Origin of the sequence: Algoriphagus sp. AK58 (assembly GCF_014324365.1) — a bacterium.
Taxonomy (GTDB): Bacteria; Bacteroidota; Bacteroidia; order Cytophagales; family Cyclobacteriaceae; genus Algoriphagus.
Genome location: NZ_QEIG01000017.1, coordinates 57,672 through 100,990 on the forward strand (window position 1 = coordinate 57,672; position 43,319 = coordinate 100,990).

Annotated in this window: 42 protein-coding genes; 23 read left to right on the forward strand and 19 right to left on the reverse strand. The window is 46.5% G+C overall.

Annotated elements, in window-relative coordinates; translation table 11 throughout:
* From DDT91_RS15280 to DDT91_RS15295, 4 genes are all read right to left on the reverse strand, one after another.
* The gene (locus DDT91_RS15280) at positions 1-234 is read right to left on the reverse strand and encodes a hypothetical protein (RefSeq protein ID WP_187177061.1); all 234 of its coding nucleotides are present in this window, start codon (positions 232-234) and stop codon (positions 1-3) included.
* A gap of 74 nt (positions 235-308) precedes the next feature.
* Positions 309-1,661, reverse strand: coding sequence for an NAD(P)/FAD-dependent oxidoreductase (locus tag DDT91_RS15285; RefSeq protein ID WP_187177062.1), 1,353 nt, complete (start codon positions 1,659-1,661; stop codon positions 309-311).
* Positions 1,662-1,683: 22 nt separating this feature from the next.
* A complete protein-coding gene (gene kynU / locus DDT91_RS15290; RefSeq protein ID WP_187177063.1) occupies positions 1,684-2,970 on the reverse strand; it encodes a kynureninase in 1,287 nt (428 codons plus the stop codon).
* A gap of 197 nt (positions 2,971-3,167) precedes the next feature.
* Positions 3,168-3,680 (reverse strand): 3-hydroxyanthranilate 3,4-dioxygenase, encoded by a 513-nt coding sequence (locus DDT91_RS15295; RefSeq protein WP_187177064.1) that lies wholly within the window; start codon positions 3,678-3,680, stop codon positions 3,168-3,170.
* Between the two features lie 191 nt (positions 3,681-3,871).
* Here DDT91_RS15295 and DDT91_RS15300 point away from each other — a divergent pair, with 191 nt between their 5' ends.
* Together DDT91_RS15300 and DDT91_RS15305 are read left to right on the forward strand one after the other, a co-directional pair.
* Positions 3,872-4,858, forward strand: a complete 987-nt coding sequence (locus DDT91_RS15300; protein ID WP_187177065.1) for a dipeptidase — start codon at positions 3,872-3,874, stop codon at positions 4,856-4,858.
* Complete coding sequence (locus tag DDT91_RS15305) at positions 4,858-5,472, forward strand: thiamine pyrophosphokinase (protein ID WP_187177066.1); 615 nt, start codon at positions 4,858-4,860, stop codon at positions 5,470-5,472. The genes DDT91_RS15300 and DDT91_RS15305 overlap by 1 nt, the downstream gene beginning before the upstream one ends.
* On the opposite strand, the gene DDT91_RS15310 is transcribed toward DDT91_RS15305, so the two are convergent.
* From DDT91_RS15310 to DDT91_RS15320, 3 genes are read right to left on the reverse strand one after another with little or no spacing between them, the layout of a single operon-like run.
* On the reverse strand, positions 5,469-6,203 hold the full coding sequence (locus DDT91_RS15310; protein WP_187177067.1) for an MIP/aquaporin family protein: 735 nt from the start codon (positions 6,201-6,203) through the stop codon (positions 5,469-5,471). The genes DDT91_RS15305 and DDT91_RS15310 overlap by 4 nt on opposite strands.
* A complete protein-coding gene (gene glpK / locus DDT91_RS15315; RefSeq protein ID WP_187177068.1) occupies positions 6,200-7,699 on the reverse strand; it encodes a glycerol kinase GlpK in 1,500 nt (499 codons plus the stop codon). The genes DDT91_RS15310 and glpK overlap by 4 nt, the downstream gene beginning before the upstream one ends.
* 35 nt (positions 7,700-7,734) lie before the next feature.
* Positions 7,735-9,303 (reverse strand): glycerol-3-phosphate dehydrogenase/oxidase, encoded by a 1,569-nt coding sequence (locus DDT91_RS15320; protein ID WP_187177069.1) that lies wholly within the window; start codon positions 9,301-9,303, stop codon positions 7,735-7,737.
* A gap of 127 nt (positions 9,304-9,430) precedes the next feature.
* On the opposite strand from DDT91_RS15320, the gene DDT91_RS15325 reads away from it, so the two are divergent.
* Positions 9,431-10,192: a DeoR/GlpR family DNA-binding transcription regulator gene (locus tag DDT91_RS15325; protein ID WP_187177070.1), complete on the forward strand. Its 762-nt coding sequence runs from the start codon at positions 9,431-9,433 to the stop codon at positions 10,190-10,192.
* Here DDT91_RS15325 and DDT91_RS15330 read toward each other — a convergent pair.
* The 3 genes from DDT91_RS15330 to DDT91_RS15340 form a co-directional block, all read right to left on the reverse strand.
* Positions 10,189-10,686 carry a histidine phosphatase family protein gene (locus tag DDT91_RS15330; RefSeq protein WP_187177071.1) on the reverse strand — a complete coding sequence of 166 codons (498 nt, stop codon included), beginning with the start codon at positions 10,684-10,686 and terminating at the stop codon, positions 10,189-10,191. The genes DDT91_RS15325 and DDT91_RS15330 overlap by 4 nt on opposite strands.
* Before the next feature lie 124 nt (positions 10,687-10,810).
* Positions 10,811-11,545, reverse strand: coding sequence for an RluA family pseudouridine synthase (locus tag DDT91_RS15335; protein WP_187177072.1), 735 nt, complete (start codon positions 11,543-11,545; stop codon positions 10,811-10,813).
* 68 nt (positions 11,546-11,613) lie between these two features.
* Positions 11,614-12,096, reverse strand: a complete 483-nt coding sequence (locus tag DDT91_RS15340) for a GNAT family N-acetyltransferase (RefSeq protein WP_187177073.1) — start codon at positions 12,094-12,096, stop codon at positions 11,614-11,616.
* Between the two features lie 71 nt (positions 12,097-12,167).
* On the opposite strand from DDT91_RS15340, the gene DDT91_RS15345 reads away from it, so the two are divergent.
* A complete protein-coding gene (locus tag DDT91_RS15345) occupies positions 12,168-12,938 on the forward strand; it encodes a type III pantothenate kinase (protein ID WP_187177074.1) in 771 nt (256 codons plus the stop codon).
* 1 nt (position 12,939) lies between these two features.
* On the opposite strand, the gene DDT91_RS15350 is transcribed toward DDT91_RS15345, so the two are convergent.
* From DDT91_RS15350 to DDT91_RS15370, 5 genes are read right to left on the reverse strand one after another with little or no spacing between them, the layout of a single operon-like run.
* Positions 12,940-13,398 carry an RES family NAD+ phosphorylase gene (locus DDT91_RS15350; protein WP_187177075.1) on the reverse strand — a complete coding sequence of 153 codons (459 nt, stop codon included), beginning with the start codon at positions 13,396-13,398 and terminating at the stop codon, positions 12,940-12,942.
* Positions 13,398-13,892 (reverse strand): MbcA/ParS/Xre antitoxin family protein, encoded by a 495-nt coding sequence (locus DDT91_RS15355; protein WP_255502141.1) that lies wholly within the window; start codon positions 13,890-13,892, stop codon positions 13,398-13,400. Before DDT91_RS15355 ends, DDT91_RS15350 begins: the two co-directional genes overlap by 1 nt.
* 31 nt (positions 13,893-13,923) lie before the next feature.
* On the reverse strand, positions 13,924-14,895 hold the full coding sequence (locus DDT91_RS15360; RefSeq protein WP_187177076.1) for a YpdA family putative bacillithiol disulfide reductase: 972 nt from the start codon (positions 14,893-14,895) through the stop codon (positions 13,924-13,926).
* A gap of 11 nt (positions 14,896-14,906) precedes the next feature.
* Positions 14,907-15,653, reverse strand: a complete 747-nt coding sequence (locus tag DDT91_RS15365) for an NRDE family protein (protein WP_187177077.1) — start codon at positions 15,651-15,653, stop codon at positions 14,907-14,909.
* 52 nt (positions 15,654-15,705) lie between these two features.
* Positions 15,706-16,815, reverse strand: coding sequence for an alkene reductase (locus DDT91_RS15370; protein ID WP_187177078.1), 1,110 nt, complete (start codon positions 16,813-16,815; stop codon positions 15,706-15,708).
* Positions 16,816-16,924: 109 nt separating this feature from the next.
* Here DDT91_RS15370 and DDT91_RS15375 point away from each other — a divergent pair, with 109 nt between their 5' ends.
* From DDT91_RS15375 to ftsZ, 16 genes are all read left to right on the forward strand, one after another.
* A complete protein-coding gene (locus tag DDT91_RS15375; protein WP_187177079.1) occupies positions 16,925-17,728 on the forward strand; it encodes an SDR family oxidoreductase in 804 nt (267 codons plus the stop codon).
* A gap of 107 nt (positions 17,729-17,835) precedes the next feature.
* The gene (locus DDT91_RS15380) at positions 17,836-18,210 is read left to right on the forward strand and encodes a BlaI/MecI/CopY family transcriptional regulator (protein WP_187177080.1); all 375 of its coding nucleotides are present in this window, start codon (positions 17,836-17,838) and stop codon (positions 18,208-18,210) included.
* On the forward strand, positions 18,207-20,174 hold the full coding sequence (locus tag DDT91_RS15385) for a M56 family metallopeptidase (RefSeq protein ID WP_187177081.1): 1,968 nt from the start codon (positions 18,207-18,209) through the stop codon (positions 20,172-20,174). Before DDT91_RS15380 ends, DDT91_RS15385 begins: the two co-directional genes overlap by 4 nt.
* Before the next feature lie 391 nt (positions 20,175-20,565).
* Complete coding sequence (gene mraZ, locus DDT91_RS15390) at positions 20,566-21,000, forward strand: division/cell wall cluster transcriptional repressor MraZ (protein WP_187177082.1); 435 nt, start codon at positions 20,566-20,568, stop codon at positions 20,998-21,000.
* A 5-nt stretch (positions 21,001-21,005) separates the two neighbouring features.
* Positions 21,006-21,917: a 16S rRNA (cytosine(1402)-N(4))-methyltransferase RsmH gene (gene rsmH / locus DDT91_RS15395; protein ID WP_187177083.1), complete on the forward strand. Its 912-nt coding sequence runs from the start codon at positions 21,006-21,008 to the stop codon at positions 21,915-21,917.
* The gene (locus tag DDT91_RS15400; RefSeq protein WP_187177084.1) at positions 21,914-22,297 is read left to right on the forward strand and encodes an FtsL-like putative cell division protein; all 384 of its coding nucleotides are present in this window, start codon (positions 21,914-21,916) and stop codon (positions 22,295-22,297) included. The genes rsmH and DDT91_RS15400 overlap by 4 nt, the downstream gene beginning before the upstream one ends.
* On the forward strand, positions 22,294-24,402 hold the full coding sequence (locus DDT91_RS15405; protein ID WP_187177085.1) for a penicillin-binding protein: 2,109 nt from the start codon (positions 22,294-22,296) through the stop codon (positions 24,400-24,402). The genes DDT91_RS15400 and DDT91_RS15405 overlap by 4 nt, the downstream gene beginning before the upstream one ends.
* Entirely contained in the window at positions 24,403-25,866 is a 1,464-nt protein-coding gene (locus DDT91_RS15410; protein WP_187177086.1) for a UDP-N-acetylmuramoyl-L-alanyl-D-glutamate--2,6-diaminopimelate ligase, read from the forward strand.
* 1 nt (position 25,867) lies between these two features.
* A complete protein-coding gene (gene mraY / locus DDT91_RS15415) occupies positions 25,868-27,079 on the forward strand; it encodes a phospho-N-acetylmuramoyl-pentapeptide-transferase (RefSeq protein ID WP_187177087.1) in 1,212 nt (403 codons plus the stop codon).
* Positions 27,080-27,085: 6 nt separating this feature from the next.
* Positions 27,086-28,441 carry a UDP-N-acetylmuramoyl-L-alanine--D-glutamate ligase gene (gene murD, locus DDT91_RS15420; RefSeq protein WP_187177088.1) on the forward strand — a complete coding sequence of 452 codons (1,356 nt, stop codon included), beginning with the start codon at positions 27,086-27,088 and terminating at the stop codon, positions 28,439-28,441.
* Positions 28,438-29,616, forward strand: coding sequence for an FtsW/RodA/SpoVE family cell cycle protein (locus tag DDT91_RS15425; protein ID WP_187177089.1), 1,179 nt, complete (start codon positions 28,438-28,440; stop codon positions 29,614-29,616). Before murD ends, DDT91_RS15425 begins: the two co-directional genes overlap by 4 nt.
* Positions 29,617-29,628: 12 nt before the next feature.
* Entirely contained in the window at positions 29,629-30,738 is a 1,110-nt protein-coding gene (murG, locus tag DDT91_RS15430; protein WP_187177106.1) for an undecaprenyldiphospho-muramoylpentapeptide beta-N-acetylglucosaminyltransferase, read from the forward strand.
* Positions 30,735-32,141 (forward strand): UDP-N-acetylmuramate--L-alanine ligase, encoded by a 1,407-nt coding sequence (gene murC, locus DDT91_RS15435; RefSeq protein ID WP_187177090.1) that lies wholly within the window; start codon positions 30,735-30,737, stop codon positions 32,139-32,141. The genes murG and murC overlap by 4 nt, the downstream gene beginning before the upstream one ends.
* Positions 32,138-32,893 carry a cell division protein FtsQ/DivIB gene (locus tag DDT91_RS15440; RefSeq protein ID WP_187177091.1) on the forward strand — a complete coding sequence of 252 codons (756 nt, stop codon included), beginning with the start codon at positions 32,138-32,140 and terminating at the stop codon, positions 32,891-32,893. The genes murC and DDT91_RS15440 overlap by 4 nt, the downstream gene beginning before the upstream one ends.
* Before the next feature lie 9 nt (positions 32,894-32,902).
* The gene (ftsA, locus tag DDT91_RS15445; RefSeq protein ID WP_187177092.1) at positions 32,903-34,216 is read left to right on the forward strand and encodes a cell division protein FtsA; all 1,314 of its coding nucleotides are present in this window, start codon (positions 32,903-32,905) and stop codon (positions 34,214-34,216) included.
* Positions 34,217-34,321: 105 nt separating this feature from the next.
* A complete protein-coding gene (gene ftsZ, locus DDT91_RS15450; protein ID WP_255502142.1) occupies positions 34,322-35,959 on the forward strand; it encodes a cell division protein FtsZ in 1,638 nt (545 codons plus the stop codon).
* Positions 35,960-35,962: 3 nt separating this feature from the next.
* Here ftsZ and DDT91_RS15455 read toward each other — a convergent pair whose 3' ends face one another.
* Positions 35,963-36,487 carry an NADPH-dependent FMN reductase gene (locus DDT91_RS15455; RefSeq protein ID WP_187177093.1) on the reverse strand — a complete coding sequence of 175 codons (525 nt, stop codon included), beginning with the start codon at positions 36,485-36,487 and terminating at the stop codon, positions 35,963-35,965.
* Positions 36,488-36,582: 95 nt separating this feature from the next.
* On the opposite strand from DDT91_RS15455, the gene DDT91_RS15460 reads away from it, so the two are divergent.
* Positions 36,583-37,401: a purine-nucleoside phosphorylase gene (locus DDT91_RS15460; protein WP_187177094.1), complete on the forward strand. Its 819-nt coding sequence runs from the start codon at positions 36,583-36,585 to the stop codon at positions 37,399-37,401.
* Positions 37,402-37,462: 61 nt separating this feature from the next.
* Here the strand turns inward: DDT91_RS15460 and DDT91_RS15465 are convergent, their stop codons facing one another.
* Positions 37,463-37,936 (reverse strand): hypothetical protein, encoded by a 474-nt coding sequence (locus DDT91_RS15465; RefSeq protein ID WP_187177095.1) that lies wholly within the window; start codon positions 37,934-37,936, stop codon positions 37,463-37,465.
* A 99-nt stretch (positions 37,937-38,035) separates the two neighbouring features.
* Here DDT91_RS15465 and DDT91_RS15470 point away from each other — a divergent pair, with 99 nt between their 5' ends.
* Complete coding sequence (locus tag DDT91_RS15470) at positions 38,036-40,453, forward strand: TonB-dependent receptor (RefSeq protein WP_187177096.1); 2,418 nt, start codon at positions 38,036-38,038, stop codon at positions 40,451-40,453.
* Positions 40,446-41,552 (forward strand): DUF4249 domain-containing protein, encoded by a 1,107-nt coding sequence (locus tag DDT91_RS15475; RefSeq protein WP_187177097.1) that lies wholly within the window; start codon positions 40,446-40,448, stop codon positions 41,550-41,552. Before DDT91_RS15470 ends, DDT91_RS15475 begins: the two co-directional genes overlap by 8 nt.
* Positions 41,553-41,724: 172 nt before the next feature.
* Here the strand turns inward: DDT91_RS15475 and DDT91_RS15480 are convergent, their stop codons facing one another.
* Both DDT91_RS15480 and DDT91_RS15485 read right to left on the reverse strand, forming a co-directional pair.
* Positions 41,725-43,011 carry an amidohydrolase gene (locus tag DDT91_RS15480; RefSeq protein WP_187177098.1) on the reverse strand — a complete coding sequence of 429 codons (1,287 nt, stop codon included), beginning with the start codon at positions 43,009-43,011 and terminating at the stop codon, positions 41,725-41,727.
* Positions 43,012-43,143: 132 nt separating this feature from the next.
* Entirely contained in the window at positions 43,144-43,299 is a 156-nt protein-coding gene (locus DDT91_RS15485; RefSeq protein ID WP_187177099.1) for a hypothetical protein, read from the reverse strand.
* Positions 43,300-43,319: the final 20 nt, after the last annotated feature.

The window sequence follows — 43,319 nt, forward strand, 5'->3', positions numbered from 1 at the left end:
CTAAAAATTAAACCGTTCCTTGATTAAGTCTTTAACTTCATCAAACAAGACACTTTTACCCTCATCCAGCTGCCTAATTCCTTCATTGATAGCTTCCTGATCTTCAAGAGAAAGTTGATCCCAAAAATCCAACTTATCCTCAATCTTCAGGAGATTTTTGATTGCTTCAAGAATCTCTTCATTTTCTGTTTGAAGGATAGCGGCAATTAGACTTTTCTTAATCTCGATATCCATAAGCTGATTGTTTTCTACTCAAGTTAACGTTTCCAAATTGAGTTTTGGCAAGAATAAATCAAAAAAAGCGGTTCTTACACCGCTTTTGCTGTTTCCATCTGATTGATGATGTCCTCGTAGTCGAGCTTATTCCAGTTTTCAGTGATCAGCGGGTCGGTCATTACTTTGTCCATGATCGCCTCTTGAAGCTTGCCTTGTGCATAGGCCTCTGCATAGCCCATATCCGAAAAGGTCACCATGGTATAGAGTGGAATCCACTCCTTGGGGTAAAGGTCATGCAGTTTGGCCTCGATCTTTTTGCGCAGCTGAAACTTCGGATCGGCTACACTGTCCCGCATTTCGATGAAGTTTTCCATGGCCAACTGACAGATGGCATCGGTATCCGGCTTGCGCTTTTTCTGGAATTTTTCAAATACCAAATCCCAAGCATTGGTACCGAGTTTTTCGATCAGTTGATTGAGAATGTAGCAGTCTTCAAAGCCGCAGTTCATCCCTTGTCCGTAAAAAGGCACCATGGCATGAGAGGCGTCGCCGATCAATAGGGAATTTCCCTGAACCCAAGGATAGCATTCCACATTAATCAAAGCTGAAGTCGGATTTTTGAAAAACTCGGTTTTCAAATCCGGCATCAACTGATAAGCATCGTCAAAATAGGCCCTGAATACCGTTTCCAGGTCTTTTTCATCCTGGATTTTTTCAAAGCACACTTTGCTTCCTTCAAAAGGCAAAAACAGCGTGCAGGTAAACGACTTATCCGGATTGGGCAAGGCGATCAACATGAACTTCCCTCTTGGCCAGATGTGAAGCGCATTAGGATCCATGGCAAACTCCCCCTCGGCAGTTGCCGGGATGGTCAGCTCTTTATACCCGTGAGAAATGTATTCCTGCTTATAGTTGAATCTGATCTGCTTTTGCATGGACATGCGAAGGGCAGAATAGGCCCCATCCGCCCCGATAATCACTTGGGGTTGGAGTTTTTCCAATCCTTCGGGAGTTTCAAAAGTGATTTCGTTGGATCGGAAATCTACCTCTTGACACTTGTGCTCAAAGTGAATCTGTGCCCCCAGTCGCTCAGCCTCCTCGGCTAGCAGTTGGTTGAATTTTCCTCTGGAAATGGAATAAATGGCCTGATTGGCTTTTCCGTAGGGGATAAAAGTCGTGCCTCCATGTTCATCATGGATCTTTCGTCCATACATCGGGATGGCCAAGGGCAGTACTTTGTCCTTCAGTCCAACCTGCTCAAGGCTTTTCCAACCCCGATGGCTCAAAGCCATATTGATGGAGCGTCCACCTTCGTAGTAGGGAGTTTTGCGTTTGTCGGGACGCTTGTCGTAGATATGTACGTCTAGACCCTGACGCTTGAGATATATGGCCATCAAGCTGCCGATCAAGCCGGCACCCAAGATGGTGATGGAGTTGTTTTTCATTGGATTAGTTTCCCGCTTTCTTTTAAGCGAATTTCTCCAGGGATTGTTCCAAAATCTTTGCGAAGCGGAACACATCCAAGAAGCTGTTGTACAGCGGAGTAGGTGCCAATCGAATCACATTGGGATTCCTCCAGTCGCCTACCACGCCGTGTTTGTAAAACTCATCAAAGACCGCCTTGCCGCCCCGATGAATCAGCAAAGATAACTGGCAACCTCTTTCAGCAGGGTTTTTTGGGGTGATTATTTCCAAAACTCCTGATTTTCCGCTGATTTGCTCAATCAGAAACTCCAAATAGGCAGTCAGTTTTTCGCTTTTTGCCCGGAGATTTTCTATTCCGGCTTCCTGAAAAATATCCAAAGAAGCCTGATGAGCTGCCAAAGCCAAGACATTGGAATTGGCCAACTGCCAGCCGTCAGCGCCATACATCGGTACAAATCCCTTTTCCATTCGGAAGCGTTCGTCTTCGTCATGTCCCCACCAACCCGCAAAGCGTGGCAGATCCGGACGCTCGGCATAGCGCTCATGGACAAAAATGCCCGATACATTGCCCGGACCTGAATTCAAATACTTGTAACTGCACCATGTCGCAAAATCCACATCCCAATCGTGGAGCTTCAAGAGGGCATTTCCAGCCGCATGAGCCAGGTCAAATCCAGCTACTGCACCTACTTCATGAGCAGCTTGGGTGATAGCTTGCATGTCAAAAAGCTGTCCGGTGTAATATTGGATTCCAGCCATATTCACCATCGCTAAGGAGTCACCCTGCTTATGGATTTCGGCTAAAATATCTTCGGTTCGGAGCGTGTGTTCACCCGGTCTTGGACTGAGTTCGACCAGAGTTTCTGCCGGATCGAGTCCATGGAATTTGATCTGAGTTTCCAGCATGTATTGATCGGAAGGAAAAGCTCCCGCTTCGACGATGATCTTATATCGCTCTTTGGTGGGACGATAAAAGGAAACCATCAGCAGGTGAAGATTGACCGAAAGATTGTTCATCGCTACCACTTCATGCTCGTGGGCGCCTAAGATTTCTGCAAGAGCAGGTTTCGACTTTTTCCGCACATGATACCAAGCATCTTCTCCGTGAAAATGTCCGTCCACAGCCAACTCCGCCCAGTTGTTCAATTCCTTTTCGAGGTAATCTTTGACGGTTTTGGGCTGAAGGCCGAGCGAGTTGCCGCAGAAGTAAATCGCTTCCTGACCGTTTACTTTGGGAAAATGAAATCGGGATCTGAAATGCGCCAGCGAATCTTTGGCGTCAATTTCCCGTGCAAAAGACTCGGAGTATTGGAATGTAGTTGGGTTCATATCTATGGCTTGAATCCTAGTATTGACAATTCTGCTAGGAGGTGTTTTTAATTATGGTTTGAGAGGGAAGACCGGAGACCGATGACCGAAGAATCCCAATAGTGAGATTTATTACTAGTTCGAAGGCCTTTTCTGACTTAGGAGAGTGTCAGCGTTGCTTTTTCACTAACTGAAAACTTCCAACTGACCACTGCAAACTATTTCTCCATCACGGTCCCACAACTTTTGCAGGTTCTCAGGTCCATATTAGACCAGAATCGCTCCATGATGGGAGGGAGTTGAGTTACGATATCGGTTAGCTCAACGTATTCTTCGTGAAGTTTTTCCCCGCAGTTTTCACAGTGCCAGAGGAAGCCGTCTTTTTCCCCCGGTCTGCGGTAGCGTTCCATTACCAGACCAATAGTATTGGCAGGTCGACGGGGAGAGTGAGGCACCTTTGCTGGCAAAAGGAAGATTTCCCCTTCTTTGATTTCGATGTCTTTGGGTTTGCCGTCCTCGATGATTTTCAGGACAATATCGCCCTCGAGTTGGTAGAAAAATTCCTCTCCTTCGTCATAATGAAAGTCCTTTCGGGAATTTGGACCGCCAACGACCATCACGATAAAGTCATCATTTCCCTTGTACACCTGCTGATTGCCAACAGGTGGCTTGAGCAGGTGGCGGTTGTCATCGATCCATTTTTTGAAGTTGAAAGGTTTTGCTACAGCCATTTTTTGGATGGTTTTGATCTGGGATAAATTCAAAGATAGGTATTGAATACAAATGCAGCGGTAATATGATTTGCATAAAAGCTCCTCCGTTTGAAAAAGTTTAACTTTGGCAACTCTCGTTGTGGTTCTCTAAAGCCTCGTAAATCGTAATTCAAAAATCGTACATTTCCCAGATTCCAAAATCAAAGCCCATGAGTACCTCCATCGCCGATATGCACTGTGACCTCCTGTCTTTTTTGGCGGTAGTTCCCGGTGCAAACCCATTCGACAAAAACCAAATTGCCTGCGCTTTTCCATGGATGCAAGAGGGAGGTGTCAAGATGCAGATCATGGCGATTTATACCACTGTCGATTCGGGAAGTAGGGCCTTGGCCACCAAGCAGGCAGCTATTTTTGATGAGTTGCTGCGCAAAGAAAAAGAAACGGTTTGTCGGTTTGATGCAGATTTTATCCGAAATCAATCTGAAAAAGGCCCAATCGGAATCATCGCTTCGGTAGAAAATGCAGCGGGTTTTGGCACGGAAAATTCCACATGGCCTGAAATCTATCTGCAGTTTGATTCGATTGTGCAGAAAGTCGGACCACTGGCCTACATCAGCCTGACGCACCATACCGAAAACCGATTCGGCGGCGGAAATTATACCGAAGACATAGGCCTGAAAGAAGACGGCAAGCGCCTGCTCGATTACATGGCAGGAAAGCGGATTCCGATCGACTTGTCACATACTTCTGACTTACTCGCCGAAGGGATTCTCAAACACATTGACCGGCATCATTTGCCGATTCCGGTGATTGCCAGTCATTCCAATTTCCGCTCGATTTGGAATCATAAACGTAACCTCAGCGATGAATTTGCGCAGGAGATCATCGATCGTGGAGGTATTATCGGGGTGAATTTTCTCAGAGCATTTCTGGACAATGAAGTTCCGGAAAGACTGTTTGAGCACCTGCTTCACGGAGTCAAGTTGGGAGAAAATTCCATCTGCTTTGGTGCTGACTTTTTCTATACCAAAGATTTTCCGGGCCCAAGTCGTCATCCTTTTTACTTTCCTCTGGCAGAAAATGCCGGAAAGTATCCTTTCATTTTGGAGCAGCTCAGTAAGCAGCTTTCGGAGGTTCAGCTTCGCAAAATGGCTTTTGAAAATGTGTTCAATTTCTACCAAAAACTCTGGTCCTGATGTCTAGCCATCATTTTGTCAAAGAGCAGCAGGAGCCTGCAGTGTTGATTTTGGAAACCAATGGGATATCATTTGATGAGGTATCGCCCTTGCTGGAGTGGGTGCCGACGGTACTCGTCTGGCAGGATTGCGTGGAAGTGGTGCTGAGTTGGGGGATCAAAGTGGATGTGATTTTGGCCACGCAGGAATTTCAAAAGGCCAATTATCAGCTCTTGGAAGAACAATATCCTGTTCGGTTTTTGACAGTTTCGGGTGCCCAACCTTTGGAAGAAGGTTTACACTATTTACTGGCATCCCAGCACAAGGGAGTGCATTTGGTGGGATTTGATCATGCCAAATTGGAGGATTTGGTATCTAAGATTGATCTTCTGGATTTGACAGTCTTGGATGAAGACTGGAAGTATTATCCCGTCAAAGAGGGGAAGTTCAAAAAATGGTTTGCAGCTTCTGAAATTCGGATTTTGGCTAAAGAAAATCAGCCGCTGGAACTTTCCAATTCCAACGGCCAATTCCTTTTTCCTATTCAGTATTTGACTCAGATCGAGGTGCCCGAAGGTATTTCTGAGTTTTCCAGTCCGGACATTTTTTGGATTGGGGAAAAGGTAATTTCCTAAGCACCCACCATCATATATAAGCCTGCTGCCAATAAGGCGCCGAGAATTGGACCGAGGATTGGAACCCAAGAATAACCCCAATCCGAACTTCCTTTTCCCTTGATAGGCAAAAACTGGTGCATGATTCTAGGTCCCAGGTCACGGGCTGGATTGATGGCATACCCAGTGGTTCCGCCTAAAGCTAAACCAATTACCCATACCAAGAATGCCACAGGCAGTGCACCGACCGATCCCAATCCGATGGGTGTCCCTTGGGCATCTTCCAATTTTGCTCCGCTAATGTAGAGGATGACAAAAATGAGGACAAAGGTGCCCAATACCTCTGAAATCACACTGGTGGAGAAGTTTCTCACGGTGGGATCCGTACAAAATGGTGCCCGTTTTAATCCGGCATCTTCTGCCATATCAAAATGGTGACGATACATCAGCCAAGCCAAGCCCGAACCTAGCATTGCTCCACCAAGCTGAGCGAAAATGTACCCTGGAGCCATTGCCCAATCAAACTTGCCTACAGTTGCCAAACCGATGGTCACGGCCGGATTGAGATGAGCACCACTATAAGGTCCGGCCACGACTACCCCACAAAAGACAGCAAGAGCCCAAGCTGTAGTGATGGCGATCAAACCACCTCCGTTTCCTTTGGTTCCCGGTAAAATTACATTAGCAACCACACCTGAACCAAGCAGGATAAGAATACCTGTTCCGATAAATTCTGCTACGATTGGATTCATTCTACCCAGTTTTTAGAGCGTTCGACGGCTTTGTGCCAAAAGTGGATCAACTGATCCCGCTTTTCAGCTTCCATGTTAGGTTTGAAACTTTGGTCAGCTTCCCATAATTCTTGCAATTCTTCCTGATTTTTCCAAAATCCCACAGCCAAACCCGCCAAAAATGCAGCGCCGATGGCTGTGGTTTCGATGATTTTCGGGCGTTTGATTTCACAACCGAGCAGATCTGCTTGGAATTGCATCAGGAAATTGTTGGCAGTGGCTCCACCATCCACTCGGAGTTCTTGAGTAGGTTTGCCACTGTCTTTTTCCATGGCTTTGAGTACATCAAAGACTTGGTAGGCGATCGCTTCCAAAGCTGCCCGGGTCATGTGGGCGATGGTCGTGCCTCGGGTGATTCCAAAGAAAGCTCCCCGTGCATTTTGATCCCAGTGCGGGGCCCCTAGTCCGGCCAAGGCAGGGACAAAGTACACCCCGTCGTTGTCATCCAGACTGGTGGCTAATTTTTCGGTTTCCTTCGCATGACTGAAGAGTTCGATGCCATCTCTCAGCCATTGAATCGCCGCTCCGCCGATGAAGACAGAGCCTTCGAGTGCATAGTTGATCTCGTTGCCGATTTTCCAAGCAACGGTAGTGAGCAGTAGATTTTGGGAGCGAACGGCCTCTTTTCCAGTATTCATCACCAAGAAGCATCCAGTTCCGTAGGTGGTTTTAGCCATTCCGGGTTGGGTGCAAAGCTGTCCAAAAAGCGCCGCCTGCTGATCTCCGGCCACTCCAGCAATCGGGATTTTGGTGTTGAGCACATCCCCAGCAGTCTCGGTGAATACCTCGCTGCAGCTTTTCACTTCAGGCAGCATGGAAGCAGGAATGCCGAATAATTCCAACAGTTCCTTGTCCCATTGCTGAGTATGAATGTTAAAAATCATCGTGCGGCTTGCATTGGTGATGTCGGTCAAGTGACTTTTTCCGGCTGTCAATTTCCAGATCAGCCAAGAATCCACCGTGCCAAAAGCGAGTTCTCCGGCTTCCGCTTTTTGCCTTGCGCCTTCTACATTTTCGAGGATCCAGCGGATTTTGGTGGCAGAAAAATACGCATCGATGATCAAACCCGTCTTGGCAGCGATTTGCTCGGCATGTCCTTTTTCTTTGAGCTCGTTGCAGTAGGCGGCGGTTCGTCGGTCTTGCCAGACGATGGCATTATAGAGCGGTTTTCCGGTTTTTCGATCCCAGACAATGGTGGTTTCCCGCTGATTGGTGATGCCGATGGCAGCGATTTGGTCGGCGCGTATGCTTTTGTTAACCAAGGCTTCGATCATGACCGCCGATTGGCTGGACCAGATTTCGTCCGGGTCATGCTCGACCCAGCCCTGCTTGGGAAAGTGCTGCTTGAATTCCTTTTGGGCGACGGAGACGATTTGCCCTTTTTTGTCAAAAATAATGGCTCTGGAGCTCGTTGTGCCTTGATCCAAAGCCAAAATGTAAGGTTTGTTTTGGGACATTTTTGGGTTTAAAGGTTAAAGGTAAAGGGTCGGTTTTATGTGCTTTTGATGAGGTATTTTTCTGCAGTTTTCTTGAAATCAGCCAGTTCGGATTCAATCCATTTATGGTCTTTTTGAAGTGCAGCGGCCATGGTTTGGGCCACTTTCTCAGCCGAATCCAATGCTGCCTGCGCATCGAGAATCAACATACGAATTCTTCGGGAAAGTACATCTTCCACTTTGACGGCCATTTCATTTTGGCAGGACCAGACGACTTCTGCTAGGATATTCGGGAATGCCGGATGAATAGGTTCGCTCCATTCGGGATTGCCTTTGGCGAGTTGCTGGATTTTTGCTGCATCCGAACCGTAAACACTCCAATGGCCTGACGGAATTTCGGTTGTGAAACCATGGATTTTTTGGTTAAGGGATTTGCTTGGGTTGAGTGTCTGTCCGGTGATTTGGGTGAAATAGTCCACGGTGTCTTCGCCCATTTTTCGATAGGTGGTCCATTTGCCTCCGGTAAGGGTCACCAATCCACTTTGGGATACGATTACTTTGTGGGAGCGGGAGATTTCTTTGGTTTTGGTGCTTCCTTCTTTGGGTCTTGCGAGTGGTCGGAGTCCAGCAAAAACAGCCTTTATATCGGCTCTGGTCGGTTTTTTAGTCAAATAACCACTGGCTGTTTCCAACACAAAATCAATTTCCTTTTGTAAAGCTTCGGGTTCCAGTTTGGCTTTTTCCCGAAGCGTATCAGTGGTGCCTACCACGAGTTTGTTGTGCCAAGGCACAGCAAAAAGCACACGTCCGTCCCGGGTTTTGGGAATCATCAGGGCGTCTTTTCCACCCAAAAAATCTAAATCCATAACCAAGTGAATGCCTTGGCTAGGCTGAATGGTTTTTGGTGCTTCTGGATTATCCATTTGCAGGATTTTGTCCGCAAAAACGCCCGTCGCATTGACGACCATTTTGGCTTGGATTTCCAGTTTTTCTTTGGACTGTTCGTCGATGACTTTCAAGCCTGAGATTTTGCCGGAGTCATTTTTCACAAGCCCAGAAACCTTCATGTAATTCAAGACACAGGCTCCGAGCTCATCCGCAGTTTGGGCAATATTGAGTGCCAATCGGGCATCGTCAAACTGGCCATCGTGATATACGACTCCGCCTTTGAGTCCTTTTTGCAGGACAGCAGGGAGGCGCTTGATGGTTTCCGATTTGGAGATAAATCTGGACTTTCCGAGACGGAGTTTGCCTGCCATCCAGTCGTAGATTTTCAGTCCTGCGCTGTATTGGATACGGTCCCACCACGTATAGATCGGGATGATGAAGGGTTGGTTTTGGGTGAGGTGGGGCGCATTTTTGAGAAGCATTCCTCGTTCTTTGAGGGCTTCCAAAACCAAGGCAATATCGCCTTGGGCCAGGTAGCGAACTCCCCCATGTACCAGTTTGGTGCTTCGGCTGGAGGTTCCTTTGGCAAAATCAGCCTTTTCCAACAAGACTACTGAAAGCCCTCGGGAAACTGCATCCAAAGCTACTCCAAGCCCGGACGAACCGCCGCCAATCACGGCAATATCCCAGATATTACTTTTATCTCTAAGCTGTTTTAAGTTTTCTTCTCGATTCATTTACTTTCCCTTCTGGGCTAAAAGTAATTCAAAAGGAAATAAAAAGAAATTAAACGAAAGTAAAATTTACGAAATGGTTTCCAATTACTTTCTTTTAATTACTTTCGAGTGATCAAATTGAAAAGCCATGACCATTGCAGAACGGCATAAGCATATATTGGACGAACTGGCAAAAAGCGGATTTGTCAGTGTATCTGACCTCGCCAAATCACTTCAAGTGACGGTCGTGACGATTCGAAAGGATTTGAAAATTTTGGAGGATAAAGGCTTGCTCTATCGCTCTCACGGAAGCGCCACCTCGGTATCTCCCTATGTGTCTGACCGATCGGTTCAGGTCAAGAAATTGGAGCAGGTGGAGGAAAAGAGCAAAATTGCGCAGAAAGCCTTGGAGTTTTTAGAACCGAAAGATGCCATCATTATTGGTTCGGGTACGACTGTAGGGGCTTTTGCGCAAGCGATTCCAAGGAATTATCCGCTTACCGTGTTGACTTCTGCCATGAATGTGGCGATGGCCCTTATTGACACCACGGAGATCGAACTGGTGCAGCTTGGGGGAGTGGTGCGGAAAAGCAGCAGCTCCGCGGTTGGGCATTTTGCCGAAGAGATGTTGAAGAATTTTGCCTGCAGTAAATTGTTTCTCAGCGTGGATGGCATCAGTCTGGATCACGGGCTGACCACTTCCAATATGATGGAAGCCCACCTCAATGCCCAAATGATCCGATCTGTTCAGAAGACCATCGTGTTAGTCGATAGCCGGAAGTTTGGTCGAAAAGGATTTGGCAAAATCGGTGAACTCGAAGACGTCGATGTGATCATCACCGACTCGGGAATTCCGGAGATTTTCAAAGAAAAGCTGGAAGAAAAGGGAATCGAAGTGGTGGTGGTTTAAAAGTCTTTGTACACCTTTCGCTCGACCTTGGATCCATTTTTCTCCAAGGTCACCACGTAGATAAAGTCGTATTCCAAGTCGGTCAGGTCGGCGAATTTTTCCCCATCGCTCACAAAATAGTTAGCCAATTGACTGACGGTGTTGCTGTGGCCGACCACCAAGATGTTTCCTTCTCTTTTGCGAAGCTCCTCAACCAATGCGTCATGATTTTTGGGATCGTAGATTTCAATCTGGACACCGGCTTTGTCTGCTGTAGGTTTTGCCGTATTTCTGGTTCGGATATAATCGGTGGAAAATACATGCTTGATGTCCTCTTTTTCCAGAATCTGAGAGAGTTTTATCGCTCTAACTCCACCTACATATGCTAACGCCGGATCATTCCCGACCAATTGCTTTTCGGCATGACGCACGATGTAGATGGTCTTAGGAGAATTTTGTGATGTACAAGCTCCAAGAATTAGAAGTAGGCTGAATAGGAGGAGGAGGTTTTTCATATCTTAAGGAAATATGCTTTGCGAAATACCCTAGAAATATGTCCCAAAAATCGGGACGAAATAGGAGGATTTTCTATTTCAGCACGTCAGTGCTTTATTTCAAAGATATTTCTATGGTATTATTTTATCCCGAAAAGGTATTATCCAAATGCTGATCCTTGGCTTTGACTTCTTCAAATTCAAGGAATTGTTCCCAGAAATCTATTTCAGGAAGTGCTGCTCTGAGGAAGATTTTTTCTTTTTTGATCGGGTGGACAAATACCAAGTGAAACGCGTGAAGGTTGATGCTGCCGTCAGGATTCGCTTTGGAGAATCCGTACTTTACATCTCCTCGGATCGGGCAACCCATCGATGCCAATTGCACTCGAATTTGATGTGGCCGGCCCGAAATCGGACGTACTTCCAATAGCCAATGATCGTTCAGCGTACCTAATACTTTATAGTTGAGTTCTGCTTTTTGGGAACCTGGGACTTCTCTTTCGTGTGCAGTCACCACGTTTTTCACTTCATCTTTGGTTAGCCAATGCGTAAGTTTGCCTTGTTCTTCCTTCGGACGACGCTTGACGATGGCCCAATAGACCTTGTGAATGTCTCTTTTGCGGAAAAGCTCCATCATTCGCTCCAATCCCTTGGAAGTGCGTGCAAAAGCCACCAAGCCGCTAACCGGACGATCCAAACGGTGAATTGGGTGAAGAAAAACCGCTCCCGGCTTTTCATATTTTTCGGCAATGTACTCTTTGCAGTAGTCCGTCAGCGTTTTGTCTCCGGTTTTGTCCCCTTGTACCAAGACGCCCGCCGCCTTGTTGACGACGAGAAGGTGGTTGTCTTCATAGACAACAGAAAATGGTTTTGTTCTCATAATGAATCACAAAGGTAGGGGAATATGTTGGATGACCGATGTCGGATGTCAGATGCATCGGTCATCGGTCACCCTACACCCAACAGTTTTTTAATCTCATAATCCTGCAAATGCGCATTTAGCCAGCCGGCTTCAAGGTAAGCTCCGTATTTCTTATAGAAATTGATCGCGGGTTCGTTCCAGTCCAGCACCTGCCACATCATGCCAGTGCATCCGTCTTCGAGGCATTTGGCCATCACGCGTTCGAAAAGCATTTTTCCGGCTCCATTTCCCCGCTCTGATTCGGTAACCACAATATCCTCCAGGTATAATCTTTTCCCTTTCCAGGTAGAATAGCGGTAGTAATAAATCGCGATCCCGATGATTTCCCCTGTAGTGTTTTTCTCACATACATAGAGTCCGTATACAGGATTTGGACCGAAACCGTCCTTTTCCATCATCTCCAAGGAGTTGGTGACTTGTTCGGGAGCTTTTTCATACAGGGCGAGTTCCTTGATCAGTTCGAGTACTCTGGGGAGATCTTCAATTTTACCTTCGCGGAGGGAATACATAGGCTTTTGTAGAAAAGTGATTTGCTATTTTGTTAACTATGCGCCTAAATTAGTCAAAACCTGAGAAACGAATGTTTTTAGCCATCGATGCCGGCAATTCCAATGTAGTTTTTGCACTTTTTGACTCCAAAAGCGGCAAGTGGACCAATCAATTTCGATTGGAAACCAAGGCTCCCAAATTGATTTCTCAGCTCAGCAAAAAAGTCCCGCTCTATTTTCTCGAGCATGACATTCACTCATCCCAGATTGAAAAGATAGGTTTTAGCTCCGTGGTGCCAGAAATCAACGGCATTATCGAGCAATTTTGTGAAAGTTTTTTTGGTCAGACTCCTTATTTAATCCAGCCCGAGAGTTTTTCAGTATTGCCTGTAAAAGCCCTTCGTCCCAATGAAATCGGAAGCGATCTGATGTGTAATGTGATGGCAGCGTATTCCAGGTTTTCAGGTCCGGTGATTGTGGTCGATTTTGGTACGGCGCTTACCTTTACGGTAGTGGGGTCCACAGGGGAAATCATGGGGGTAAATATTGTTCCTGGACTACAAACTGCAATCAAAGCACTCTTCATGAATACCTCCAAATTGCCTGAAGTGGAGTTGAAGTTGCCCGAGTCTGTCCTAGGGAAAAATACCATCCATGCCATTCAAGCCGGTGTTCTATACGGATATACTGGATTGGTCAAGGGAATGCTGGATGCGATTAGGAAAGAAACAGGTTTGAGTTTTACGGTCGTTGCCACGGGTGGGCTTTCGTCGATTCTGACCAGTTTGGAAGGAGCATTCGACGAAGTAGATCGAAACTTGACTTTGGAAGGCCTGCGCCTGATTACCGAAGCTAATTCCTGAATCAGCGATTTACCTCAAAGCTGACATCCCATTCTTGAGCCACTTTGATTTTTTCTTTGAACTCTCTGTGAAGTGGATTGATGAGGAGATTGTGTTCTTCCGAAAAGCTGCCCAGTGGGATTCGACAAGAGGGTATTTTTAAAAAAGGAGAAAGCATGCTTTTGGCCCAAGCCGATCCAAACTCTTGAGTGGATCTTGGATAGGGTCGGTTTTTCCAATTATCCGGGAGTTCGGAAATGTCGAGCTCGGGAATTTTTCCCTCGATTTCAAAAATGATCAGCTTCCATTTGCTTTGTGTGACGACTGAACCTTTGATGCTTAGCATTTCCAAAAAGTTAAGCGAACTCACCGAGCATGCATAAATCATCGGAGTGCCATAGAGATTCCATCGGCCCGGCCCTATGCCATAGCCCAAGGAATCACGGCCGGGAAGATGCTCGATCAGTCGGAAGTAGCGCATCAGAGAATATTACCCCAGGAAATCGCCTCCAAGGCCTGATCCACCAAGGCGATCTTATAGGGATTTTTGAAGAGGTCTACTGGCTTTTGGGAGGAAAGGGCGGCATTGGGGGTGTGCAGCCATTCGGCCATCAACTCCTCTGAACCGAATATCCGGATGCCTTTGGCGATGATCTGATCCATCTCGAGTAGGTTTTTGGTGATGGCCTTGCTGAGCTTCCGGTCGTCCTTTTTCCAGCGGAACAGCGTACTCGGATCCACTTCCAGCAGCTCGGCCACATCCTGAGAAGTAAAATCCAAGTAATCGAAAAAGGGGCTCGTCTCATGAAAATCCAAGACTGCCTCTCCATACTGCTCCCGCTGCTCGGCCACGATAGAAGGTGACTGCGTGAAAAAGTGATAGGCTCTGGGTCCTGACTCAAGCACCTCTGTGCGCTGATCATCAAAACGAATTCTCCAAGTCGTGCTCATGGCTATATCTTTTATCTCCAGCAAGTTACTATTATTTTTCTTATTTGCAATACCTCTAACTCCTTTTTGCAATAATGTCTTTTACGATAGCTTCGGCGTGGGAGATGCTGTTTTCGATAAAAAATTCTCGGGTGTTCAAGCCACCACAGACCACACCTGCTAAATACACCCCTGGAACATTTGATTCTTGGTTGGTCTGATCATAGCAGGGCTGACGCTTCTCGTCTAGGCTTAGTTCCACGCCAAGTTGATCAAGTAAGGTAAAATTGGGTTTGTAGCCTGTCATGGCGAGTACCCAGTCATTTGGAATGGTGACCTCACCATTTGGAGTGGATATGACGACTTCTTGAGATCTTATCTCTTTGACTTTTGATCGGGTGAAAGCTTTGATTGAGCCTTCTTTGATCCTGTTCATGATATCCGGCCGAACCCAATATTTGACGTTTTCGTCCACTTCATCTCCCAAAAGAACCATGCTGACTTCTGCACCTTTTCTCCAACACTCTAATGCCGCATCTACCGCAGAGTTGGCTCCACCTACCACCAAAACCTTCTGTCCGATAAAGGGCCATGGTTCTTTGTAATAGTGGAGAACTTTTGGCAAATCTTCACCGGGCACGTTCATAAGGTTGGGTAGATCATAAAATCCGGTAGCAAGGACGATTTTTCTGCATTGATAGCTTCCTTTTGAGGTTTTGACATGAAAAAGACCTCCCTCTTTTTTCAGAGATTGTACTCCTTCGTAGAGATTGACCTTCAGTTTGAAAAGAAAATAGATCCGTCGGTAATACTCCAAAGCCTCTGTCCGTGTCGGCTTGGCACCTACAGACATAAAGGGTATTCCCCCCATCTCCAATCGGTCGGAAGTGGAGAAAAAAGTCATGTTCACCGGATAGTTGTAAATGGAGTTGCAGAGAGCGCCTTTTTCCAAAATGAGGTAATCAAGACCGGCCTTTCCGGCTTCGATCCCACAAGCGAGGCCTATGGGTCCACCTCCGATGATGATCAAGTCATGTATAGGTTGCATAGCTGAGAAGTTTAAAATTGGACTTCCTTATCCGTAAAGATTGAATAATCCCAAGAAAAACTACGTTCCCGGATGACTGTCGAACCTTGCTTGCTTCTCAATACAGCAGCTGAGGAGACAGTTCCGTAATCCGGAGTCATTCGAATCAGTTGGGCAGAAAGGTCTATTTCTGTTTGTATAGGTACTCCTGTTTGCGGAAGAAGTTCTTTCGGATATTTTTCTTCAGATTTCAAAATTGACAAAAGCAAATCCGGGCTTGGATTCTTAAGGATCTCCTTTACTTGTGTTTTTGCCAACTCTGTTTTAGGCCAAGGCTCATTGAGCAGCCCATTACTTAATCCGTGAATTCCTGCGGGTATTTCTTTCGGCTCATTTCCGAAGTTGCTAAAATAAAAAAGCTTATTACCGTCTGATACGAGCAGGTTAAATCCATCGAACTCAGAACCTCTTTCCCATACTTGGTCTAGGTAATTTTCAAGAGAAAGGGTGGAGGTGAGGTAATCGGAAACTAATTTTCCTCTGGTAATTTTAGCCTTACTTTTCCGGTTGAAATCCCGGTAATTAGTCAAGAGAGCCCATTTTCCATCAGGGTGAAAACCCATCCATGTCCCACCGGCCTTCAGGTCTTTTCCGGCAAAAAATCCCTCATCCCATCGGTGGAGAGGAAGGGTGGGGCGGTGGAAAAACTCATCCCGGTTGGCCGCAATCAAAAGCGGATAATCAGGATGTACTTGCCAGGCAAGAGCTACTAAACACATATGGCTAAAGGTAAAAAAAGAGGCTGCACTCAGGCAACCTCTTTTTGGGGTGTTAACCAACTTGCTCCTTTTTCAGACTTGGGTAGTCGGTGAAGCCTTTTTCACCTGGGGTGTAAAAGGTACTTTGATCCCAATTTGCCAGTGGAGCGTTTTCTGCAAAGCGTTCTACTAAATCGGGATTTGATATAAAAGGCTTACCAAAAGCGACGGCGTCGGCAAGTCCATCTTCTATGATTTTATTTCCTTTTTCCTGATCAAAAGCACTGTTGATCACCAAAGTGCCTTTATATAACGGCCGATATCTTTTGGCAATATTCGGTTCAGCAAAAGGAATTTCGCTCACATCGGTGAATGGCTCCGAGAGGTGAAGGTACGCCAAGTTGTAGTCATTAAGCTTTTTGACAATGTAGTCGAAAGTTGGAATCGTTTCCTCATCCATGGTCATTCCAAATACCCCATGCAAGGATGGCTTGAGACGTACACCGATTCGGTTTTCCGGCATGACTTCTTTGATGACATCGATCACCTCGAAAAGGATTCTAGCCCTGTTTTCAATACTTCCCCCATATTCATCGGTGCGGTGATTGGAAGTCGCATTGAAGAATTGGTGAAGTAAATAGCCGTTGGAAGAATGGATTTCTATTCCGTCAAAACCCGCTTCCATGGCATTTCTCGCGCCGTTTTTGAAGTCAGCAATAGTTTGCTTGATTTCTTCCAAAGACATTTCCTTGGCCGTCACCGTGTCTTTGAATCCCTGAGGAGTAAATGACTTGGAGTTGGGATTGGTGGCAGAAGCAGAAAGCGGCAATTCTCCTCCATGGAAATCAGGATGAGACATACGGCCTACGTGCCAAAGCTGGATAAAGATATGTCCTCCTGCCTCATGGACCGCCTGAGTTACTTGCTTCCAAGCTTCAGTCTGGGCTTCTGAATAAATTCCAGGTGTATTAATATATCCTACCGCTCGGGGAGAAATCTGCGAACCTTCGGAAATAATCAATCCTGCAGAAGCTCTCTGCGCATAGTACTTTGCATGAATATCAAAGACCTTATTTTCTGGATTGTTGGCTCTGCTTCGGGTCATCGGAGCCATCCATACTCTATTTTTCAGTTGTAAATCTCCAACTTGAATAGGTTCTAAAAGCGCTTGTTTTGTGCTCATTGTGGTTTGTTGGTTAGAAAATTCAATGTATATACAACTAATCTGCAGGATTCTGAGTTCAATCTTTCTGGAAGTTTTCTAACTTATGTTTCTGAAATCGCCTCTGACAATGGACCCGACCCTGATTGTGATCACAGGTGCTGCAAGCGGCATCGGACTTCAACTCGCCCGCCATTTTCAAAATCAAAATCTTCCAATGGTTTTGATTGATGTAAGTGAAGATCTATTAGGTAATCATTTTTCGACCTGTTCCCATTGTTATCCGATCGCCGGGGATGTTTCAAAAGAAAAAACTTGGCAGAACATAATCGAAAAAGCCAAAGAAATTCGCCTTCCCATTTCTCACTTGGTCAATTGCGCAGGAGTGATTCGCCCTGGATTTTTAGTCGATTATGCCATTTCTGATATTGATTATCATCTCGATATCAATACCAAAGGAACTATCCTAGGCACCACGATCATTGGTCGGGAGATGAAGTTTCAGGAGTTTGGGCACATTATTAATGTTTCCTCTTTGGCAGGCTTGGCGCCTGTTTCAGGGCTGAGTTTGTATGTGGCATCCAAGTTTGCGGTGCGTGGATTTTCCTTGGCTGTGGCGGCAGAGTTGAGAGACTTTGGGGTGGATGTGAGTGTGATTTGTCCCGATTTGGTCAATACACCCATGCTGGACTTGCAGTTGAATTATCCGGAAGAAGCAAAACTGACTTTCAGCGGGCCTTCAAAAGTTCTTCAATCCGAAGATATAGTGAGAGAAATTCTAAATCTGATGAGAAAACCCAAGCTTCAAGTGACTGTTCCAGCTTCGAGGGGATTGCTTGCAAAAATTGCCGGAGCCTGGCCTGCTTTCGCAGAAATTTTCAGAAATTCTCTCGAGAAAAAGGGACGCGAAAACATGAAAAAGCTTCGTAAGTAACCGATTTAGAGGAATTAACACTTTTTAATACGACAATTTTCGTATTTATTTTGAAATTACGATTGGCTTCGTATAACTTTGGTACGAAAGCTATCGTAATTACTGTCATGAACAAACCAACTGAAGCCGAACTGGAGATTTTATCTGTTCTCTGGGAATTGAGGGAAGCCAGTGTCCGCCAAGTCCATGAGCGACTTGCAGAGACCAAAGATACCGGCTACACCACCACGCTCAAGATCATGCAAATCATGCATGCCAAAGGAATGCTGGCTCGAGATGAAGAGAGCCGAACGCATATCTATCGCCCCTTGGTCAAGCAGGGGGAAACCCAAAAGTCCCTGTTGAAAAATCTATTGTCAACGGCCTTTGGGGGCTCTTCTAAATCTCTGGTCATGCAGGCATTAGGTCAAGAGAAGCCTTCCAAAGAAGACCTGGATGAAATCAGAGCTTTTCTCGACAACTTAGAAAACGATAAGCGATGAAACTCTTAAATGATTGGATACCAGAAGAGTTACTCAAGGCTCTTGGGTGGACCCTGGTTCACGCACTTTGGCAACTCATCGTAGTGGCCGGGATTTTATGGATCGTCTTGCGTCTGGTCAAAAAGTCCAGCCCGGCCTTGAAATATGGGCTAGCCGTTGGTGCTTTGGTAGTTTCATTCCTGCTGACCTTAGCGACTTTCACTTACGAATGGTCCCAGTCAGAACCAAATCCCGATTTTATCCTTTCAGAGGCCGAATTGCTGCTAGTTCCATCAGCCTTCACTACTCAGGAATTCACGTGGGAAGCCCGCATGGTGCAAGTGACGACATGGATTGACCAAAACCTGCCGATTTTGGTAAACTTCTGGTTTTTTGGATCACTTTTATTTCTGTTTCGGCTTGTCAATAGCTTTTCTGAAGTTCGAAATCTTAGAAAAAGTGCATCCCTGATCGAAGACTTTGAGCTGGAGAAAATTACCTTCAGACTCATGGGCAAACTCGACATCAATCGAGCCGTCCAGCTGCGAACGAGTTCAATTGCTCAATCTCCCCTGACTTTTGGTACGATCAAGCCTGTGATTTTATTGCCGGCGGCACTTTTGCTTCACTTGACCCCGCTTCAGTTGGAAGCCATCATCGCCCATGAACTCGCCCACGTCAAGCGAAATGATTACCTCAGCAACTTGCTTCTTTCCGGATTGGAGATCCTGTTTTTCTTCCATCCCTGCTATTGGTGGATGAGTCAGACGGTCAAAGAATTGAGGGAAAATGCCGCCGACGATTTGGCCATCCAAGCCGGAATCCAGCCAAAAGTCTTGGCAATCAGCCTCGCCGAGGTCCTCAATTTTGCAAAGCAAAATCCCCCTGAACTCGCCCTCGCTGCTGGGAAAAAAAGAAACCCAACGCTGCTCCGCATCAAAAGAATGCTGGGTTATCCAACTGAAAACTATCCACAAACCCCTATTATTTCTATCCCCATGCTACTTACTCTATTTCTCAGTGCCGGCCTGATGGCAAGCGCGCAACAAGATGTTCCCAAACCTATTGAACCGGTGGTTCAAAAAAGTAATCCTTTCGCTATTGAATCTGCTTTTGCGCCTCAATCTGTGGCAGATACGATACCTGATAAATCTAAATCTGCTCCCGAAGCTCCAACAGGTGTCAAAGTCTATGGGGAAAATGTGATGATCTTCAGTTCTGGAGACGGCATTGAGTACAAGATCAAAGGAGATACTTTAATCCAAGGGGGTGATACCATTGTTCTTTCCGGTCGTGCTAAAGATGCCCTGATCAAGCTCCGTCAGATGGACAAATCTGGAATCCCCGCTTTGGAGCTTCCAATGGCTCCTGATTTATCAGTATTGGCTTTTGGCGATGCACCGATGCCGAGCTTTGAATTTGAAATGAATGGAGTGCCTGCCATGCCTATTTTGGATATGAAGGAGTTTCCAGTGTTACTGGATCCAAAAGACTGGCCGATGGTGGTTCCATTTGACGAGAATTTTCAGGGAATTCATTTTCGGGCGGATACCACAAAAATGACCCCTGAAGAACAAAAACAGTGGGCGGAAAAAATGAAAACATGGTCGACTGAAATGGAAAAACGCTCCGAAGAGTGGGCTGCCCGATGGAAAGAAAATGCTGCGGAAAGAGAGGCTAAAATCGAGGCTTGGAAGAAGGAAATGGAGCCTAAAATGAAGGAATTCGAGGCGAAAATGAAAGAATGGCAAGCCGCTCAAGAGCCCAAAATGAAGGAATTTGAGGCAAAAATGAAAGCTTGGCAGGAGTCCCAAGAACCAAAAATGAAGGAGTTTGAACTCAAAATGAAGGAATGGGAAGCTACCCAAAAACCGAAACTTGAAGAGTTCCAGAAGAAAATGGAGGCTTGGCAAAAAGAGCACCAAGCCAGATTGGAAGAGTTTCAAAAACTGCTCAAAGAAGAATTCAAGAAAGACAATAACTAATTGTGTGTTGATGCTACCGAAAGACCTGTCCACTTGGGCAGGTTTTTTTTTGCCTTTTCTCCAAGGAATACACGAACTGAAGATATTTTATGGGATTTTCTCCCACTTTTTTGAAAAACCTAGGAGCCCTTTCTTTTTTCACAAGGTGAAAACACGACAAAACCTCCCGAATTTTGAAAATTAGGCCATTTTTTCAAGGGAATTGTCGGATCCTAATCGCCTGAAAATCAATAAAAATTTCTTTGAATTTTTAGAAAAAAATATTGGCATCGAAGATTCTTTTGGCTACTTTTAAATCAAAGTGGGAAAAAGTGGGAGAAAGTGGTAGAATGTGTACTGCATTTTCTTACTTTTGTTTTTACAGAAAACTCTACCGAATAGAAGTAAGCCAATGTTCAACAGTCAATACGATAGCAAGCTGGATCCTAAAGGGCGTCTGGTGTTGCCTGCCAAGATAAAGGCGGCAATTCCGGAGGCTAATGGACCGTCGCTTATGCTTCGCATGGCTGAAGACAAATGCCTTGCACTCTATCCCATGGTAGAGTATAAAAAGCTCGAGAGTCAGATTAAGTCACTGAATATCAATAACCCCGAACAGCGTATGCTGCAAAGGTCATTTTTCAATTCCATCGTTGAGGTGGAACTGGATGCTGCAGGGCGCTTACTGATTCCGAAGCTTTACCAAACCTATGCCAACCTCGACAAGGATGTCGTGGTAGTGGGTATGGGAACTCGCATCGAACTCTGGAATCCTGACAATTACCTCAAAAACATCATTGTAGATCCGGCGGACTTGTCCAGCCTGATGGAAAAGTATCTCTCCTAAGCGCTATGACAGAGTCTGTGTACCATATCCCAGTGATGCTCGCCCAATGCACTGAAGGCTTGGCTATTAATCCCAACGGGATTTATGTCGATGTCACTTTTGGGGGAGGGGGTCATTCAAAGGAAATTTTAAAACACCTGGATAAAGGCCATCTCTATGGATTTGATCAGGATTGCGATGCCTTGGCAAATGCTCCTGAAGACAGTCGTTTCACTTTTGTGCAGGCCAATTTCCGGGATATCAAGCGATACCTGAGGCTTTACGGGGTGAAACAAGTGGATGGGATTCTGGCTGATTTGGGGATTTCTTCCCATCAGATTGATGAGCCGAGCAGAGGGTTCTCGACGCGGTTTAGCGGCAATTTGGATATGAGAATGAATCAATCAGCCTCATTGACTGCCAAGGATGTCCTGAATACTTATGAGGAAGGAAAGCTTCACAAGATTCTGGGGATTTACGGCGAAGTCAAAAATGCCAAAACGCTGGCTCAGGCAATTATCGCCGAACGTGCGCTTAAGCCTTTTGAAACGACAGAAGGATTCACGGCATTCTTGAAAAAGTTTGCTCCGAGAGGCAAGGAGTATAAATACTTCGCCCAAGTCTTTCAAGCGCTGAGAATTGAGGTAAACGATGAAATGGGCGCTTTGGAAGAAATGCTCCTAAGTGCGGTGGAGTTGCTGAAGCCCGAAGGGCGACTGGTGGTCATGAGCTACCATAGTCTGGAGGACCGTCTGGTGAAAAACCTGATGGCAAAGGGCAAATTCCAAGGTGAGGTGGAAAAGGATTTTTATGGAAATCTGATCCGTCCACTCGAGCCTGTAAGCAGAGGGGCCATTGTAGCAGATGATGCCGAAGTTGAGGCAAATCCGCGTGCAAGAAGCGCAAAGTTGAGAATAGCTAAAAAAGTGGGGAAATGAGTCAAAACACCTTTAAGCGCAAACTGAAGGCTGGGAACTCTCCAAAAGGAGGTCCCAAGAAGACCATTTTTACCTGGATCGAGGAGAAGCTGGATGTCACCGGAATTTTAGGTGAAGGCGTTCCCGTGCAATTGGTCCCGCCTGTTGGGTTCCTGGTGTTGCTTGCTTTGATCTATATCTATAGCAATCACCGGGCGGAAAACATGGTACGAAAAATTGAAAAAGCCCAACAGGAAGTGGAAGACCTGCGAGCAGATGTCACCACCCTGGAAGCAGAATATATGCAAAGCAGCATGCAGTCCGAAGTGGCTAAGCGTGCAGCCAAGCTTGAAATCTATGAATTGAATCAGCCACCAATCAAAATAGAAGTAAGTAAGTGAACATCAAACGCTCCATAGTGCTCCGAGTAAGGGTGATCTTCATCCTGGTGGCCTTGGCTGCGTGCGCCATTCCGTATAAGATTGCCGTGGTTCAACTTAAAGAAGGGGAGAAATGGAGAGCAAAGGCTGAAGAGGTTAATTTCCAATACAGAGAAGTTCCTGCCACACGTGGAAATATCTATGCAGCTGACGGAAGCTTGCTGGCTACTAGCCTACCCTTCTATCGAGTTGCCATTGATCCCACTGTGGTAAAAGAAGCCAAGTTCAAAAGCGGGATTGACTCACTTTCCAGATTGTTATCCGGTTTTTATAAAGACAAGTCCGCTACCGCTTACAGAAGGATGATCCAGGATGCAAGGGGTGATAAAAAGCGGTACCTGGTGCTCAATAGAAAACAAATCGGCTATCAGGAAATGCAAAAAATGACCCAATGGCCGATTTTCCGGGAGGGTCGCGCCGGTGGAGGAGTCATTTTTGAAAAAGTTGAAAAGAGATATCGCCCATTCAATTCCTTGGCTAGCCGTACAGTGGGATTTTTGAATGAAGATGATTATGGTGCCGGTATTGAATACTCCTTTAATACGTACCTAAAGGGAAAAGATGGCAAGGCTTTGTTTCAAAGGCTGGCAGGAGGAGTGTGGAAGCCACTCTTTGATGCGGATGACATTAAGCCTGAAAACGGATATGATGTCTTCACTACTTTGGATGTCAATATTCAGGACATCGCTGAGACTGCCCTGAGAAGACAGTTGACGGATAGGGATGCTGCTTTTGGATCAGTGATCGTCATGGAAGTGAAGACAGGTCACGTGAAGGCTATGTCCAACCTTCAGAAGAATAAGAGTGGCGTAGGTTACTCTGAAAGTTATAACTACGCTGTGGGAGATATTGGAAGCACTGAGCCGGGATCTACGTTCAAGCTGCTTTCTATGTTGGCCCTTCTGGAAGAAAACAAAGTAAGCCCCAATGAACTGATCGAGACAGGAAATGGAGCCCACCGCTTCTACAACCAAACCATGTACGATGCCAAGGCAGGTGGATTTGGTACGATTACCGTCAGAGAAGCCTTCGAAAAATCTTCCAACGTAGCCATTTCCAAACTGGTAGATATGCACTTTGGCTCCAGCCCCTCCAAGTTTATGGCTTACATGGATAAGGTGGGATTGGCTGAACCGTTAAATCTTCAAATCTCCGGAGAAGGAAAACCTTTCTTCAAAAAACCAGGCTCCAAAAATTGGTATGGAACTTCCCTTCCTTGGATTTCGATCGGATATGAATCCAAGCTTAATCCGATTCACACCTTGGCGCTTTACAATGCCGTGGCAAATAATGGCACCATGATGAAGCCACTTTTTGTAAGAGCTGTCGGTAATGGCAACCAAATGGTGGAAACTTACTCTCCTCAGGTAGTTCGAAAGCAAATTGCTTCCGAAAAAACCATCAAGCAGCTTCAGGATCTTCTCCTTGGGGTGGTAGAAAATGGCACGGCAAAAAACATCAAAAACGAGAATTATAAAATCGCCGGCAAGACTGGTACCGCACAGAAAATCATTAACGGCAAGTATGTAGAAACCTACTATACCAGCTTTGCAGGCTATTTCCCCGCAGACCGTCCAAAGTATAGTATGATCGTAGTGATCGACAGTCCCAAAGGGATCGCTGCTTACGGTGGGGATGTGTCTGCACCGGTTTTCAAAGAAATCGCTGACCGGATTTATGCGTTGGATATCGAGCTGAATCCTGTCGACCAAACGAAGATTTTCCAAGCTGAAAATCTCCCCTCCAAACTCCCTCAAATAGGGGCTGGAAAAGGGGAGGAGCTTCAGGGCATTTTTGAGCAACTCGGAATTCCGGCCAAGACCCCTTCTGCCGAAGATTGGATCTCGGCGGCAGTTTCAGAAGATAAAATCAACCTGAAGATCAATGACACAGAAAAGCCAGTGGTGCCTGATGTGTCTGGAATGCCCTTAAGAGATGCGCTTTTCATTTTGGAAAACAAAGGGCTCAAAGTGAATTACAATGGAAGAGGTCGGGTAATCGAACAATCGATTACTCCTGGAACCCAACTTACTCCTAATACCACCATTAACCTTGTACTCGGATAGATGAACGTGCTGAAGGATATATTATATAAGGTATCACTTACTTCTACAATTGGCGACATGGAGCGTCGGGTGAGTGATATTGTTTTTGACAGCCGAAAGGTCAGTGAAAACTCTGCCTTTGTGGCGGTTCCTGGTACACAAGTGGATGGGCACGACTTTATTCAAACTGCTTTGGAAAAAGGAGCAAGCACCATTGTGTGTGAGCGCCTTCCTGAGCAAATCAAAGAAGGGGTGACTTATGTCCAAGTGGTGAACTCAGCGAAAGCTCTCGGCATCATGGCATCCAATTTTTATGGGAATCCATCCGATAAGATCAAAGTCGTGGCAGTCACCGGAACCAACGGTAAAACCACCACCGTCACCTTACTCCATCAGCTTTTTGTGAGCATGGGATATAGCACTGGGCTGCTTTCCACGGTAGAAAATAAAATTAATGAGGAAGTAATTCCAGCCACTCACACCACACCTGATGCGGTCAGCGTACAGGCATTGCTACGCAAAATGGTCGAGGCAGGCTGTACCCATTGCTTCATGGAGGCAAGTTCGCATGCCATTGTGCAGGAACGAATCGCCGGGTTGAAATTGGCCGGAGCGGTATTTACCAATATTACCCATGATCATCTTGACTACCATGGCACCTTTGATGAATACATCAAAGCCAAGAAAAAGCTTTTCGATGATCTTCCTAAAGATGCCTTTGCCCTAGTCAATGCCGACGATAAGCGCGGTATGGTGATGATTCAAAACTGCAAAGGAACCCATCAGACATTCGGGTTGAAATCTGCAGCGGACTTCAAAGCAAAAATCCTATCCAACACCCTCGAAGGACTCGAACTCGACATCAATGGCAGACTGACTTGGTTCCGAATGATCGGAGCTTTCAATGCCTACAATCTTCTTGGAGTATTAGGTGTGGCGGTTCTTTTGGGCGAAGATGAAGAAGAAGTCCTGAGAGAGCTTTCCGGCATCAAAGGAGCCAAAGGACGTTTCGATCGGATTTCGATCGGAGGCATTACCGCCATCGTGGACTATGCCCATACTCCGGATGCCCTCGACAATGTGCTCAAAACCATCAACGGTGTCCGTACGGGTAATGAACAACTCATCACGGTGGTGGGCTGCGGAGGAAATCGCGACAAAACCAAACGCCCCGCCATGGCGAAGATCGCCGTGACTGAAAGCACCAAAGCCATTTTTACCTCAGATAACCCACGCTTCGAAGAGCCGATGGATATCCTTCGGGATATGCAGGCCGGAGTTGGTCCATCTGAGATCAGAAAAACCCTCACCATCGAGGACCGAAGAGAGGCCATCAAGACCGCTATCATGCTTTCTCAAAAGGGAGATATTATCCTCATCGCCGGGAAAGGCCATGAGGACTACCAAGAAATCAAAGGAGTAAAGCATCATTTCGATGATGCAGAAGTGGTGACCGAATTATTAACCCAACTGACAGGAAACTGATATGCTATATCCCATTTTTGACTACCTAGATCGAGTTTTGGACATTCCGGGCACCGGGGTGTTTCGGTACATCTCGTTCCGTGCGGGGATGGCGGCAGTGATTTCCCTGATAATTACCATCACTTTCGGACATCATATCATCAATTGGATCCGAAACAGACAGATCGGGGAGACTGTACGGGATTTGGGCTTGGAAGGACAAAGTCAAAAAAAAGGTACCCCAACCATGGGGGGCTTGATGATGATCGCTGCGATCTTAATTCCCACTTTGCTTTTTGCCAATCTCAACAATGTCTACATCATTTTATTGCTGGTCACGACAGTTTGGTTGGGTTTGATCGGGTTTTTGGATGATTACATCAAAGTATTCCGCAAAAATAAAGAAGGACTTAAAGGCCGGTTTAAGATTGTAGGTCAGATCGGAATCGGGATTATCGTAGGCGCTACCCTGTACTACCATGATGATGTGGTCGTTCGTGAATTTTCTACCCCTGTCTCTGTGGAAAGTGGCGTGGTAGAGACACCAGCATTCCAGGATGTCAAGGCGCTTAAGACTACCATTCCTTTTTTCAAGAATAACGAACTCAATTATGAGAACCTCTTGGGATTCCTAGGGGATTCCATGACACCGGTGCTCTACATTTTGGTGGTGATTTTCATCATCACTGCCGTATCCAATGGAGCCAATATCACGGATGGTATTGATGGGCTCGCAGCGGGCACTTCGGCCATCATAGGTTTGACAATCGCCATTTTCGCTTACCTCAGCGGTAATGCCATCTTCTCTCAGTATCTCAACATCATGTATATCCCCAACTCTGGGGAGCTGGTGATTTTTGCTTCGGCATTTATTGGCGCCTGTATCGGATTCCTGTGGTACAACGCTTACCCTGCTCAGGTCTTTATGGGAGATACCGGTTCGCTGATGCTGGGCGGAGTGATTGCGGTGTTGGCTTTGACGCTTCGTAAAGAGCTTTTGATTCCAGTCATGTGCGGGATTTTTCTGGTCGAAAATCTCAGCGTCATGATTCAGGTCAGCTATTTCAAATACACCCGAAAGAAATACGGAGAGGGACGCAGGATCTTCTTGATGTCACCTCTGCACCATCATTATCAGAAAAAAGGAATCCACGAAGCCAAGATCGTGACCCGGTTTTGGATTGTGGGGATCCTTTTGGCAGTCATCACTTTGGCAACCCTAAAGCTCAGATAACAAAACATGAAACAACTAGCCATCCTTGGAGCCGGAGAAAGCGGATTGGGAGCAGCACTGCTTGCCAAGCGGGAAGGCTATGGAGTTTGGGTTTCGGATTTGGGCACCATCTCGGAGGAAAGAAAGGCCTTGCTCGAGAAGGCAGGGATTGGTTTTGAAGAGGGCAAGCATGACGAAGAAAAAATTCTTTCCTGCGACCTGATCATCAAAAGCCCGGGAATTCCCGATAAGGCGCCTTTGGTGAAAAAAGCCCATGAAGAAGGCATTCCGGTCATTGATGAGTTGGAGTTTGCCAGCCACTATTCCGCTGGAAAAGTAATAGCCATCACGGGCACCAATGGAAAGACGACTACCACATTGCTCACCTACCACCTCCTCAAAGAAGCAGGTTTGGATGTAGGTCTTGCAGGAAATGTCGGAAAAAGTTGGGCTGGACAATTGGTGGAAAAAGATCATGATTGGTGGGTAATTGAAGTTTCCAGCTTCCAAATCGATGGATTTGAATGCTTCAGACCTCACATCGCGATGTTGACCAACATCACCCCGGATCACTTGGATCGATATGACTACCAGCTGGACAATTACATCCTAGCCAAAATGAACCTGTTTAAAATGATGACCGCGAGAGATAAAGCCGTCTTTTATAAAGAGGATTCTCTTAGCCAAAAAGGTCTTCAGATGAAATCCACTAAGGCTACGGCTTATTGGATTTCACTTCAGGAAAAGCAAGAAAAAGGAGGTTTCATCGATGGCGAGAAACTTATCCTAAAAGTAGCCCAGAAATCTGCAACTATCCCCGTCAGTGGACTTGCCATTCAGGGAAAGCACAATATTCTGAACTCACTCTTCGCCGGTACAGCTTCGCTTATGGCTGGCTTGACTGAAGAGCAGTTGATCGCGGGTTTCAAAACCTTCAAAAATGCCCCTCACCGCATGGAGTTGATCCGCACGGTCGATGGGGTGCGATTTGTCAATGATAGCAAAGGCACCAATGTGGAATCTACCTACTACGCCTTGGGTAGCTATACTGATCCGATGATCTGGATAGCAGGGGGAGTAGATAAGGGAAATGATTACTCGGTGCTCAATGACCTGGTTAGGGATGGGAAGGCCAAGGCATTGATTTGCTTGGGTACAGATAATGAGAAGCTCAAGAAAGCATTTGCTGGGATTATTTCCGAAATCAGAGAAACTCAGGATATCCGCGAGGCGGTGGCTTGGGGTCAGGAATTGGCTACAGAAGGAGAAGTGGTTCTGCTTTCTCCGGCATGTGCCAGCTTCGATTTGTTCAAAAATTACGAAGACCGCGGAGAGCAGTTTCGTGCTGCGGTTTTGGCATTAAACGAAAAGCAAAAGGTATGAATCACCTGAAGGCATGGATAGACGAGCATTTTAAGGGCGATCCCATCATTTGGGCGATCGTGATCTTGCTGTCTATGTTCAGCATCCTGGTGGTGTACTCTGCCACAGGTACTTTGGCTTACAAGACGGCCGGAGGAAATACCGAGCTCTACCTGTTCCGTCATTCCTTCTTGGTATTCCTGTCACTGTTTGTAATGTGGCTTGCCCACAAGATGCCTTATCGCAAATATGCACTTTACGCCAGGTTGTTCATGTACCTGTCTATTCCACTCTTGGCTGTCACGTACATGTTTGGCTCCAATATCAATGAGGCCAATCGATGGCTGACCATTCCGGTAATCAATCAGGCATTCCAACCTTCAGATTTGGCCAAGCTTTCTCTGATCGCAGCACTTGCTGCCATGCTGGCCAAGCGTCAAAATAACATTCAGGATTTGACAGGTACTTTGCTTCCGATAATTCTTTCCATCGGAGCCATCTGTGCATTGATCGGGATGGCCAATATGTCCACAGCTATTCTCCTGCTCCTGACTTGCCTGCTGATCATGTTTATCGGAAGAGTTCCGGTCAAGCATTTGGCTTTGGTGGTCATGGTGGGGCTGATGGGCTTGTCTATTGCAGTTCTGACGGGTCAGCGTCGGGAGACTTTCCTCTCCCGTATTGAGTCCTTCATGGAGTCAAAGAATGACGACAGTAAGATTCCATTCCAGGCAGAACAGTCCTACATCGCGATAGCAACGGGAGGAATTACAGGAAAAGGTCCAGGAAACAGTGACCAAAGAAATTCACTTCCTCACCCTTATTCTGATTTCATCTACTCCATCATCATCGAGGAATACGGAATGGTGGGAGGAGCAGCGGTGCTTTTCCTCTACCTCGCACTTCTCTATCGTGGAATGCGAATCGTCGCCAATTCCAACAAGGCCTTTGGAGGATTGCTTTCCGCGGGATTGAGTTTTGCCCTGGTCATTCAAGCCTTGGTCAATATGGCCGTGGCGGTTGGATTAGGGCCGATTACAGGTCTTCCATTGCCTCTTTTGAGTATGGGAGGAACTTCTTTGATTTTCACCGGAACTGCCCTGGGGATTATTCTCAGTGTGAGCCGTGGAGATCATCAGGACGAGGCTGTAGCAGCTGAATCCACTAAAGTAAGTAACCGATTACGAACAGCATAAACCCAAGAAGCCATTAGCGCTCAGTCAACATATCGCATTCTCATCAGCGGTGGAGGCACCGGAGGACACATCTATCCTGCGATCGCCATAGCCAATGCCTGGAAGGAAAAATATCCTGACAGTGAGATTCTTTTTGTGGGTGCCTTAGGCAAAATGGAAATGCAAAAAGTGCCCGAAGCAGGCTATCCGATCAAAGGACTTCCTGTGGCAGGACTTCAGAGAAGCCTCTCTTTGGCCAACATGAGCTTTCCTTTCAAACTCTGGAAAAGTTTAAGAATGGCAGCGCAGATTGTAAAGGAATTTCGTCCGCATGCCGTGGTAGGAGTCGGAGGATATGCAAGTGGACCTGTCCTCTATGCAGCTCAAAATAAGGGAATCCCAACTCTCCTTCAGGAGCAGAATTCCTACGCAGGTCTGACCAATAAGCTGTTGGCCAAAAAGGCAAACGCTATCTGTGTGGCTTATCCCGAAATGGATAAGTTTTTCCCTGCTGGCAAAATCAAGATTACCGGAAACCCTGTGCGGAAGGATATCCTGGATTTGTCCGGCAAGAAAGAAAAGGGAATGGAACATTTTGGATTGGCTACAGACCGAAAGACCATTATGGTCTTGGGAGGCTCCTTGGGTGCACGTACGCTTAATCAGGCCGTGCTCCAGGATATGCAGAAGCTCCAAGATGCCGGTTATCAGGTCCTTTGGCAATGCGGAAAGTTCTATTTCAAGGAAATGCTCGCCAAACTGGAAGAATCTGGTCTGAAGCATATCCATCTGAGAGAGTTCATCCGGGAGATGGACTTGGCCTATGCAGTGGCGGATGTGATTGTGTCTAGAGCAGGTGCGCTTTCGGTGTCTGAACTCAGCTTGGTAGGGAAGCCGGTGATTTTCATCCCCTCACCCAACGTGGCCGAAGATCATCAGACTAAAAACGCCCTGGCTTATGTCACCCATCAGGCAGCAGTCCTGCTGAAAGATGCTGAGGCGGTAGGTCAATTGAAAAATAAAGTAGATGAGCTCCTCCAGAATGAGGCTTTAGCCAAAACTCTGGGAGAAAATATGAGAAAGCTGGCCAAGCCGGATGCGGCAAAAGCCATTGTCAACGAACTCGAATTCTTAGTCAAATGACATTCAAAGGAATACATAAGGTCTTTTTCCTCGGTATCGGCGGTATCGGCATGAGTGCCTTGGCCCGTTGGTTCCGTCATGAGGGATATCCTGTAGCAGGATACGACAAGACTCCTTCTCCTTTGACCGAAGAGTTGGAGAAGGAAGGTATGCTGATCACTTTCGAAGACAAGGTAGATAGCATTCCGTTTGATTTCACCACTGATCCGGATGAGGTTTTGGTGGTGTGGACACCTGCGATTCCAAAAGACAGTGTGCTGCTCAACTTTTTCCAAGCGCACTATCAACTCAAAAAACGCTCAGAAGTCCTCGGTATGATCACCAAGGATTTCTACACCATCGCCGTTGCAGGTACTCACGGAAAGACCAGTACTTCTTCTCTTGTTGCTCACTTGCTGAAGTCTGCGGGTAAGCCCGTGGCCGCTTTCTTAGGGGGAATCACCCAGAATTACAACAGCAACCTGATCCTTCCGGGAAAATCAAAAGAGGCAACTCTTGTGGTGGTAGAGGCGGATGAATTTGACCGATCTTTCCTCCGGCTTCATCCTAATGAGGCTGTGGTGACCAGTGCAGATCCTGATCATTTGGATATCTATGGGGATGAAGCCACCATTTTGGATGGGTTCAGAGATTTTATTCGATTGGTGGATAAGAAGGGCAAACTCTACCTTCAGACTCATGCCTGGTTCAGATTGGGAGAAAACGTGAGTTCCGGGGCAGGCATCCGTGAATATGGTCTACGATCTTCCGGTATTCACGCGGAAAACATCATCGCCAAACCTGGATCGTTCCAGTTTGACTACATCGGTACCAAAGTTCAGATCAAGGGTTTGGAGCTTCTTATTCCAGGTTTTCACAACGTGGAAAACGCCTTGGCCGCCATTGCTATCGCCGTGGATCACGGGGTGACCGAAGAGCAAATCCGAGAGGGAATTAAGTCTTTCCGAGGAGTGAAGAGACGTTTTGAAATCCACTCTTCAGCGCCGGGGCATATTTATATAGATGACTATGCACATCACCCGGAAGAAATTAAGGCTTGCCTGAGTTCAGTGAGAGCGATGTATCCTATGCAAAGGATGACGGTCATTTTCCAGCCACATCTTTTCACCCGGACACGGGATTTTGCCGAGGGATTCTCTGAGAGTCTTTCCCTCGCCGACGAAGTGGTGCTATTGGATATCTATCCTGCCAGAGAATTGCCGATTCCAGGAGTGACTTCTGAGATGCTTTTGGATGGAATTAAGGCTGGTAAGAAGATTTTGATACAAAAAAATCAGGTAATGGATTACCTGAATGATTCCCAACCTGAGGTTCTCGTGACTATGGGTGCCGGAGATATTGACCGGTTGATTCCGGGTATTGCCGCATGGATGAATTCAAGAACTAAACCCAGCCAATCATGAATAAGAGGAAGCTGAAGAAAGCACTTGGATTAGTAACGCTTTCCCTGGTCTTGGTAGGGTTTATTGGATTTGTGGAAAAGCAAGTTCAGCTTAAAACGTACCAAGGTCTGGAAATCGACTTGGAAGCTGTAAGCGGGGTCTATTTCGTGGAGGAAAAGGAAATCGAGCGAATTATAGCTTCGGCATTTCCTGAGCTCAAAGCTGGGCTTCCGCTTGATGAAGTTCCCTTGGCTGCAATTGAGGAAAGATTGCTAGGTCATCCTTTTATCAAATCTGCTGAAGCTTCAGTGGGCCAAAAAGGGATTGTCAAGACTAGCATCAAACAGCATGAACCTATAGCAAGAATCGCCAGACCAGACGGAGCCGACGGCTACATCACCAAGGAAGGATTGATTATACCGACCTCTCCGACTTATACGAGTCGGGTCCTGATTTTGGAAGGGGAATATGCCGAGCAGCTGATGGATCAGGGAAGTATGGACACCATGCCCGAACTGATGCCACTGATCCATTTCATCACTCAGGATGAGTTTTGGAATGCTCAGGTGACCGAGCTCGAAATCAATAAAAAGAACGACATACGAATTCACCAGCAAGTGGGGAAGCAGGTGATCGAATTTGGGGACGCACTGGACTTTGAGAGCAAATTCAAGCGTATTGAGGTGCTCTACAAGGAAATTTTACCAAGAAAAGGCTGGAATGCTTATGAGCGGATCAGCGTCAAGTTTAAAAATCAAATTGTTTGTGAATAAAGCTTGGATATGGAAAACGACAAACTGATAGTAGGTCTGGACATTGGGACAACCAAGATCTGCGCAATCATCGGGCGCAAAAATGAATTCGGAAAGCTCGAAGTGCTTGGCATGGGCAAGGCTATCTCCGACGGGGTGGACCGGGGCATTGTGACCAATATTGAAAAGACGGTCAATGCGATCGAAAAAGCGGTGGAAGACTGCGCCAACATGGCAGAAGTAGACATTGCTGAAGTGATCGTAGGGATCGCCGGACAGCATATCCAAAGCAAAATCATGCACGGGAGCATCATGCGACAACCTACAGAAGATGAAATCACCGTCGAGGATGTGCAGCGGCTTACTGCCGACATGCACAACATCGTGGTGCCACCAGGCAACAGTATCATTCACGTGATGCCACAAGATTACACAGTGGATTATGAAGGGGGCATCAAAGACCCCGTGGGGATGTCAGGCACAAGGCTGGAGGCGGATTTCCATATCATCACCGCTCAGACGACAGCCATCAACAACATCAACAAATGTGTAAAACGCGCGAATCTGACTTCCAAGCAGTTGATTCTTGAGCCTTTGGCTAGTTCGCTTTCCGTTTTGAGCGATGATGAAAAAGAAGCAGGGGTATGTCTGGTCGATATCGGTGGAGGCACCACTGACATCGCAATTTTCTATGAAAATATCATCCGCCATACTGCAGTCATTCCTTTGGGAGGAAATATCATTACCTCTGACATCAAGGAGGGCTGTCTGCTGATGCAGGCACAGGCAGAATTGCTCAAAACCCGTTTTGGAAAAGCCATCGCGGAAGAAGCCAACCCAAATGAAATTGTATCCATTCCAGGTTTGCGAAACCGTCCTCCCAAGGAAATTTCCATCCGTAACCTTGCCTCCATCATTCAGGCTCGAATGGAGGAAATCATCGAAATCGTACAGAATGAAATCATGCAGAGCGGCTATTACAAGAAGCTTGCAGGCGGCATCGTCCTTACTGGTGGGGGAGCTCAGCTTCAGTGCATTTCACAGCTTTTCGAATACATGACCGGACTGGATACTCGTATCGGATTTCCCAATGAGCACCTAGGCAAATCCGTCATCGAGGAAGTGAAAAGCCCGATGTATGCCACCACGGTAGGCTTGGTTCTCGCCGGCTTCAAATCCTTGGACAACCGGGATGAGATCTATCAAAGAAGAAAAGCCAATTCTGGAGTGAAACCTAAAATCATGCAAAAAAGAGAGGCCACATTCAATGTCTTTTTCAGAAGCATTGGTGACCGATTGAAAAATATGATCTCTGATGACATCGGAGATGACACGACTTACTAGGGCTTATGATTGGGGGAGATAATCCGCTCTGCAGGTTATTTCCCTTTTATACCCCTTTTCACTATCAACTAAAACGAAAGAAAAAATTTCACCAAACCATAAAATATGTCAGATAACATGAAAGATTACAGATTTGATCTCCCGAAGAATCAAAAGTCAATTATCAAGGTAATTGGCGTAGGTGGCGGCGGTAGCAACGCCGTAAACCACATGTACAGCCAAGGTATCAAGGATGTGGAATTTGTTGTGGTCAATACCGACGCCCAAGCCTTGAAATCCAGCCCCGTTCCTTTGAGACTTCAGTTGGGAGCTAACTTGACCGAGGGGCTTGGCGCAGGAGCCAATCCTGAGCAAGGCCGAAATGCAGCCTTGGAATCTCACGAAGAGATCCGTGAACTCCTGGCGGATAATACCAAGATGGTATTCATCACTGCAGGGATGGGTGGAGGTACAGGCACCGGTGCTGCGCCTGTCGTAGCCAAAATCGCCAAAGAACTAAACATCCTTACTGTAGGTATCGTCACTGCCCCTTTCATGTTTGAAGGGAAAAAGAAAATGGCGGTTGCACAGGCGGGTATCGAAGCACTTCGCGAAAATTGCGATACTGTGCTGGTGATCCTTAATGACAAGTTGAGAGAAATCTACGGCAACTTGGCGATCCGAACTGCTTTCAGCAAAGCAGATGATATTTTGACTACTGCTGCCAAGTCCATCGCTGAGATCATCACGATCCATCAGGATGTAAACGTGGACTTTGAAGATGTGAAAACTGTCATGAAAGATGCAGGTGCAGCGGTGATGGGTTCTGCTACAGAGGAAGGCGAGGGCCGTGCAATTCGTGCAGCGGGTTCTGCTATTTCTTCTCCATTGCTCAACAATGTAGACATCAAAGGAGCTCAGAAGATTTTGCTTTCTATCATGTCCGGCGAGGAAGAGGAACTTTCTATGGACGAACTCAGCGAAATCACCGAGTATATCCAGGAGAAGGCAGGCGACAATGCCGAGGTGATCTTTGGTCAAGGTATCGATCCGGAATTGGGTAAGGCCATCCGCGTGACGGTGATTGCTACCGGTTTTGAAATGGATAAGCTTTCTGATAAGACGGTGAAAAAGGTAGATTCAGCTCCTGTTTCGGCTTTTGCTACTCCGGTAGCCAGCACGCCTGTGGCTACACCTGAAGTGGTCAAAACAGTGATCAACCTGGATTCAGGCAAAGCTCAGCAAGTGAAAGAAGAGCCTATCGTGGGGGGATCCACTTTTACCTTTTCTATTCCAAAAGCCCCTGTAGCAGCTCCTAGCACGCCAAAAGTCGTGGAAGAAGAGCATGAGGAGATTTTCTTTTCCATCAAGCCAATTGTGGAAGAAAAACCCATCGAAACCAAAGTAGAGGAAGTAGAAAAGATCGTCCACAACCTCTACGATGAATCAGAAAAGAAAACGGAAAAACTTCCTCAGGAGTCCCAGCCTGCAGCACCTGTATTTGCCAATGATTACTATGAGCAAATGAAGCAAAAGGCGATTCAGCGTGCTCATGAGCGTTTCGAAAAGCTAAAAGGCAACCGTGCATTCAATGCTTCTCCGGAAGAAATGAAAGAAAAGATGAACGTGCCTGCCTATCAGCGTAAGAATGTAGTCCTCAATGAACCTCAGCACAGTTCTGAGCCTGCAATCAGCAAGTTTAACCTAAGCAACGAAAACGAAATCTTAGGGAACAACAGATTTCTGCATGACAATGTGGACTAAGTCCTAAAACTCAAGCAGCATGTCTGCCTGGGTATGTAGGAGTTCTACATACAGCCTGTTGGTGAGCAGGTTATCTGACATATTTTGCTCGATTTTGGCAAGCTTCGGCTTGAGAGCGAGGACATGCATACCCAGATAATGGAAGATGTCGGTGAGGTGGCTCAATGCGATGCCACCCCCGCCTATTCCGGAGGAGAGGCCTACCAACGCACACTTTTTATTTCGGAAAGTGTTTGGATAGGTCATCCCGTCGATAAATGTCTTTAAGATTCCCGGAAAGGAACCGTTGTATTCCGGCACGATAAACACAAACTTTTTTCCTTCCTTGACGCGGTCATGGAACGCATTGTAGTCCGGATTTTTTCCGTTGTTTTCATACAGTGCCGTGGCAGTAAAATCTGCAGGAAGATGCTCCAGTTCCAAAATTTCTGATTCAACTCCTTTTTCCTCCAAAATGCTTTTGTAAAGCTCTGCGATCGTTTTGGAAACTGAGTTTTTTCGGTTGGTGCCTACGATTATCTTGATCATGGGGGTGAATTTTCTCTCCACAATACAAGCAAGTAGGGTGAAAAGTTCTAAGCCAGAGGCAAAATCCTATCTTTGCCCGTCAATCAGATCACATCATGGACTACCTCAATCAGATTCAAGAAGCCGTTTCTTTCATTCAGAGCAAATACAGCCAATCCATTCCTGTGGGGATTATCCTAGGAACAGGCTTGGGAAGCTTGGGCAATCAAATCCAAGCCGAACTGGAAATCGATTACAAAGACATTCCTCATTTTCCCATTTCTACGGTAGAAAGTCACTCCGGAAAATTGATTTTTGGAACCCTGGCAGGCAAAAACGTCCTCGCCATGAAAGGAAGATTCCACTACTATGAGGGCTATTCGATGAAGGAGGTGACCTTTCCCGTGCGGGTGATGAAAAAACTGGGAGTACAAACCCTTTTGGTATCCAATGCCTCAGGCGGCCTCAATCCTGCACAGGAAGTGGGTGATGTGATGATACTTTCTGACCATATTAATCTTTTTCCTGAAAATCCACTCAGAGGTAAAAACCACGACGAACTCGGTCCGAGATTTCCAGACATGAGCGATGCCTATTCACGTCGATTGATTGGCTTAGCTTTGGAAATTGCCAAGGAAAAAGGGCTGAAACTACACACGGGAGTTTATTGTGGGGTCAAAGGTCCCAACTTGGAAACTCCAGCGGAATACAAGTACCTGCGAATCATCGGTGGAGATGCGGTAGGCATGAGTACTGTACCGGAGGTGTTGGTGGCCCGTCATAGCGGGATCGAGGTGTTTGGGATTTCTGCGATTACCGATTTGGGAGTAGAAGGAAAAATCCACCAAGTATCACTTCAGGATGTGATCGCGGCGGCTGCAAAAGCCGAACCTGTCATGAGCCAGATCATGCGGGAGTTGGTAGGGAGAATGTAATTCCTTCTAGCTGTGAAAAACTTTTAGACCTGTCAGGTTTTAAAAACCTAACAGGTCTTTTTTATTGCTGTGGAGGAAATTCTCTGAATGTCTGTATCATTTTTTCCATAAATGGCCGGATTTCTTCTGGCCATAATTCCGGAATCCGACCTACCTGCCACCAAATAATCTCAGACTCCCGCTCAAAGGCCAGGTAATAGCCGCCCTCTTCTACACAGTTAGGACAACCGATAAAAGTCAGCCCACGGGGCATCATATAGTCCTTGGGGAAGGAGTTCTCCAATTCCTGAGCCAATGCCCAATACTTCGAATCCATGGGGGTAGTTCTGTAAGTAATAATCGGAGCTTCCCGAAAGCTGCGCATGTTGTCTTCATATAGCTTTCCTCCTTGGAATTTATAGATCTGAATACAATTGCCTTCACAAAGAAGATTCCATTGACCGAAAATAAAGGCTTCCTCATCGGGCTTTTCGTCCTCTTTGCAGGCCGTTAACACCGGGAGTGCCAGGAGTACTAAGAACAGGATCTTTTTCATTTCGCCACAAGTTTTACAAAAAAAAACGATCCCCATTTGAGATTGGTTTTCGCATTTTTCCTGCAATTATTTGAAAAAAACTGATTTCTTAGAAGTCTGATGTCAAAATTTTCGCTTCTTCTTTTTCTGCTTCTGTTTTTTGGAACTAGAGTTACTTTCAGCCAAACTGATTCCCTCACTTTTCGATTTGGAAAGCCTGAGAGTTTTCTGTCAGAAACGTATGTCTTGACAGGGAAAATCCTGGCAGAGGATACCAAACAAGGGCTTTCAGGGGTTGGGCTTCATGTGGATGGCACCTTTACAGGTGTGGTTACGGACCGATTTGGTTTTTATTACATTACCCTAAAACCGGGCAAACACAAGGTTACTTTTCGGCATATTTCCTATGTACCCGTGTTCACTCAGGTGGAGCTGTTTGAAAATGGGGTGATTGATCTGGAGATGTCTGTCAAAAGTTTTGAGCTGGACGGAGTGGTGGTGATGTCAGAGGATCCCGACCGAAATGTCCGAAATCCCATCACCGGTGTGACTAAGCTCACGACTCGGGAATTGAGATCTATCCCTGCCTTTCTTGGGGAAGCGGATATTTTCAAAGGTTTGCAGCTTCTGCCGGGCGTTTCTTCAGTTGGGGAAGGTACCTCCGGGATCAACGTAAGGGGAGCCAAAACGGACCAAAATCTTATTCTGATGAATGAAGCAGTGGTCTTAAGTTCCAATCATGCCCTTGGGTTTTTATCTGGATTCAATACAGATGTTACCGAGAATTTCACCCTGTATAAAGGAAACCTTCCCGCTAATTTTGGTGGAAGAGCAGGTTCGGCCTTGAATATCCTGATGCGTCCCGGGGATATGAGCGCCTGGAAAGGTCTAGTAGGAATTGGGACTTCCAATGGGAAGTTTTTGATAGAAGGGCCTATTGCTACTGAAAAAGTCAGCCTCATTGCAGGAGGTAGAATTTCCAATGTCAATTGGTTGCTCAATCAGACAAGGGACTTGGACCTGCAGCAGAGTCGTCTCAATTTTTTTGATGGCTACTTGGGGCTGACTTGGAAGCTGGCCCAAGGACATACCCTGGAAGCTAATACCTTGATGACTGGAGATCGATTTCAGTTTTCCGATCAGTTTGGCTACGAGTGGGGAAATCGGGTGAATTCGCTACGGTACCGAGGCATCGTAGGGGAGCACCTCTCTGTAAGCGCACTTTTTGCAGACGGAGATTTTTCCAATGCCTTTATTGATCCCGAAGGCGTGGAAGCAGCAAAAGTTCAAAATGGCATGCGGTATCAACAGGGCAAAGTGTCCGCCACTTGGGCAAAAGAACAACTGGCGGTCACAGGAGGAATGGAAGCATTCTACTACCAGGGGAAACCGGAAAGATTAGAGCCGTTTGGAGTCCAATCCGCAGTACAGCCGGAGCAAGTAGGAAAGGAAAAGGGGACAGAATATTCTCTGTTTTTATCCGTGGAGCAGGACCTGAGTCCTTCTACGGGAGTGATTGCTGGAATTCGGTACTCCTCTTTTGTTCAGAGAGGACCGGATACGGTTTTTCTATACCGACCCGATGTGGCACTTTCCCAAGCTAATCAGATCGGACAGGAAATCTTCGCGTCAGGCAGTGTTGCTTCCTATTCCGGCTTGGAACCCAGAGTTTCACTAAGACAAAATCTTACCGCTAGCCTTTCCCTGAAACTCAGTTACACACGACTTTTCCAGTATGTGCAGTCAGTTTCCAATACCTTCGGCCCCACCCCAATCGACTTGTGGCAGTTAAGCACGAGATACATACCGCCTCAGCGATCGGATAATTTTTCTCTTGGAATCTTCAAAAACTCCACAGACAACCGTTGGGAGTATTCTGTAGACGGCTTCTACAGGACCAGTCAAAATCAGGTGGAGTATCGGGATTTTGCTTCTATTTTCTTAAACCCGCACATGGAAACCGAATTGGTATTGGGTCAGGGTAAAGCCTATGGCGGTGAGTTTATGATCAAGAAAAACTTGGGTGTGGTAACCGGATGGCTAGCTTACACTTACTCCCGGTCACTTTTTAGATCCCAGAGCCCTTTTGATGAGGAGCAAATCAATCGAAACGAGTGGTTTCCCTCCAACTTTGACAAGCCGCACGAAGTGAATTTCATTCTCAGCAAAAAGATGTACCCCAGAGGCTTGTTCAATGTTTCTGCCAATTACTCCACCGGCAGACCGGTAAGTGCCGTAAATGCCAGCTATCTGCTCAATGGGGGATTGCTCGTGCCGGATTACAGTGACAGAAATCAGTATCGAATTCTGGATTATTTCCGAGTGGATGTTTCTTTCACAGTAGAAAAGGTGTTTGCCAAAAAAGGGGATTCACTCAATTTAAGTATTTACAATTTGTTAGGGCGGAAAAATGCCTATTCTGTCTTTTGGCAGCGGGATGGGGATTCTCAGCAGTTGAAACCCTATCGACTGGCGATTTTGGGTTCGATTTTTCCGTCCATTACCTATAGCATACAGTGGGGAGGTGCCAATGACTAGGTTAGTTTTTCAGTCGCTTTTGGTCGTGTTGGTTTTGTTTAATTCCTGTGTGGAAAAAATCGAATTTGACCTGGACCGATTAGACCGGGAGCGTTTGATTGTATCGGGAACACTGACTGACTTGGCCGAGACTCAGTTTGTTTTCCTTTCACAGACGACGTCCAATGCCCGACAACCATTTTTGGAGGATGGAGATAAAGGTTTATTTACCTTGAATGATTTACCAAGACCGGTCAGTAGGGCAAGGGTGAGGCTACATTCCAGGGAATTGGGCTTATCTTGGGAGTATCGGGAGACAAAACCGGGAACTTATGAGCTAAGCGGTTTTCTTCCTCCCAGGCCTGGATTGGAGTATGAATTGGAGATTTGGGCCCAGGAAAAGGTCTATCGATCTCAGCCTCAACGCATGCCTGAAGTCGTGGGCGAGGACCAATTGAGCTTTAGCTTTGAGCGGGCTAGATTGGAAAACAATCCGGAAGCCGCACTGATCTCGATCGCCTCGGAAGTTACTCTTCCTAGCCAGTCCGGAGGGTACTATCTCCGCTGGGCAGTGGAGGAAGTTTATTTTTGGGACCTTACCTTTTTCCCCAACCCATTTAATGTTCCTCCTCCACCTTGCTACGTCACTGAGATTTCTGATGCGGAGCGGATCACTTTGGTCAATGGAGACCTACTCAACAGACCTGGGGCGGTCAGTAGTCAGATTTTAGCTAAAAGACTGGTGGATCAATCCTTTCTTAGTCGACATTATTTCAATGTGAAGCAATTGAGCATCACCAAAGACGCACACGATTATTGGCGAAAAGTCCGACAATTGGTGAATAATACAGGCTCTGTGTTTGATATTCCTCCTGCACCTATTCGAGGCAATATGTACAATGTGGACGACCCTGAGGAAGTGGTGTTGGGTTATTTTGAAGTAGCCAAGGCAAAAATCACCCGAATCTATACAACTCGGGCGGATGTTCCTTTCTTTTTAGAGGAGGTCTGCAAATACGTTCCGGGCAAGCGTGCCACCGAGTACAAGCCAACTTGTCTGAGTTGTAATGTCTTCCCAAACAGCACTAGTCAACAACCGGAATGGTGGTTTGATCAATGATCAAGTAGACCTTTGAGGTTTTTTGAAACCTCGAAGGTCTACAATTGATCAGTTGATGATTGGCTAAAAAACCAACTCATGGCTAGATTACTTTGGTTGATAGCATTTGAGATTTTTGTAGCGTGAGGCTAATCAATGACCAAATCACCCATAACTAGAAATCAATAACCAATTACTTCTTCATTCCCATATAGTCCACTACGAAGTAGCTCATCACCCGTATACCAAGCTTGAAGCCGCTTTCGTCCAAGTAAAAATCAGGAGTATGGTGAGAGGGAGTTTTCAAAGGGTCAGCACCGGGTTTCATGCCGCCCAAGAAGATAAAAACGCCCGGTTTTTCACGTTGGAAAAAGCTGAAATCTTCCGAACCAGTCATCGGGTCCATCAAGACTACATTTTCCTTTCCGGCTGCCGCATCGAGGGTTGGGATCATTTTAGCCGTTAGGGCTTCGTCATTCACAGTGGAAGGATACAGCTTGGTGATGGTCACTTCAGCTTTCGCCCCTGCACTCTCGGCAATGTGGGTTGCGATTTCGTTGATTCTGCGGTGCACCAAGGCTTGCTGATCATCGCCAAAGGTTCGGATGGTGCCGATCATCTCCACTTTTTCGGGAATGATATTGTGGCGAATACCACCATGGATAGCGCCTACAGATACCACAGCTGGATTTTGAGTTACATTGACGCTGCGGGAAAGGATCGTTTGAAGACCTGTAATGATCTGTGCGGAGGTGACTACCGGATCCACACCTGACCACGGGGCTGCTCCGTGAGATTGAGTGCCTAGGACATTGATTCCAAGGATATCCACTGCCGCCATGGTAGGTCCGGGGCGATAGCCGATTTTTCCGGCCTCAATCTGTGCCCAAATGTGCAAACCGAAGACCGCATCCACGTCTTTCATTACACCTTCTTTGACCATCAATTCGGCTCCTGCCATGTCCACATCGCTTACCCCTTCTTCAGCAGGTTGGAAGATGAATTTGACTGAACCCTCCAGTTGATTTTTCATTCCTGCCAGTACCTCAGCCACACCCATCAGGATAGCTGTGTGGGAATCGTGTCCGCAGGCATGCATTACGCCTGTCTGCTGTCCGGCAAACGTGGTGGTGACGGTAGACTTAAATGGGAGATCGACCCGCTCGGTCACGGGAAGCGCGTCCATATCTGCGCGAAGGGCAACCATCGGTCCGGGCTTGCCGCCTTTTAGTACTCCGACTACTCCCGTGACAGCCACTTGTTCGGTGACATCCATGCCCAACGCCCTGAGGTGATCGGCGACGATCTTGGCGGTGCGGACCTCTTGATTGCCGAGCTCAGGGTGCTGATGAAAGTCCCGACGCCACTCGATGACTTTGGATTCGATGGCATCGGCGCGCTTATCGATTTCGGGACGAAGCTTAGACTGTCCGATCGCCGAGGCGGAAATCAACAGGAGAGGTAGGATGATTTTTTTCATGGTTGGAATGGGAGAAACCAAATTTAAGGAAAGGAGGCAATCTAGGAAGCGGATGGGGAAAAAAGCATTAGGGATTGGTTTTTCTTACGATACCAATAGAAAGCGGGATGATGAGACCTGTCAGGTGGGGTGTCAAATTTGTGCCATTTTTGGTTTTTTATTTGCATCCCACTTTAAGGTTTTTAATCTCTTGGAAAGAGTGGTTTGCCCGATGTTTTTTTCAGACCAATTTTTCACATTTTCTACTCGTGTTGACTGGATTGCTTCTGAAATTTCTTCTTTTGACAACTTTCCTGTGAATTAGTTCA

Coding starts and splice junctions, on each gene's coding strand:
- DDT91_RS15280 (WP_187177061.1), bottom strand. CDS start 234: ATGGATATCGAGATTAAGAAAAGTCTAATTGCCGCTATCCTTCAAACA.
- DDT91_RS15285 (WP_187177062.1), bottom strand. CDS start 1,661: ATGAAAAACAACTCCATCACCATCTTGGGTGCCGGCTTGATCGGCAGC.
- kynU (WP_187177063.1), bottom strand. CDS start 2,970: ATGAACCCAACTACATTCCAATACTCCGAGTCTTTTGCACGGGAAATT.
- DDT91_RS15295 (WP_187177064.1), bottom strand. CDS start 3,680: ATGGCTGTAGCAAAACCTTTCAACTTCAAAAAATGGATCGATGACAAC.
- DDT91_RS15300 (WP_187177065.1), top strand. CDS start 3,872: ATGAGTACCTCCATCGCCGATATGCACTGTGACCTCCTGTCTTTTTTG.
- DDT91_RS15305 (WP_187177066.1), top strand. CDS start 4,858: ATGTCTAGCCATCATTTTGTCAAAGAGCAGCAGGAGCCTGCAGTGTTG.
- DDT91_RS15310 (WP_187177067.1), bottom strand. CDS start 6,203: ATGAATCCAATCGTAGCAGAATTTATCGGAACAGGTATTCTTATCCTG.
- glpK (WP_187177068.1), bottom strand. CDS start 7,699: ATGTCCCAAAACAAACCTTACATTTTGGCTTTGGATCAAGGCACAACG.
- DDT91_RS15320 (WP_187177069.1), bottom strand. CDS start 9,303: ATGAATCGAGAAGAAAACTTAAAACAGCTTAGAGATAAAAGTAATATC.
- DDT91_RS15325 (WP_187177070.1), top strand. CDS start 9,431: ATGACCATTGCAGAACGGCATAAGCATATATTGGACGAACTGGCAAAA.
- DDT91_RS15330 (WP_187177071.1), bottom strand. CDS start 10,686: ATGAAAAACCTCCTCCTCCTATTCAGCCTACTTCTAATTCTTGGAGCT.
- DDT91_RS15335 (WP_187177072.1), bottom strand. CDS start 11,545: ATGAGAACAAAACCATTTTCTGTTGTCTATGAAGACAACCACCTTCTC.
- DDT91_RS15340 (WP_187177073.1), bottom strand. CDS start 12,096: ATGTATTCCCTCCGCGAAGGTAAAATTGAAGATCTCCCCAGAGTACTC.
- DDT91_RS15345 (WP_187177074.1), top strand. CDS start 12,168: ATGTTTTTAGCCATCGATGCCGGCAATTCCAATGTAGTTTTTGCACTT.
- DDT91_RS15350 (WP_187177075.1), bottom strand. CDS start 13,398: ATGCGCTACTTCCGACTGATCGAGCATCTTCCCGGCCGTGATTCCTTG.
- DDT91_RS15360 (WP_187177076.1), bottom strand. CDS start 14,895: ATGCAACCTATACATGACTTGATCATCATCGGAGGTGGACCCATAGGC.
- DDT91_RS15365 (WP_187177077.1), bottom strand. CDS start 15,653: ATGTGTTTAGTAGCTCTTGCCTGGCAAGTACATCCTGATTATCCGCTT.
- DDT91_RS15370 (WP_187177078.1), bottom strand. CDS start 16,815: ATGAGCACAAAACAAGCGCTTTTAGAACCTATTCAAGTTGGAGATTTA.
- DDT91_RS15375 (WP_187177079.1), top strand. CDS start 16,925: ATGGACCCGACCCTGATTGTGATCACAGGTGCTGCAAGCGGCATCGGA.
- DDT91_RS15380 (WP_187177080.1), top strand. CDS start 17,836: ATGAACAAACCAACTGAAGCCGAACTGGAGATTTTATCTGTTCTCTGG.
- DDT91_RS15385 (WP_187177081.1), top strand. CDS start 18,207: ATGAAACTCTTAAATGATTGGATACCAGAAGAGTTACTCAAGGCTCTT.
- mraZ (WP_187177082.1), top strand. CDS start 20,566: ATGTTCAACAGTCAATACGATAGCAAGCTGGATCCTAAAGGGCGTCTG.
- rsmH (WP_187177083.1), top strand. CDS start 21,006: ATGACAGAGTCTGTGTACCATATCCCAGTGATGCTCGCCCAATGCACT.
- DDT91_RS15400 (WP_187177084.1), top strand. CDS start 21,914: ATGAGTCAAAACACCTTTAAGCGCAAACTGAAGGCTGGGAACTCTCCA.
- DDT91_RS15410 (WP_187177086.1), top strand. CDS start 24,403: ATGAACGTGCTGAAGGATATATTATATAAGGTATCACTTACTTCTACA.
- mraY (WP_187177087.1), top strand. CDS start 25,868: ATGCTATATCCCATTTTTGACTACCTAGATCGAGTTTTGGACATTCCG.
- murD (WP_187177088.1), top strand. CDS start 27,086: ATGAAACAACTAGCCATCCTTGGAGCCGGAGAAAGCGGATTGGGAGCA.
- DDT91_RS15425 (WP_187177089.1), top strand. CDS start 28,438: ATGAATCACCTGAAGGCATGGATAGACGAGCATTTTAAGGGCGATCCC.
- murC (WP_187177090.1), top strand. CDS start 30,735: ATGACATTCAAAGGAATACATAAGGTCTTTTTCCTCGGTATCGGCGGT.
- DDT91_RS15440 (WP_187177091.1), top strand. CDS start 32,138: ATGAATAAGAGGAAGCTGAAGAAAGCACTTGGATTAGTAACGCTTTCC.
- ftsA (WP_187177092.1), top strand. CDS start 32,903: ATGGAAAACGACAAACTGATAGTAGGTCTGGACATTGGGACAACCAAG.
- ftsZ (WP_255502142.1), top strand. CDS start 34,322: ATGTCAGATAACATGAAAGATTACAGATTTGATCTCCCGAAGAATCAA.
- DDT91_RS15455 (WP_187177093.1), bottom strand. CDS start 36,487: ATGATCAAGATAATCGTAGGCACCAACCGAAAAAACTCAGTTTCCAAA.
- DDT91_RS15460 (WP_187177094.1), top strand. CDS start 36,583: ATGGACTACCTCAATCAGATTCAAGAAGCCGTTTCTTTCATTCAGAGC.
- DDT91_RS15465 (WP_187177095.1), bottom strand. CDS start 37,936: ATGAAAAAGATCCTGTTCTTAGTACTCCTGGCACTCCCGGTGTTAACG.
- DDT91_RS15470 (WP_187177096.1), top strand. CDS start 38,036: ATGTCAAAATTTTCGCTTCTTCTTTTTCTGCTTCTGTTTTTTGGAACT.
- DDT91_RS15475 (WP_187177097.1), top strand. CDS start 40,446: ATGACTAGGTTAGTTTTTCAGTCGCTTTTGGTCGTGTTGGTTTTGTTT.
- DDT91_RS15480 (WP_187177098.1), bottom strand. CDS start 43,011: ATGAAAAAAATCATCCTACCTCTCCTGTTGATTTCCGCCTCGGCGATC.